Consider the following 57671-nt stretch of genomic DNA (forward strand, 5'->3'; position numbering starts at 1 on the left):
GGTAGTGCCGGGTCAGCTCCGTCGCCGAGACTTGTTTCGAGTGCAGGAGCGCGGACAGCTCCTTGATGGTTTTTTGATGCATCATGATGGTCGACGTTCGCTGCGGGTTATTCGGTGGCGATGACTTTCGGCACCAGGTACAGGCCGTCCTGGGTCTTCGGAGCCGGGGCCTGGTAATCGTCGCGGTGGTTGTCTTCCGTCACCACGTCCTCGCGCAGGCGCAGGGGCAGGGCGAGCACGCTGGCCAGCGGTTGCGACAACGGCGCAACACCCGTGGTGTCGACAGCCTGCAACTGGTCGGCCAGGGCGAAGATCCCGTTCAGCTCGTTCAAGGCGATTTCGGCATGGGCCTCGTCCATATCGAGCTGGGCCAGGTTGGCGATCCGTTTTACGTCTGAAAGTGTCAGGGACATGGCAAAAGGCGCGGCTCGGCACCGCGTTAAAAGATGAGTGTGTAGATAATGAAATTTGGACAACGGCGCGCTATAGCTGATAAAAGCTTTCTAATACCGTCGATCTCACAGGCTGATATGGGCACGAAACCACCCGTTTTTCAGCGTTTAATCGGTAAATTATAAGGTAGAATGGCGGGCTAATGCGTTCTCCGGGCGAAACCAGCCCCGCTTCCACGCATGAAAAGCCCGCGAGGCGGATTCGGCAGTCGCGGCGAGGATTCCCCGATTAATGTTAGGCGCACCCTATTGCGCATATCAGGACACACATGTTTGGTTTTTTACGTAGCTATTTCTCGAACGACCTGGCCATCGACCTGGGTACCGCCAACACGCTGATCTACGTGCGCGGCCTGGGCATCGTGCTGGATGAGCCTTCGGTCGTCGCGATCCGCCAGGAAGGCGGTCCGAACGGCAAAAAGACGATCCAGGCGGTCGGCAAGGAAGCCAAGCAAATGCTCGGCAAGGTTCCCGGCAACATCGAAGCGATCCGTCCGATGAAGGATGGCGTGATCGCCGACTTCACCGTCACCGAGCAGATGCTCAAGCAGTTCATCCGCATGGTGCACGACTCGAAGTTCTTCCGTCCGTCGCCGCGCATCATCATCTGCGTGCCGTGCGGTTCGACCCAGGTCGAGCGCCGCGCGATCCGCGAATCGGCGCTGGGCGCCGGTGCGTCGCAGGTCTACCTGATCGAAGAGCCGATGGCGGCCGCGATCGGCGCGGGCCTGCCGGTGTCCGAGGCGACCGGCTCGATGGTCGTCGACATCGGCGGCGGCACGACGGAAGTCGGCATCATCTCGCTGGGCGGCATGGTCTATAAAGGCTCCGTGCGCGTGGGCGGCGACAAGTTCGACGAAGCCATCGTCAACTACATCCGCCGCAACTACGGCATGCTGATCGGCGAACAGACCGCCGAGTCGATCAAGAAGGCAATAGGGTCGGCCTTCCCGGGCTCCGAAGTCAAGGAGATGGAAGTCAAGGGCCGCAACCTGTCGGAAGGCATCCCGCGTTCCTTCACCATCTCGAGCAACGAGATCCTGGAAGCGCTGACCGACCCGCTGAACAACATCGTCTCGGCCGTCAAGAACGCCCTCGAGCAGACCCCGCCGGAACTGGGCGCGGACATCGCCGAGAAGGGCATGATGCTGACGGGCGGCGGCGCACTGCTGCGCGACCTGGACCGCCTGCTGATGGAAGAGACCGGCCTGCCGGTGCTGGTGGCCGAGGATCCGCTGACGTGCGTCGTGCGCGGTTCGGGCATGGCGCTCGAGCGCATGGACAAGCTGGGCTCGATCTTCTCGTACGAGTAACCCGGCCGTGGCTGCGCGGACAGGGCGTGTGACCGTTCCGGCGATCCCGGGATGGCACGCGCCGTCCGCGTTTGGTGTCGCCCGTTTGTCGCCATCCCGCTGCGGGCGTCTGGATTGACGCGGGCGCCACAGGCCCCGCATTATTGGAAGTCATGGAATACAGTCCTCCGCCGCTGTTCAAGCAAGGCGCCCCCGCAAGGGTCAAGGTGACCGTGTTCGCTCTCCTGTCGATCGCGCTGCTCGTGGTCGACGCCCGCCTGCACGCGCTCACCGCCGTGCGCCAAGTGGCGGCAACGGTCCTGTACCCGTTCCAGATGGCTGCACTGGCCCCGCGCGACGCGCTGGCCAACATGGGCACGTATTTTTCCTCGATCTCCGCGCTGCAGAAGGAAGTGCGCGACCTGAAGAGCCAGCAGGTCGCGATGGCCCAGGTCATGCAGCAGGCGCAGCTCCAGATGGCCGAGAACGCGCAACTGCGCCGCCTGATGGACGCGCGCGAGCACCTGCCCGTACGCTCCCAGATGAGCGAGATCCTGTACGACGCGCGCGACCCGTCCACGCGCCGCGTGGTGCTCGACCGCGGCACCCGCAGCGGCGTCAAGCTCGGCCTGCCCGTGATCGACAACGCCGGCGTCGTCGGCCAGGTCACGCGCGTGTTCCCGTTCACCTCCGAAGTCACGCTCCTCACCGACAAGGAACAGGCGATCCCCGTGCAGGTGCTGCGCAACGGCCTGCGCAGCGTCGCCTACGGCCGCGGCCAGTCGGGCCTTCTCGACCTGCGCTTCGTCGCGCCGAATGCCGACATCCAGGTCGGCGACGTGCTCGTGACGTCCGGCCTGGACGGCATCTACCCGGCCGGCCTCGCGGTCGCGAAAGTCATCCAGGTCGAGAACCTGGCGCAGGGCGCCTTCGGCCGCGTCGTGTGCCAGCCGCTGGCCGGCATCGACCGCCACCGCCAGTTGCTGATCGTGATGTCCGACCAGCCGCTGCCGCCGCGCCCGGCCGCGGAAGCGCCGAAGGCCAACGCCAACACCACGTCCCGCAAGAATCTGCCGCGCATGGAACCCGTGCCGCCGCTGCCGCTGCCGCCGCAACCGCTGGCGCCTGCCGTCGCGCCGCCCGCGGCCGCCGGTGCGCGTCCGGCCACGGCGCCTGCGAACCAGAACCCGGCCGCGCCCGCGCGTGCGAACCCCGCTGCCGCGGCATCCGCGACGCGCGGCCCGGCTGCGACCGCACCGGCCGCCACGCGGGCGCCGGCCACCGCCGCGCCGGCCGCAGCCGCACCGGCCACCACGCGGGCGCCGGCCACCACGCGGGCGCCGGCCACCGCCGCACCGGCCGCAGCCGCACCGGCCGCCACACGGGCGCCGGCCACCGCCGCGCCGACCCAGGCCGCGCCTGTGCCGGCCGCCGGAGCGCCGGCCGCAGCCAACACCGCAGCCCGGCCGAAGGAGGGCACCTGATGCCGACGACGAACCGTCCGCACTACATCCTGCTGCCGGTCAGCCCGCTGTTCATCGCGTTCAGCCTGGTCTGCGCGTTCATGCTCAACCTGCTGCCGTGGGGCCGCTGGGTCGGCGCGCCGGACTTCGTCGCGCTGGTGCTCGTATTCTGGGGCATCCACCAGCCACGCAAGGTCGGCATCGGCATCGCGTTCTGCATGGGCCTCCTGATGGACGTGCACGACGCCACGCTGCTGGGCGAGAACGCCCTCGCGTACACGCTGCTGTCGTACCTGGCGATCATGATCCACCGCCGCGTGCTGTGGTTCCCGCTCGTCACGCAGGCGATGCACGTGTTCCCGCTGCTGCTGCTCACGCAGGCGATCCAGGTGATGGTGCGCTTCTTCGTCACGGGCCGTTTCCCCGGCGCGCTCGTGTTCATCGAAAGCGTGATCGCCGTCGCCCTGTGGCCCGTCATCACGTGGCTGCTGCTGGCGCCGCAGCGCCGCGCGGTCGACAAGGACCATACGCGTCCGATCTGAAGCATTTATTCATCGCCTCCCCGAATGACCGAGATTAAAGACAGCGATCGCGAGATCCACCTGTTCCGGATGCGCCTGACGGCGATGGTGCTGTTCGTCTTCATCTGCTTCGGCCTGCTCGTCGCGCGCTTCGTCTGGCTGCAGGTCGTCAAGCACGACCAGTACATGGCGCAGGCCGAGGACAACCGTATCGCGCTGGTTCCCATCGTGCCGAACCGCGGCCTGATCGTCGACCGCAATGGCGTCGTCCTGGCCAGCAACTACTCCGCCTACACGCTCGAGATCACGCCGTCCAAGCTGGAAGCGAACCTCGATTCCGTCATCGACGAACTCGCGAAGCTCGTCACGATCGAACCGAAAGACCGCAAACGCTTCAAGCGATTGATGGAAGAGTCGAGGAATTTTTCCAGCGTCCCGATCCGCACCCGCCTGACCGACGACGAGGTGGCGCGCTTCACCGCGCAGCGCTTCCGCTTCCCCGGCGTCGAAGTGCAGGCGCGCCTGTTCCGCCAGTATCCGCTGGGCGAAGTCGCTTCGCACGTGCTGGGCTACATCGGCCGCATCAACCAGGCCGAGGCCAAGGTCATCGACGCCAGCGACGATGCCGCCAACTACAACGGCACGGACCATATCGGCAAGGAAGGCCTGGAAAAGAGCTACGAGCGCCAGCTGCACGGCCAGACGGGCTACGAGGAAGTGGAGCGTTCGGCCGGCGGCCGCGCGATCCGCACCCTGTCGCGCACGCCGCCGACGCCGGGCAACAACCTGATCCTGTCGATCGACATCGAGCTGCAGAAAGTCGTCGAGCAGGCGTTCGGCGATTACCGCGGCGCGCTGGTCGCCATCGAGCCGGCGACGGGCGACGTGCTCGCGTACGTGTCGCGGCCCGGCTTCGACCCGAACCTGTTCGTCGACGGCATCGACACCCAGAGCTGGACGGAGCTGAACACGTCGCTCGACAAGCCGCTGATGAACCGTCCGCTGTCGGGCACGTACCCGCCCGGCTCCACGTTCAAGCCGTACATGGCGCTGGCCGCGCTGGAGCTGGGCCTGCGCCGCCCCGAGTACGGCATCAACGACCCCGGCTTCTTCATGCTGGGCGGGCACCGCTTCAACGACGACAAGCGCGGCGGCCACGGCTACATCGACATGTACCGGTCGATCGTGATGTCGTGCGACACCTACTACTACCAGCTCGGCAACGAGATGGGCATCGACCGCCTGCACGACTTCATGCAGCCGTTCGGCTTCGGCGAAAAGACCGGCATCGACCTCGAACACGAGAAGACGGGCGTGCTGCCGTCGCAGCAATGGAAGCGCGAGCGCTTCAAGCGTAACCGCGCGGCGCAGAAGTGGGTCGGCGGCGACACGATCTCGATCTCGATCGGCAACGGCTTCAACAGCTATACGCCGCTGCAGATGGCGCACGCGGTGGCGACGCTCGCCAACGACGGCGTCATCATGCGGCCGCACCTCGTCAAGCTGCTCGAGGACGGCGGCAACCATGCACGCACGCCGACGGTGGCGAAGCAATCCGGCCGCATCCCGCTCAAGCAGGAGAACATCGACGTCGTCAAGCGCGCCATGGTCGGCGTGACGGCCGACCAGAGCGGCACCGCCTTCATCCCGTTCCGCAACGTGCAGTACACCGTGGCCGGCAAGACGGGTACCGCGCAGGTCGTGGGCCTGAAGGGCCAGAAGTACAATGCCGCCGCGACCCCGGAACGCCTGCGCGACAACGCGCTGTTCATCGCTTACGCGCCGGCCGACCATCCGCGCATCGCGCTCGCGCTGGTCGTGGAGAACGCCGGCTTCGGCGCGGCGGTGGCGGCACCGATCGCACGCAAGGCGCTCGATTACTACCTGCTCGGCAAGCGTCCGGGCGACGCGGACAAGCCGGCGCCGAAACCCGTCGACCCGGTCCCGGCCGACGAAGACCAGGTGGCGCCCACGGCCGGCGCCGATTTCAGGCCGGGCGGCGAGACCCCCGGCAACAAGGACTGAACCATGGCGCATTTTCCCGAACGCCGCTCGCTCAGCCGGCGCCTCAAACCGTATTTCACCGTCTTCGATCCGGCCCTGTCGCTGATCCTGTTCCTGCTGCTGTGCACGGGCCTCGTCACGCTGTCCTCGGCCGGCCACGACTTCCCCGGCCGCCTGGAAGGCCAGATCCGCAACATCATCGCGGCCTTCGTGTTCATGTGGGCCGCCGCGATCGTTCCCCCGCAGACCCTGCTGCGCCTCGCCGTGCCGGTCTATACGTTCGGCGTCGCGCTGCTGCTCGCGGTGGCGACCGTCGGCATCATCAAGAAGGGCGCGCGGCGCTGGCTGCACGTGGGCGTGGACATCCAGCCGTCCGAGATCATGAAGATCGCCACGCCGCTGATGCTGGCCTGGTATTTCCAGACCCGGGCGGGCATCCTCAACTGGAAGTCATTCGCGGTGGCGGCCTTGCTGCTCCTGATACCATTCGGCCTCATCGCCAAGCAGCCCGACCTCGGCACGGCGCTGCTCGTGGGCGGCTCCGGCTTCTTCGTGATCTTCCTGGCCGGCCTGTCGTGGAAGGCGCTCGGCGCGCTGTTCGCGGCCGGCTGCGCGGGCCTGCCGGTGGCGTGGTCGATGATGCACGACTACCAGCGCGAACGCGTGATGACGCTGATCGATCCCACGTCCGATCCGCTCGGCAAGGGTTTCCACATCATCCAGTCGACCATCGCGATCGGCTCGGGCGGCTTGACCGGCAAAGGCTATATGAAGGGGACGCAAGCGTATCTGGAATTCATTCCGGAACGTACCACCGACTTCATTTTTTCGGTATATTCCGAAGAGTTTGGTCTGGTCGGCAATCTCGTGTTGCTGTTCCTGTACCTGCTGCTGATCGGGCGCGCGATGATGATCGCGGCCAATGCACCGAACCTGTTCACGCGCCTGCTGGGCGGATCGGTCGCGATGATGTTTTTTGTGTATGCCTTTGTCAACATGGGCATGGTCAGCGGCATCCTGCCCGTGGTCGGAGTTCCGCTTCCTTTCATGAGCTATGGCGGAACCGCGCTGATTACTTTGGGCCTCTGCAGTGGTATATTGATGAGTATTCAACGACACCGCAAACTGGTGCAGACCTGATATGCAAGAGAACGCGAAGGCCGTTCCGAGGTCGCTCCCAGCGGTCATTGCGATGTTGGCAATGATGGCGGGGTGCAGTACCACGGACCAGAACGGCGAACACAAAAGCCTGATCCCCCTGCCGTGGAAGCACAAGGTCACCCGCGTGGATCCGAAGCTTCCGAACCTGCCGCCGGCCGGTTCCGGCCGCGGCGGCTACTACCAGGACGACGGCCCCGGCGCGAATCCGCCGCCGGGCCTGCTGGACACCCCCGACGCCGTCGTCAAGTACGAGCCCTACGCCAAGTTCGCCAACAAGCCGTACTCCGTGTTCGGCCAGACCTACACCCCGCTCATCAACGACGAACCGTTCACCCAGCGCGGCGTGGCCAGCTGGTATGGCGTCAAGTTCCACGGCCAGCGCACGTCGTCGGGCGAAGCCTACGACATGTACAAGATGACGGCCGCGCACCCGACCCTGCCGATCCCCTCGTACGCGCGCGTCACGAGCCTGGAGAGCGGCAAGTCCGTCGTCGTGCGCATCAACGATCGCGGACCGTTCCACTCCGACCGCGTGATCGACGTCTCGTACACGGCCGCCCTCAAGCTGGGGCTGCTGGGGAAGGGCAGCCACCAGGTCCAGGTCGAGCGTCTGTTCCCGGGCGACGTGATGCAGCTCGCGTCCGCGCGCCGCGCCGCCGCATCCGAGGCGCAGGCCGTGCCGGCACCGCCCGCCATCGCCGCCCTCATGCTGGAAGACCGTGTCGACATGGACAGCGCCGCCGTCGCGCGCGCACAGGCGCCTGCCGCCTCGACAGCGGCTTCGGCCTCGACAGCGGCTTCGGCCGCGGCCGACAAGGCTGCGTTGGCGCCAGGTTTCTATCTGCAACTGGGCGCTTACGGACGCGACGGCAAGGCCGAGGAAATGGGTGAAAAGCTCAAGCAGGCCGGCGTCGACCTGGCGGTCGAAGTCGTCCGTTCGGGCAGCGTCAACCGCCTGTACGGCGGCCCCTTCGAATCCCGCGCCCTCGCGCAGGAAGCGGCGCGTACGCTGCCGGCCGGACTCGGCCTGAAACCCATCATCGTACGGCGCTGAGCGGCAGGGTAGGCCGCGCGCGTCTACTGCCCAGCTTCCATAGACATCAGACGTCTGATCAATGTTCATGGCAGTTCTTCCCGTAAACCCGACAATTTCTCATGTCAAATGCTGTATTTTTGTGCGGGAATGGCCAAAAACGATGCTTTCTGCATGTTTTATCATCAGATGTCAGACATCTACAACGTTTTTTGTTTTGCTATACGCTACCATTTTTTGCGCAAGCAATTCGAGATCTTCCCAAACATAAAAAGGCACTTTATCGAAAACTGCCTGATAAATGCAAAGTTCCCGCCGATGTTTGCGCATAACATTTATGTTTGCGAGATTGACACCGTTAACATTGTGCTCCTACACTGATTTTGCCAGCCATAAAGACGGCCCGTCGGGACGTCCCAGGCATAGAAAAACACAGGAGACAGCAATGATCGAGAAGTCCGTACAACGGCGCCGCCAGCGCCGGCAAGTCGTGCTTGGCCTGAGCGTGCTCGCAGGCCTTATCCAGCAAGCATATGCGCAAGATACCGCGGCGCCGGCCCAGGCGGCGCCGGCCGTCCAGGCCGATACCGCCGTCGTCAAGGTGACCGGCTACCGCGCCAGTCTGCTTTCGTCGGCGAAGGATAAAAAGGAGTCCGTTGGTTTCCAGGACACCATCAGCGCCGAAGACATCGGTAAATTCCCCGACAAGAACATCGCTGAATCGCTGAGCCGCGTGCCGGGTGTGCAAATCGCCCGCGACGTGACGGGCGAGGGCATGAACATCCAGATCCGCGGCCTGGGGTCGAGCTTCACCAAGATCCTGCTGAACAATGCGCAGATCGCCGTGGCGTCGTCCGGCCCGATCGACGGCGCGAGCACCAACCGCGAAGTCGACCTCGACCTGCTGCCGACCGACCTGTTCACCAAGCTGACCGTCAGCAAGAGCCCGACGGCCGGCCTGATCGAAGGCGGCGCCGCCGGCGTCGTCAACATGCGCAGCGCGCGCCCGTTCGACAACCCGGGCACCCACGTTTCGTACAGCGGCACGGCGCAGAAGCAGCAGATCGCCGACGGCGTCGGCGGCCGCGGCTCCATCGTGGCCAGCAAGACCTGGGGCGACAAGTTCGGTATCCTGGCCGGCATCGCCGTCAATCGCCAGAAGTCGCGCACGACCGGTTACGAGACCGTCGGCCTGACGAACCCGAACCTGACGGCAGCCCAGAGCGCCTCGCCGACCCGCAACAGCACCGGCGGCGGCAACTGGACGATCCCGGCCACCGTTCCGGCCGGCGCCGGCGCCGGCCTCGTGGCGGGCACGCCGATCGACCAGGCGTTCCTGCTGGCGCACAACCCGGGCCTGACGATCGACCAGATCGACAACGCCCTCGTGCCGCGCCTGGGCCGCTTCATGGATTACTTCGGCACGCGCGACAAGGGCTCGGCCATCCTCAGCGCCGAGTGGCGTCCGCTGGAAAACCTGCATTTCTACGTCGACACGCTGTACAGCAAGAAGGACGACGACATGCAGCGCATCGCCTACACCTGGGCGGTCCGCAACAATGCAGCGATCCCGCTGAACATGCAGGTCGACAAGAGCGACTGCACGACGGGTTGCACGGTCACGTCGGGCACGTACGCCAACTCGACCTACTTCATCGAATTCGGCCCGCGCCGCGACCGTACCGACCTGAAGGGCATCAACCCGGGCATGGAGTGGAAGATCACCCCGACCCTGAAACTGGAAGCCCAGGCCAACGCCACCAAGTCGACGTTCTCGCACGAAGCACCGACCATCATGCCGATCACGGCAGCCGGCAGCGGCCTCGTCACCACGTTCCAGAACAACGGCGGCGTGCCGAGCATTTCGTTCAACAAGGACGTCAACGACCCGGCGAACTTCGTCTGGGCCGGCGGCCGCGTCAACATCCAGAACGAGCTGCGCGAAACGAGCACGAAGGGCTTCCACACCGACCTGACGTGGGGCGATTCGAAGCTGAGCGTCAAGGCCGGTCTCGCCTACGACGACATCGACCGCCGCATCCGTGGCCAGGACAACTCGGCCGCGTGGCAGGCCGCCGTCTGCGGCAACAACCCGAGCGTCTTCATCCAGGGACCGAACGGCGCACCGCCGTGCGACGGCGCCAGCACGCCGGGCGCCAGCGCCGCCGCGCTGTACCCGGGCTACGGCACCGGCTACACGGCCGGCCAGACGGCACCGCTCACCTACCAGGGTTCGTTGATCCCGCTGAACAAGCTGGCCTCCTACCTGGTGCAGGGCCCGCACGACCGCCTCGTCGTCGACTGGGACCGCTTCCGCAAGGATTCGAACTATGACGCATACAACTCGAGCGCGCCGGATTCCACGAGCTCGTCGACGGGCGCCAGCTCGGGTTATGTGCGCGAGCGCTCCACCGGCTTCTACACCGAGCTCAACGGCGAAACCAAGCTGTTCAGCTTCCCGGTCCGCTACAACGCCGGCGTACGCTATGTCCGCACCAAGCAGGAAGTGGGCTCCCTGAACTCGTTCAGCGACCCGCGCAACGCCAACCTGACGCTGAACGGTTCGAAGTACCCGAACCAGACCGAGTGGGTCTACCAGGACACGACCTACAACAACACGCTGCCGTCGGCCACCGCGGCCATCACGCTGCGCAGCGACATCGTGGCCCGCATCGCGGCGTCGAAGACGATGACCCGTGCGAATCCGAACTCGCTGCGTCCGGGCATCAACTTCAGCGGCACGTCGGCCGACGTCGGCACGATCGGCAGCCCGGAACTGAAGCCCTACCTGTCGAACAACATCGACCTGGGCATCGACTGGTACACCGGCCGCGAAGGCTATGTGAGCCTGACCGTGTTCCAGAAAAAGGTGAAGGGCTTCACCGTCATCGACAACCTGACGATGCCGTTCTCCGCCCTGGCCGCCTACGGCATCACGTACAACAACCTGATCCCGACGCAGCAGGTGGCGATCAACTCGCGCGGCGGTCCGGACGTGGCCACCGTCGTGATGAGCCAGGAACGCAACGCCGGCGGCATCCTGACCGTGCGCGGCCTCGAGATCGGCTGGGTCCAGCCGCTCGACAAGCTGCTGCCGATCAAGGGCTTCGGCTTCAGCGAGACCGCGACCCTGATCAACCAGAGCGCGAGCGGCGAGGGCACCAACGGCTTCGTGGCGCTGAACGTGCCGAAGAAGAGCAACAACTTCGGCTTCTACTACGAGAACCACGGCTACATGGCGCGCATCTCGCACCAGTACCAGCAGGGCAGCCAGAGCGCCAACGCGAACCAGAGCGGCGTGACGCTGGCGGCACTGTACGGCCGCTCGTACAAGCAGGCCGACTTCTCGTCCAGCGTGGACCTGGAAGAAGTGCTGAACCGCGACAACTGGCCGACGATCACGTTCGACATCGTCAACCTGAACAAGGCCAAGCGCGAAGGCTACTTCCAGTTCCCGAACGCACAGTTCACGTCGTTCGATCCGGGCCGCACCTTCCAGCTGGGCATCCGCGGCAAGTTCTGATCGCACGGCAGTACCTTCTACGTCCCCTGTCCCCGCTTTCGACCGGCATGCAACGCGCCGGTTGCAAGCGGGGCTTTTTCTTTTGCGGTAGCTCACACCGCTTCCGTTTCCCCCCCCGGGATCCGGAACTGCCGGCCTGGCGTCCCTGTCGAACCGCATATCGACGCAACGACGCGACAGGAGGCAGGGGATGGGGGCACGACTCGTGGAGCTGGTCACGCGCTTCGGCGGCCGGCTGGAAGGCGACCCGGACATCGAAGTGGCGCGCATCGCCCCGCTGGACCGCGCGGGCGCCACGGACATCAGCTTTCTCAGTAACAGCCGGCTGCGCGCCGTGGCCGCGCACAGCCGCGCGGCGGCGCTGATCCTGGCGCCGCTCGACGAGCCGGCGGTTGCGGCCACGTACGCCGGCGCGCGCATCGTCACGAACAACCCGTACGCGTATTTCGCGCGCACGGCGCAATACCTGTGCGCGCCCGGACATACGCCCGTCCCGGGCATCCACCCGACAGCCGCCGTGCACCCGGGCGCGCGCGTGGACCCGACCGCCTTCCTCGGTCCGCACGTCACGGTGGAGGAGGGCGCGGCCATCGGGCCCGGCGCCGTGATCGACGCGGGCTGCTACATCGGCCGCGACGCCAGCGTGGGCGAGGGCACGCATTTCTTCGCCAACGTGACCTTCCACGCGCGCTGCGTCATCGGCGCGCGCGGCATCGTCCATTCCGGCGCCGTGATCGGGGGCGACGGCTTCGGCTTCGCGGTGGACGGCGGCGTCTACATCAAGATTCCGCAGACGGGCCGCGTCGTCATCGGCGACGACGTCGACATCGGCTCGAACACGGCGGTCGACCGCGGCGCGCTGGACGACACGGTGATCGAAGACGGCGTAAAACTCGACAACCTGATCCAGATCGGCCACAACTGCCGCATCGGCGCGCACACGGCGATGGCCGGCTGCGTGGGCGTCGCGGGCAGCGCCAACATCGGCCGGCACTGCACGTTCGGCGGCGCCGCGATGATCAACGGCCACATCGACATCGTCGACAACGTCCACGTCACGGCCGGCACGCTGGTGCCGAACTCGATCACGGCACCGGGGCGCTACACGGGGTTTTATCCGATGGCGCCGAACGCGGAATGGGAACGCAACGCGGCGCTGCTGCGCAACCTGTCGGCAATGCGGGAAAAGATCAAGACGCTCGAGCGGGCGGTGAAGGTGCTGGGGGGCGAGCAGGCGGGACAGTCATCCCGCGATGCGTCCGCGCTTACCCGCAGCTCTTGACGTCCGCTCCGTCATAACGCTCGGCATAGCCTTCGATGCGCTTGCGGGTCGCGGCATCGAGGCTGCGTACGCGGTAGACGTAGTGAGTCGTCTGCGGCCCGCGCGGTGCGATGCGCGCCGAGTGCACGCCCTGCTTGCCCAGTTGCGCGAGCATCGCCTGGGCACCGCTCTCGGTCTTGAACACGCCCAGCGAGATCGCGTATTTCAAGGGCGAGTCGCCCTGCAAGACGTAGAAATTGGTCACGCCCAGGTTGCGTAGTTCGGCGGCCTTGCGGTCGGCCGATTCCTTGCTGCCTTGCGTCGGGATGTGCACGAGCCAGCTGCTGACGTCCTGGGCCTGGATGGTCTGGCGCGACTGGCGGTCGCCGAGGTCCAGCGCGGCCAGGCGCGTTTCGAAGCGGCGGGCGTCGGTGGAATTGAACGGACCGATTTCCGTGCACGCGAAGGCCGGGGCCGGCGGCGCGCCGGCAGGTGCGGGCGCGCTTGCCGCAGTGCTTGCCGATGGCGTGACGTCCGCCGCATCGCCACCCGCCGGCGGCGCAGCAGCCTTCGCGGCGGCCTCGGCCTGGTCGCGCGTCAGCAGGGTCATCTTGGCCGTGTTGAACTGGCGCTTCAGGCGCGTCGGTTCGTGCTCGTTGCTCCTGGCCGTGCCGAGCAGGCCTTGGGCATACGCGAACAGGGCGGCGTTCAGGAACAGCAGGGACCAGAAGGCGAGTCGTAGCACGAGCATGTCCTCAAGCGGGAGCGGAGTCGGTAGCAAGGAAGGGTGCGGCCGCATGCAGGCCCACCAGCACAATATTATCCAGCATCCAGTGCGGGACGGACAGGAGCGGGGCCACGCTGGCCGCCGCGCCGCCGGAGACGATGCACAGGTCAGCCGGCAGCGCCGCGCAGGCGCGCTCGATCGCGCCGGCCTGCGCGGCCAGGCAGCCGGACAGGATGGCGTCGCTCGTGTGGTCCGCGAAGGTCGGCGGAGAGGCACCCGGCGCGACCTGCGGCAGCTGGGCCGTGCCGCGTGCCAGCGCGCCCAGCATCAGGCCCAGGCCCGGCAGGATCATCCCGCCGAGGAAGTCGCCGGCGGCGCTGACGGCGTCCACCGTCGTCGCCGTGCCGCACGTGGCCACGACGAGGTTCTTGCCGGGGGCGACGCAGCGTGCGCCGAGGGCGGCGGCGAAGCGGTCGCTGCCCAGCTGCGTGGCATTGCGGTAGCGGTTGCGCATGCCTTTCAGTTCAGCCCGCGACGTGAACCATGTGGGCGGCGCGGGCAGCAGCGGGGCGAGCAGGGCCGTCAGCTGGGCGGCCATCGCGTGCCCCGCCACGTTCGAGACGATCGCGCGCGCAAGACCCTGGCCCGCCCACGCGGCCTGCAGGCGCTCCAGTTCCGCATGCGGCACGGCGCCATGCGCGGTCCAGTCGCCCGGCGCGGCGTCAGGGGCCGCGATGGCCCATTTGATCCTCGTGTTTCCAGCATCGACGAGCAGCAGCATTTGACCTCCCGGACATCAATCCTTCGTGCGCAGCGACACGTCGCCCGCCACGATCGTCACCCGGCCGGCCGCGGTGTCGAGCAGCAGCCGCCCCGTGTCGTCCACGCCGGCGGCAAGGCCCTCGTGCCGCACCTCGCCACGGTCGAGCAGGACGACCGGCCGGCCCTGCCACGCGTGCAGCGTATTCCAGCGCGCGACGAAGGCGGCGAACCCGGCGTGCGCGAACAGCGCCAGCGCCTCGGCCAGGCCGTCGAGCAGCGTGGCCATCAGCTCGTCGCGGTCCATGCGCGCGAGCCACGGCATCGCGGCGGCGCTGCGGCCGATCCTGTCTTCGAGTGCGTCCGGCATCACGAGGTTCACGCCGATGCCGACGATGGTCCACGCGGCGCCGTCCGCCGCCACCTGCGTCTCGACGAGGATCCCGGCCAGCTTGTCGCCGTCCTTGAGCACGTCGTTCGGCCATTTCAGCTGCACGCTCTGGCCGAGTTGGCCGAGCGTTTCCGCCAGCGCGACACCGATCGCGAGCGGCAGGCCGGCCAGGCCGCGCAGCCCCCCGGCGAAGCGCCACGCGAGCGAGAACGTCAGCGAGTGACCCGGTTCGGACAGCCAGCTGCGGCCCGCGCGGCCGCGTCCCGCCGTCTGGTGTTCGGCGACGAGCAGCACGGGTGCCGTCAGCCGCGGCGCGCGCGCCAGCAGGTCGGCATTCGTCGATCCCGTTTCCGCCACCACCTCGACGGCGACGCCGGCGCGCGACAGCGCCATGATGCGGTCGGCGTTCATGGCGCCGCCTTGCCGGACTTGGTCGGCGCGTGCGCGAACAGCGCGTCGAACAGGACGTTGGGCAGCAGGCGCAGGACCTTGGCGACGACGCCCATCGGCCACGGGATCACGCGGTAGCTCGTGCCGGCGTCGATGGCGCGGGCGGCCGCGGCCGCGAAGCGGTCCACGGGCATCAGGAAGGGCATGGGAAAACGGTTCTGGCGGGTCATCGGTGTGTCGATGTAGCCGGGCGCGATGGTCACGACCCGGATACCGTGGGGTTGCAATTCGAGGCGGAGCGATTCCGCATAGGTGTGCACGGCGGACTTCGACGCGCAGTACGCGCCGGCCCCTTTCATGCCGCGGATGCCGGCCACGCTGCCGATGGCGACGAGGCGGCGCGGGCCGCGGTCCTTGGCTTCCCTGCGTTTCATCGTCTCGACGAACGGCGCGAACGTGGCGACGGTGGCCGTCACGTTGATGGCGAAGATGCGGGCGAACTGGGCCAGGTCGTCGGGCCGTTCCGTCAGCGTCCCGGCCGAGACCCCGGCGCTGGCGATGACGATGTCGGCGCCGCCTTCACGCGCGATGAAATCAAAGGCGGCCGCAGCCAGTGCCGCATGGTCCGTCACGTCGACGGTGTAGATGTGGTGACCGGCGGAGAAGGGCAGCGCGTGCAGGGCATCCGCGCGGCGGCCCAGCAGGCCGAGGACGGCGCCGCGCGCCGCGTACTCGCGCGCCAGGGCGGCACCGATGCCGCTGGACGCGCCCGTGATGAATACGCGCAGCCGGCGGCTCCGCGCCGCGGTCATTTCCTGTCCGCTTTCGCTTTCGCGACGAGGAAGTCCATCACCTGCAGGGCCGCCTGCTGTTGCTGGGCTTCCGTCGTGCCCTCGGGCGCGCCCGCGCCCGCGTGCGACGGCGACGTGACGAAGCGGCCGTCGACGACGACGAGCGGCCAGCGGTCCACGCCATACGAATCCATCATCGCGCCAGCGCGGCGCAGCTTCGCCTGGATGCCAAACGAGCGGTACGTGTCGACGAACTTCGCGCGGTCGATGCCATTTTGCGCCACCCAGTCGAACACCTGCTCGTCGCTGGACAGGCGCAGGTGCTGCTGGTGCATGGCGTCGAACACCTTCTGGTGGTACTGGTTCAGCAGGCCCATCGCATCCAGCGTGTAGAACAGGCGCTGCTGCGGCAGCACGCTGGCGCCGCCCTGGATGTGGACGCGCTTGAACACGATGTTGTCGCCCTGCTTCCTGACCCACGCTTCGAGCGCGGGTTCGAACGCGTAGCAGTGCGGGCAGTAGTAGGCGAAGAACTCGATGACTTCGACTCTTGCGCCGGTATCGGTCGGCTGCACGGAAGGCAGCACGAGGTATTGCGACCCTGCCTGCGGCTCGGCGGCCGATGCCGACAGCGTGGCGGATCCGGCCGCGAGGCCGAGGAGGGCGGTGCAGAACAGACGGCGCGTCAGAGACATCGCGACCCCTTATCGTTGGTTACGCACGATGGCGACGTCGACGCCGCTGTCGAGCAGCTTGGCACGCGCCTTGTTCATGGCTTCGACCTGGTTGTACGGGCCGAGGCGCACGCGGTGCAGCACGCCGCTGTCGCTCGTGCGGTCGCTGATCGCCGCTTCGAAGCCGAGCAGCGCGAGCCTGGCGCGGGTCGCTTCCGCATCCGACAGGTCGCGGAACGCGCCCGCCTGCAGATAGTAGATGTACTCGCCGGCGGCGGCGGCGGCGGCGGCAGGGGCGGCGGCCGGTGCCGCGGGGGTCGCCGATGCGACGCGCGTCTCCGGCTTCGGCTCGACCCTGGCCGGTGCCGGCTCTTTCATCGCGGCGATCGCCTGGCCCAGCGGATCGACGTCGGCCGGTTTGGCGCTCGGTGCCGGTGCGGCATCGGTGCCGCCGGAACGCGCGGCCGCCTTTTCCGTGATCTCCTTGTTCGCCACGCGCGCGGCGTCGCGGTTGGCGTACATCGGCTTGTTCGGGTCCTGGGCCTGGCCCGGCGCCGGATCGGCCGGGCGGCCCGCCTTGACCGTCTTGTCGGTGAACGGCGAGGCGCCCTTGGTGATCGTCAGCGCGACCGCGACCGCGATGCCCAGACCGACGATCAGGCCGATGATGAGGCCAGTGAGCGTACTGCCCCGCTGGCGCGTGAAGGAGGATTGCGAGCGATTACGGAAAGCGGTCATGTAGTACGGTATGGTTAAAACGCTTACATTTTCTCCGGCGCCGAGACGCCGATCAGGGCCAGGCCGTTGCGCAGCACCTGGCGGATGGCGGCCGCCAGCGCGAGGCGCGCGAGCTTGGTCGGCTCGTCGTCGTCGAGCAGCCACTTGTGCGCGAAGTAATAGCTGTGCAGTTCGCCGGCCAGTTCGCGCAGGTAGAACGCGACCTGGTGCGGGCCCAGCTCGACGAGCGCGCGCTGCAGCATCTCCGGGTACGACGACAGCTTGGCCAGCAGGCCGGATTCGTGCGCATTCGTCAGCGGGGAGAGATCGACGTTGGCCAGTTGCGCCACGTCGCCGCCCCAGTTCGCGAGGGCCGAGCAGATGCGCGCGTGGGCGTACTGCACGTAGTAGACGGGGTTCTCGTCGTTGGTGGCGAGGGCGACGTCGACGTCGAACACGAATTCCGTGTCGGCCTTGCGCGAGATGAGGAAGAAGCGCACGGCGTCGCGGCCGCGGGTCACGTCGCCGTTGCCCGACCATTCGATCAGGTCGCGCACCGTCACGTACGAACCGGCGCGCTTGGAGATCTTGACCTCCTCGCCGTTCTTCATGACGGTGACCATCTTGTGCAGCACGTAGTCGGGATAGCCCTGCGGGATGCCGATGTTCACGGCCTGCAGGCCGGCGCGCACGCGGGCGATGGTGCCGTGGTGGTCGCTGCCCTGGATGTTGATGGCCTGGTCGAAGCCGCGCTTGAATTTCTGGATGTGGTACGCCACGTCCGGCACGAAGTACGTGTAGGTGCCGTCGGACTTGCGCATCACGCGGTCCTTGTCGTCGCCGTAGTCCGTCGTCTTGAGCCACAGCGCGCCGTCCTGCTCGTACGTCACGCCGGCGTCGACCAGGGCCTGCACGGCCGCCTCGACCTTGCCGTCCGTGTACAGCGAGGACTCGAGATAATAGTTGTCGAACCTGACCCCGAACGCTTGTAAATCCTGGTCCTGCTCGTTGCGCAGGTAGGTGACGGCGAAGCGGCGGATCGATTCGATGTCGTTCGTGTCGCCGCTGGCGGTGGCGGGCTGGCCGTCGCTGGCCGACACGGTCTTCTTCGCGAGGAAATCGTCGGCGATGTCCTGGATGTAATCGCCGTTGTAGGCCGATTCCGGCCATTCGATATCGCCCGGACGGAAACCGCGCGCACGGGCCTGGACCGAGTTGGCCAGGGTCAGGATCTGCACGCCGGCGTCGTTGTAATAGAACTCGCGCGTGACCTGGTGGCCCTGCGATTCGAACAGCGACGACAGCGCGTCGCCCAGTGCCGCCTGGCGGCCGTGGCCCACGTGCAGGGGGCCGGTCGGGTTGGCGGACACGAATTCGATGATCACGTGGTGGTCATGGCCCGAGTCGCCGCGGCCGAAGGCGTCGCCCTGCTGCAGGACGGTCTTCACGACCGACTGCTTGGCGCTGGCTGCCACGCGCAGGTTGATGAAGCCCGGGCCGGCCACGTCGGCCGATTCCACGAGACCCGCCGCCTTCGGATCGGCCAGCAGCGCGGCGACCAGGCGGGTGGCCAGGTCGCGCGGGTTCGTTTTCAGCGGCTTGGCCAGCTGCATGGCGATGTTGCAGGCGATGTCGCCGTGCGACGGATCGCGCGGGCGCTCCAGGACGACGTTAGGGCTGAGGTCGCTGCCGGCGACAATGGGGGCCAATGCGGCCTGGAACAGGGCAACGATCTCTTGTTTTTGTTGGGCGAGCATGAACTGTGGTCGAAAAAATAATGGTCAGTGCGGCGTGGTCGGTGCGGCGCGGTGGCGGTGCCACCGGCAGGCTAAGCGATCATTATACTGGTTTGCCGCAACGCGCAAACCATCCGGGGGCACGGGCACAAGCCTCGCTTAAGCCTGCGCAACGCGTAACCGTTACAATGAGCGTCTTTATGCATTGATCGATTTGCCATGACCGAAAAGCGCCCGACGCTCACTCTCAAACCCAAGGCCGGCGGCCGCAACGGCGGCAAAAAGGCCGGCCCGGCCCGGCCGGGTGGCGCACCTGGCAAGGGGCAGACCGCCCCGCGCGGCCCCGGCGGCACGCCGCCGCGCGGCCCGCAACAGGTCGAACCGGCCCCGCGCGACGCTGGCTACGCGTCGTCCCGTCCCAAGGACGAGGGCGCGCGCCTGCGTCACAGCCACGAGGTCAAGGCCCACGTCCAGCTCGATTACAGTCCCGACCTGCGCACCGATTCCCTCGCGTTCGCCCTGCTGGGCGCGGCGAGCAGCCTTGCGCGCGTGCGTGCCGGCACCGCGCTCCCCCACGCGCTGGCCGAGGTGTTCCAGGCGTATGACGCCCCGCCGCAGGCGCGCGGCGCCATCCAGGACATCGCCTACCGCGCCATGCGCCAGCTGGGGCGCAACGAGATCCTGCTGAGCCTGATGACGAGCAAGGCGCCCGAGCCCGCCATGTTGGCCGGCCTGCTGGAATGCGCGTTGGCGCTGCTCGACCCGCCCGAAGGCAGCGAGCCGCCTTATGAAGCCTTCACGGTCGTCGACCAGGCCGTCTTCGCCAGCTCCGCCCACCCGGATTTCGCGCACGCGAGGGCGATGGTGAACGCCGTGCTGCGCCGCTTCCTGCGCGAGCGCGAGCAACTGGTCGGCGCCGCGCTGCGCGACCAGGTCGCCCAGTGGAATTACCCGCAATGGTGGATCGACTCGGTGCGTACGGCGTACCCGGACGACTGGCAGGCGATCCTCCAGGCGGGCAACCGCCAGCCGCCGCTGACCCTGCGCGTCAACCGCCGCAGGACGGACGTCGACACCTATCTGAAAACGCTGGCTGCGGCCGGCATGCGCGCGGAGCAGGTGGGGCCAAGCGCCGTGCGCCTGGCGCAGGCCGTGAACGTGGCGCAGATCCCCGGCTTTGCCGACGGCCTCGTGTCCGTGCAGGATGCCGGTGCCCAGCTGGCCGCGCCGCTGCTCGACCTCCACGACGGCATGCGCGTGCTGGATGCGTGCGCGGCGCCGGGCGGCAAGAGCGGACACATCCTGGAGACGGCCGACGTCGACCTGACGGCGCTGGATGCCGACGCGCGCCGCCTCGTGCGCGTGGACCAGAACCTGCAGCGCCTGGGGCTGTCCGCGACCGTCAAGGCGGGGGCGGCGGAAGCGACGGATTGGTGGGATGGCCGTCAATACGATCGTATCCTCGCCGACGTGCCGTGCACGGCGTCCGGCATCGTCCGCCGTCACCCGGATATCCGCTGGTTACGACGCAAGAGTGACACCCACCAACTTGCAACACTTTCCGGCAAAATACTCGACAATCTTTGGCAGATGCTGCGGCCCGATGGTAAATTGCTGTTCGTGACATGTTCGCTCTGGCCGCAGGAATCGGAAGCGCAGGCCGCCGCCTTCGCGGCGCGCCACGGTGCGGTCCGTCTCGACGCGCCGGGCCAACTGCTTCCTCGAAGTGGCGCCGGGCAGGATCATGACGGTCTGTTCTACGCCTTGTTCCAGAAGGCCGGAGCGTGAGCAATCCCGACAACGCTTTTTAAGGCTCTGGCCCTAGTGACTGTACGATTTTTCCGCCTCATCGCCTGCCAGCTCTTGCTGGCATTCGCATGCGCAACGGCGCAGGCGGCCGACGGGATCGAAATCACCTTTGCCAGCATCGAAGCGTCCGACGACGGCTATCGCCTGAAGGCCGCTTATTCGTTCGACCTGACGCCCGGCCTCGAGCAGGCCATCCAGCACGGCGTGCCGCTGTCGTTCACCACCGAGATCGAACTGACCCGGCCGCGCTGGTGGTGGACCGACGACCACGCCGTCTCCTCGCGCCGCACGGTCAAGCTGAACTACGACCCGCTGTTCCGGGTCTATCACTTGTCCGCCCTCGGCAGCATCCAACAGAATTTCGACACGCTCGACGAGGCGCTGCTTGCGATCCGCCGGCCGACCCGCTGGCTGATCGCCAAGCCGGGGGCGCTGAAGCCGGGCGAGACCTATAACGTTACCGTGCGCATGTTCATGGACCGCGAATACCTGTTGAAACCGCTCCAGGTCGATGCCCTGAATAATTCCGACTGGCGCCTGGCCTCGCACAAGAAGACCTTCACCTACCGTGCGGAGTAAGCCGTGATCCGGGCCCTGCGCTATGCCCTCGTGATCGGCAGCGCGATCGCGTCGATCCTCGTTTTTCTTCTCGCCTCCGCATCCAGCAACACGGGCTTCTTCGCCCGCAATTTCGCCTGGCTGTTCGGCCTGATCGTCGTCGTCGCCGGCGCGCTGTTCGTGCTCGTGCTGGTCGCGTTCTGGCGCCTTTATTCGCGCTACAGGGCCGGCAAGTTCGGCTCGCGGCTGATGGTGCGATTGATGGTGCTGTTCGGGGGGATCGGCATCCTGCCCGGGGTCGTCGTGTTCATGGTGTCGGTGCAGTTCGTTTCGCACTCGATCGAATCGTGGTTCGACGTCAAGATCGAGGCCGCGCTCGACTCCGGCCTGAACCTGTCCCGCGCCGCCCTCGACGAGGCGCTGGCCGACCTGAACGCCAACGCGGGCACCGTTGCCGCCACGCTGGCGGGGCAGGGCGAACAGGAGGCCCAGACGATCCTCATGCGTGCGCTCGACGACAGCGACGGCATGCAGAGCGCGCTGCTGTTGAATGCGGCCGGCAAGCCGGTCGCCAGCGCCACCGAGGACCGCCGTGCCGTCGAGACCGCCGACCTGCCCACGCCGCAGATGCTCAAGCAGGCCGCGATGCCGGGCGGTTACGCGCGTCCGGAAGGCGGTATCGACGACGACTTCCGTGACGCGCACGACGAGTCGCCCAACGCCCTCGATGCGGCCACCGACCTGCGCTTGCGCGTCGTGGTGGCCGTGCCGGAGCCGCCCGGCATGGAACCGCGCTACCTGCAATTGACGCAGTCCGTGCCCGTCAACCTGGCGTCCAATTCCACCGTGCTGCGCACCGCCTACCGCGAATACCAGGAACGCTTCGCGGCGCGCCGCGGCCTGAACAAGATGTATGTCGGCGAGCTCACCCTGACCCTGCTGCTCGCGATCTTTTCCGCCATCGGCGCGTCGTTCCTCATCGCCGGCAACCTCGCGCAGCCGCTGCTCGTGCTGGCCGAGGGCACGCGCGCCGTCGCGGAAGGCGACCTGTCGCCGCGCCCGATCGTCGAGACGAACGACGAACTGGGCACGCTCACGCAATCGTTCAATGCGATGACGGGCCAGCTGTTCGAAGCGCGCTCCGCCGTCGAACGCAACCGCGCCGCGCTGGAAAGCGCCAAGGCCCACCTGGAATCCGTGCTGGCCAACATGTCGGCGGGCGTGATCGTGATGGATGCCGATGGCGTCGTCGTCAACTCGAACGATGCCGCGCACCGCATCCTGCCGGTCGACGTCGCGTCGCTGGCCGGCCGTCCGCTCGACGCCATCGAGGGGCTGGAAGTGTTCGCGGGCGCCGTCACGCGCGCCTTCTCGGCGCAGAGCGCGCAATCGGCCGCGGGCCGCGGGCGCGGACGGGCGCACTGGCAGCAGCAGATCGAGATCCCGCGCCGCCCCGGCACCGACGACGACCACGACCTCACCCTGCTCGCGCGCGGCTCGCGCCTGCCGGTGGGGGCGGGCAGCGGCTTCATCGTCGTGTTCGACGACATCTCCGACGTGATCTCGGCCCAGCGTTCGGTCGCCTGGGGCGAGGTCGCGCGCCGTCTCGCGCACGAGATCAAGAACCCGCTCACGCCGATCCAGCTGTCGGCCGAACGCCTGCAGATGAAGCTGGCCGACCGCGTCGACCCGGATGCGGCGGCACTCCTCAACAAGGCCACCGACACCATCGTGAGCCAGGTGGCCGCGATGAAGCGCATGGTCGACGACTTCCGCGACTACGCGCGCACGCCGCCGGCCGTGCTGCACCCGCTGGACCTGAACGACCTGATCGACGAGATCCTGAACCTGTACCTGTCCGAGGATGGCTCCGACGTGATCCACCCGTCGCTCGCCCCCGGCCTGCCGCGCGTGATGGGCGACGCGACCCAGCTGCGCCAGGTGATCCACAACCTGCTGCAGAACGCGCAGGACGCGCTGGCCGACCGTCCGGGGCGGGACGACCCGCCCCGTATCGACATCGTGACGGAAGCCATCCACTATGTCGGCGCCGACGGCGGCACGGGCACTGCGGTGCGCCTGGCGATCGTCGACAACGGGCCCGGTTTCGCGCCGAAGATCCTGTCGCGGGCCTTCGAACCGTACGTCACGTCGAAGGCGCGCGGCACCGGCCTGGGCCTGCCGATGGTCAAGAAGATCGTCGACGAACATGGGGGCCGGATCGACGTCGCCAACCGCGCCGACGGAAGTGGCGCTTCGGTATCGATTTTGCTGTTAAAGTTAGCGCCAGAGGCGAACTTGGCCGAAGCGTGAATCGCGCATAAAATCTTGGCTGGAACGGGCGCCTCGAAAAACCGTCGCGAGCGGCCGCAATGCGGTTCGAGAAGCGCAGCTGTACGAAAGTACAGCGAGCATCGCAGGACCGCAGTGCAACGCGTAGTAGGTTTTTCGACGTGCACGGAGAGAGTCAGATCATAAAAGGCATAACAAGATGGCGAACATACTCGTAGTTGACGATGAAATGGGCATCCGCGAGCTGCTCTCGGAAATCCTTGGCGACGAGGGACACGCGGTCCAGCTGGCGGAAAACGCGCAGCAGGCCCGCCAGGCGCGCCAGCAGGGCACCCCCGACCTGGTGCTGCTCGACATCTGGATGCCCGATACCGACGGCGTCACCCTCCTCAAGGAGTGGCAGCGCGACGGCCTGTTGACGATGCCGGTCATCATGATGTCCGGCCACGCCACCATCGACACCGCCGTGGAAGCGACCCGCATCGGCGCCCTCAATTTCCTGGAAAAACCGATCGCCCTGCAAAAACTGTTGAAAGCGGTGCAGCAGGGCCTGCAGCGCGGCCAGGAAGTGGCGCGCGCCCCGGCGATCGCGCCGCGTCCGATGGCGACCGTCGCCTCCGTCTCCGCGCCCGTGCCGGAGCCGAGCGCCGTCGCGCAGCCGATGTATGCACCGCAGCCGCAGGGCGGGGCGATGGGGGCGTCGATGGGCATGGCCCGTCCGGTCAGCAACGGCGAGGCGCATGCGCACGGCTACACGCTGTCGTTCGACCTGCCGCTGCGCGAGGCGCGCGACGCCTTCGAGCGTATGTACTTCGAACACCACCTGGGCCGCGAAGGCGGGTCCATGACGCGCGTGGCCGAAAAGACGGGCCTGGAACGGACCCACCTGTATCGCAAGCTCAAGCAGCTCGGCGTCGAACCGGGCAAGCTGGGCAAGAAGAGTGCACAGTAATCCCGGCGACCAGGACGATGCACGCACCGTCCTGACGCTCGTCACCGGTCCCGGCGCCGCCGCGCGCGAAGCGGCCATCGCCGCCCACCTTTCCGATCTGCATGAAGACCGGGTGCATCCCATCTCGCAGGCCATCGTCCTTGAAGGCCTCGCGTCCGGCAGTTCCCCCCTCGACGACCTTCCTCCCGGGCAGACGCTTGCGCGGATCGCGCCCGGTTGCCTGTGCTGCACCGGCAATCTCGTTTTGCGTGTAACATTGAATCGACTGCTGCGCCAACGACCCCGCCGTATCTTCATCGGTGTCGCGGACAGCGGGCATCTTGATCAGTTGCGATCGTGGTTGCAGTCCGAGCCATACGATCAGCTGTTACGGCTGACTTCCGACCTGAAGGCCTGAATCTTCCGCAGCGTGTTGATGGCATTCGTAACAAGTTGTAGAGGTTCTTGAATTCGGTTCGTCGTGGCCCCACCTCGTAGTTGAAGTGGAACGAAAGTGGAAAGGCCAGCAAAGAGCCGTCCGCCGCCGGGCGGCCCTTGCACCCATCTGATCGAGTGAAGGAGTCATCATGAACATGATCTATAACAGCGAACAGTACAGCGTTGTCGAATTTGGCGTCGATCACAACCTCGAGGCCCTGCGCTTCGGCGGCTACGAGATCGTCGACAAGTCCGGCCGGCGCGAGGCGTTCATCGGCGGCAAACTGGCGCAAGCGTTCCGGCGAGATGTCAACAACCTGATCGCGAGCGAGCCGACCATGGAGGAAATCGACGATTTCCTGGGTTCGTACGATACCCTCATGAGCCAGCCCGTCGTCCTGCACTGAGTCTCCCCCCGGGCCGGACAGGACGTCCGGCCACTGCTCTGCCGCACCTGCGTTACGCAGCCTTGTTCGGGCCGGCGACGCAGGGCACCATCCGCATTCCAATCACATTCTCCCCATACCGGCTTTGTGTTCGCGCATGGTAAGCTTGACCCATGTGTCAGCTACTCGCCATGAATTGCAATGTCCCGACGGACATCGTGTTTAGTTTCACCGGCTTCGCCCATCGGGGCGGACGCACGGACACGCACCACGACGGCTGGGGCATTGCGTTCTTCGAGGGATCCGGCGTGCGCCATTTCGTCGATCACCAGGCCGCCATCGCGTCGCCGATCGCGGAACTGATCAAGCATTACCCGATCAAGTCGCTGAACGTCATCGCCCACATCCGCAAGGCCACGCAGGGCCAAGTGGCGCTGGAAAACTGCCATCCGTTCGTGCGCGAGATGTGGGGCCGCTACTGGGTGTTCGCCCACAACGGCGACCTCAAGGGGTTCGAGCCCGTCCTCGACGGGCCGTACCGCCCGGTCGGCAATACCGACAGCGAGCGGGCCTTCTGCTTCCTGCTGCAGCAATTGCGCGACCGCTTCGGCGCCACGCCCCCCGCCATGCCCGTGCTGCGCGCCGCCATCGCCGACCTCGTCGCCATCATTGCCCGCCACGGCACGTTCAACATGATGCTGTCCGACGGTACCGCGCTGTTCGCGCACTGCTCGACGAAGCTGTGCTACGTCGTGCGCAAGTATCCGTTCACGGCCGCCTGCCTCGCCGACGAAGACCTGTCCGTCGATTTTTCCCAGGTGACGACGCCGAACGACCGCGTGGCCATCATCGTCACGACGCCGCTCACGACCAACGAAACGTGGACGGAATTCGCGCCGGGTGAACTGAAGGTTTTCGTGGACGGCCTGCCGCAATCGTGACAAAGTTTTTTACAGGAAATCATTTTCACATAGTCACCGGGCGGCGGAATGCGTTAAAGTAGCTACGTTCCCTTGCTACAAGAGTCCATGATGACCGATACCGCCGCGAGCCTGGACCACGCGAACTATCCCCTGCGCGTGCGTGACTTCTACCTGGGGCGCCAGCCCGTTCTCGACCGCAACCAGGCCCTGTACGGCTACGAGCTGCTGTTCCGAGGCGCGGGCACCAGCGCGCGCCAGGGCGAGGCCGACGAGACCGGCCTGTCCGCGACGGCCGCCGTGATCGCCCATGCGGCGCAACTGGGCCTCGCGCGCGCGATCGGCGACGCCACCTGCTTCCTGAACGTGGATGCCGAAGTCCTCGCGAGCGACATCTTCGCCTTCCTGCCGCGCGACCGGACGATCCTCGAGATCGTGTCCGGCGTCGTGCCGGACGACGACCTGCTGGCGCGCATGCGCGCGCTCGAGGGCCACGGCTTCCGCTTCGCGCTGGACGGCGTCGACGGCGACAGCCTGCGCCTGCAACGCCTGCTGCCGCTGGCCGCCTTCGTCAAGCTGGACCTGCGCAGCGTGCCGCCCGCGCAACTGCCGAACCTCGTGCGCCGCCTGCACGGCATGGAAAAGACGGTGGTCGCGGAAAAGGTCGAGACGCGCGACACCTACCAGGCCGCGATGAACCTCGGCTTCGACTACTTCCAGGGCTATTATTTCGCGCGTCCGTCCGTGCTGGGCGGCCGCAAGCTGTCGCCGTCGCAGCTGGCCGTCGTCGACCTGATGAACCTCGTGATGTCGGACGCGGACAATGCCGCCATCGAAAAGGCCGTCAAGCGCGACGTGACGCTCGCGCTGAACCTGCTGCGCCTCGTGAACACGCCGGCCGTGGGCGCGACGCAGCGCATCGATTCCGTCAGCCAGGCCCTGCTCGTGCTGGGCCGGCGCCAGCTGCAGCGCTGGCTGCAGATCATGCTGTACGCGGAGCCGGCCACGCGCGGCCACAACCAGACGCCGTTGCTGATGCTGGCCACGACGCGCGGCCGCCTGATGGAGCTGCTGGCCCAGCGCCTGCGTCCCGGCCAGCGGGCCGTCGCGGACATCGCGTTCACGGTCGGCATCATGTCGCTGATGGACGTCCTGTTCGGCATCCCGATGACCGACATCGTCGAACAAATCCCCGTCAGCGACGAAGTGCGGCAAGCCCTCGTGGGCCGCGCCGGTTTCTTCGGCGAGCTGCTCAAGCTCTCCGAGAGCATCGAGCAGGCCGACGAAAACACGGAACTCGTGCTGCCGACCTTGAAGGAGCTGCAGATCTCGGGCGACGACATGATCGAGCTGGAGATGTCGGCATTCCAGTGGAGTGATTCCGTGGTTCGTTACGCCATCTGAACCAGCTTGATGTAGCCGCACCGTCGCGGCCTCGTCGCGGCTGAATACGCGTGGGCTCGGGGAGCCCACTCTACGCATCGGACCACGGCAGGGTGGGGGGGGGGCCCCACCCGTGCCCACGCGCAGTTCGATCAGAGATTCGGCGCGAGATAGCGTTCCAACTCGTCCTTGGCCATGCCGCGGCGTTTGGCCATGTCCTCGAGCTGATCCTGCCCGATCTTGCCGACCACGAAATACTTCGATTCCGGATGCGAGAAGTAGAAGCCCGACACGGCGGCTCCCGGATACATCGCGAACGATTCCGTCAGCTGCATCCCGATCTCGTCGGCCTGCAGGGTCTTGAACAGGTCCGCCTTGACGGTGTGCTCCGGGCATGCCGGATAGCCCGGCGCCGGACGGATGCCCACGTATTCTTCCTTGATCAGGGCCTCGTTCGACAGCTTCTCGTCCGCGACATAACCCCACAGGTCCGTGCGGACGCGCTCGTGCATGTATTCGGCGAAGGCTTCGGCCAGGCGGTCGGCCAGGGCCTTGACCATGATCGACGAGTAGTCGTCGCCCTCGGCCTCGAAGCGCTTCTCGATCTTCTCGGCACCGATGCCCGCGGTCACGGCGAACATGCCGATGTAGTCGGCGATGCCGGACGATTTCGGCGCGATGAAGTCGGCCAGGCACTGGTTCGGACGCTGCACGCCGTCGACGACGGGCTTGACGCCCTGCTGGCGCAGGCCGTAGTACGTGAAGGCGACTTCGCTGCGGGTGTCGTCCGTGTAGATCTCGATGTCGTCGTCGCCCACGGTGTTCGCCGGGAGCAGCGCGATGGCGCCGTTCGCGGTGAGCCAGCGGCCGTCGATGATCTTCTTCAGCATCGCCTGGCCTTCCTCGAACACCTTCGCCGCCGCTTCGCCCACCACCTCGTCCGTCAGGATCGCGGGGTACGGGCCGGCCAGGTCCCAGGTCTGGAAGAACGGGCCCCAGTCGATGTAGCGTGCGAGGGTACCCAGGTCGACGTTCTTGAAGACGCGGCGGCCGACGAACTTCGGCTTCACGGGCGAAAACGCGAGCTGCGCCTTGTTGGCGCGCGCCTGCTCCAGGCTCACCATCGGCAGCGCCTTCTTGTTCGCGTGCTGTTCGCGGATGCGCTGGTAGTCCTCGGCGATCTCGGCGACGTAGCCGTCGCGCGTATCCGCCGTCACGAGCGACTGGCCGACGGAGACGGAGCGCGATGCGTCCGGCACGTACACGACCGGGCCTTCGTAGTGCGGCGCGATCTTGACGGCGGTGTGCGCGCGGCTCGTCGTCGCGCCGCCGATCAGCAGCGGAATGCGGCGGTCGCGGAACCACGGGTCGCGCTGCATCTCGCGCGCGACGTGGGCCATCTCTTCGAGCGACGGCGTGATCAGGCCGGACAGGCCGATGATGTCCGCGTTCTCCGCCTTCGCTTTCGCGAGGATCTCGGACGCGGGCACCATCACGCCCATGTTGACGATCTCGAAGTTATTACATTGCAGGACCACGGAGACGATGTTCTTGCCGATGTCGTGCACGTCGCCTTTCACCGTGGCGATCACCATCTTGCCCTTCGGTTTCGCGACGATGCCGGTGCGCGCTTCTTCCGCCGCCTTTTCTTCCTCGATGAACGGGATCAGGTGGGCCACGGCCTGCTTCATCACGCGCGCCGATTTCACGACCTGCGGCAGGAACATCTTGCCCTGGCCGAACAGGTCGCCGACGACGTTCATGCCGTCCATCAGCGGGCCTTCGATCACCTGGATCGGACGGCCGCCTTCCGCGGCGATCTGCTGGCGCGCTTCTTCGGTGTCCTCGACGATCCACTGCGTGATGCCGTGCACGAGCGCGTGCGACAGGCGCTTGCCGACGGGCGCGTTGCGCCACTCGAGGTTCTGTTCCTGCTTCGCGCCGCCGGCCTTCAGGGTGCCGGCGAATTCGATCATGCGCTCGGTGGCATCTGGACGGCGGTTCAGCACCACGTCTTCCACGCGCTCGCGGAGTATCGGATCGAGGTCGTCATACACGCCGACCATGCCCGCGTTGACGATACCCATCGTCATGCCGGCCTTGATGGCGTGGTACAGGAACACGGTGTGGATCGCTTCACGGGCCGGGTCGTTGCCGCGGAACGAGAACGACACGTTGGAGACCCCGCCCGACACCTTCGCGTACGGCAGGTGCTCGCGGATCCAGCGCGTGGCGTTGATGAAGTCGACGGCGTAGTTGTCGTGCTCCTCGATGCCGGTGGCGATCGCGAAGATGTTCGGGTCGAAGATGATGTCTTCCGGCGGGAAGCCCACTCGCTCTGTCAATACCTTGTACGCGCGCGCGCAGATCTCGATCTTGCGCTCGAACGTGTCGGCCTGGCCCTTCTCGTCGAAGGCCATCACGATGACGGCGGCGCCGTAGCGGCGGCACAGCGAGGCCTGGCGCAGGAATTCTTCTTCGCCTTCCTTCATCGAGATGGAGTTCACGATGGCCTTGCCCTGCACGCATTTCAGGCCGGCCTCGATCACGCTCCATTTGGAGGAGTCGATCATGATCGGCACGCGCGAGATGTCGGGTTCCGATGCGATCAGGTTCAGGAAGCGCGTCATCGCGGCCTGCGAATCGAGCATCGCCTCGTCCATGTTGATGTCGATGACCTGGGCGCCGTTCTCGACCTGCTGGCGCGCGACGGACAGCGCCTCGTCGAACTGCTCGTTCAGGATCATGCGCGCGAACGCCTTCGAGCCCGTGACGTTGGTGCGCTCGCCGACGTTGACGAACAGCGAGGTGTCGTCGACGACGAACGGCTCCAGGCCGGACAGGCGCAGCGCGACGGGGATCTCGGGCACGGTGCGCGGCGGGCAGTCCTTCAGCAGCTCGCCGATGGCCTGGATGTGTTCCGGCGTCGTGCCGCAGCAGCCGCCGGCGATGTTGACGAAGCCGGCGTCGGCGAATTCGCGCAGCAGGGCCGAGGTGTCGGACGGCAGTTCGTCGAAGCCCGTGTCGCTCATCGGGTTGGGCAGGCCGGCGTTCGGGTAGATGCAGACGAACGTATCGGCGATCTGGGAGAGTTCTTCGGCGTACGGGCGCATCAGGGCGGCGCCCAGCGCGCAGTTCAGGCCGATCGTCAGCGGCTTCGCGTGGCGCACGGAATTCCAGAACGCGGACACGGTCTGGCCGGACAGGATGCGGCCCGACGCGTCGGTGACGGTGCCGGAGATCATCAGCGGCACGCGCGGCGTTTCCGGATGCTCAGTGAAGTACTGGTCGATGGCGAACAGCGCGGCCTTGCAGTTCAGCGTGTCGAAGATGGTCTCGACGAGCAGCAGGTCGACGCCGCCCTCGACGAGCGCATCGACCTGTTCGTAATACGCCGTCACGAGCTGGTCGAACGTCACGTTGCGCGCGGCCGGGTCGTTCACGTCCGGCGAAATGGAGGCCGTCTTCGGCGTCGGGCCGAGGGCGCCGGCGGCGTAGCGGGGCTTGTCCGGCGTCGAGTATTTCACGCAGGCGGCACGGGCGAGCTTCGCGGCTGCCACGTTCATCTCGCGCACGAGGTGGGCCATGTGGTAGTCGTCCTGGGCGACGCTGGTGGCGCCGAACGTGTTCGTCTCGATGATGTCGGCGCCGGCGGCCAGGTAGCGTTCGTGGATTTCCTGGATGATCTGCGGCTGCGTCAGGTTCAGCAATTCGTTATTGCCCTTGACGAACAGCTCGCGTGCTCCACTGTCGGCCGGTGCGGCGAAATCGATGAAGCGGCCCGTCGGGCCACCGCGGTAGGCTTGTTCGTCGAGCTTGTATTGCTGGATGATCGTGCCCATCGCGCCGTCCAGGATCATGATGCGTTGGGCGAGGGCTTCGCGCAGCTGGGCTTCGACGGGGGACATGGCGTGGGCGGCGGTGTTCATCGTAGGGCTTTCCTGAGAGCGGCTGGATAAATATGAGGCGGGTCTGTGATTATACCGTTACTGGCCGAGTTTGTTCCTGGTGCGGCCCAAGGGCCACGGTTCGCTCGAAATCGGACGCGAATGTAAAGACGCTTGTAACGTATTGTTTCAACCGTCGTATTGTTACATTGGGATACAAATTGCCCCATATTAGCAATTTCCCGGATACATACAGAGGTGACAATAAATCCCATTGAGACCGCCGCTGGCGCGGTTTCATTGATCTGTATCAGTCCAATCAACGGAAAGTGCGGACCGTCGCTCCGCCGCCAAAATGGGAAGAATTGCAAATGAATAAAGAATATGAGCCTGAGTGGGACCAGTCGGCAGTCCGCAACGAAGACAACACCCCGGCCAAGACCCACGCTGTCGCCGGCGTGAAACAAATCGTCACCATCCGCCTGGATGTGGACATGCTGGAATGGTTCAAGTCGGCTGGCCCCGGCTACCAGACCCGCATCAACCAGGTCCTGCGTGAATACATGGAAGCGAATCGCGTGCGTGCTCAGGGCGAGCAGCACTGATTCCTCTCATGTCCTGATGGTCGGGGCACAGCGCTCCGCTCATTTGCAGACCTGATTTGCAGACCTGATGCCGGAACGGCATGCCATCCGACAGAAAGCAAAAAGGGCATCACCCGGCGCGAACCGGTTGATGCCCTTCTTCATTATTGCTGCAGGTTGTTACGCGAACGCGAGCCCGTCGAACGAAAAGCCTTTCAGGAACTCGCCCGCCGCCAGGCGCTTGCCGCCCGGCTTTTGCAACTCGGCCAGGCGCAACGCACCGGTACCGCACGCGACGACGATGCCCTGCGCATCCGCCTGCAGCACCTGGCCCGGCTGGCCGTGACCGTCCGCCGGTTGGGCGTTCCAGATCTTGATCGTGGTCGCGCCCGCCTGGCCATGCGCGCCCGGGAACGGGTTGAACGCACGCACCTTGCGCGCCAGCTCGACGGCGGGCAGCGTCCAGTCCAGCTTCGCTTCTTCCTTGCCGATCTTGGCCGCATAGGTCACGCCGTCGTCCGGCTGGGGGACGGCTTCCAGTTGCCCCTGCGCCATTTTCTGCAGAGCTTCGACGATCATGCGGCCACCGAGCGCGGCCAGCTTGTCGTGCAGGCTGCCGGTCGTGTCGGTAGCGCCGATGGCGATGCGCTCGATCAGCAGCATCGGGCCCGTGTCCAGGCCTTCTTCCATCTCCATGATCGTGACGCCCGTCTCGGCATCGCCCGCTTCGATCGCGCGGTGGATCGGGGCGGCGCCGCGCCAGCGGGGCAGGATGGAGCCGTGGATATTGATACACGGCTTGATGTCCAGCGTGGAGCGGGGCAGGATCAGGCCGTAGGCCGCGACGACCATCACGTCGTACTCCGTGGCCAGCAGGCGCTCGTGCGCGGCCTTCGCTTCGGCCGCGCGTTGCGGATCCTTCGCATCCATGCGCAGCGACAGCGGCTGCAACACGGAGATAGAGTGCGCGACGGCGACCTGCTTCACGGCGGACGCCTGCAATTGCATGCCGCGGCCGGCCGGGCGGTCCGGCTGGGTCAGCACGAGCGGGACATTGAATCCCGCGTCGAGCAGGGCGCGCAGGGCGACGGCGGCGAATTCCGGCGTGCCGGCGAAGACGACCCGCATTTTCTCCCTGCTCATGCGCGGCGGGCGGACGAGCGCTGCATGTCGCGTTCTTCCTTCTGCAGCTTCGTCTTGATGCGGTTGCGCTTCAGCGGCGACAGGTATTCCACGAAGACCTTGCCCATCAAGTGGTCCAGTTCGTGCTGGATGCACACGGCCAGCAGGCCGTCGGCCTCGAGCTCGAACGGCTTGTTGAACTGGTCGACGGCGCGCACTTTTACGCGCGACGGACGCTCGACGCCGTCATAGATGCCCGGCACGGACAGGCAGCCTTCGTCATAGACCTGCTTGTCCGGGCTGGACCAGACGATTTCCGGGTTGACGAAGACCAGCAGGTTGTCCTTGGTCTCGGTCACGTCGATGACGACGACGCGCTCGTGCACGTCGACCTGCGTGGCGGCCAGGCCCACGCCCGGGGCGTCGTACATGGTCTCGGCCATGTCCGCCACCAGCGTGTGGAGGCGGTCGCCGAATTCGGTGACCGGCTTGGCAACCTTGTGCAGGCGCGGGTCGGGGTAGCGGAGAATGTTCAGTAAGGCCATGGCTGTGTATTCGAAATCAATCAGTAATCGGTATATTGGGCCGCGCGGGCATAAACGCAACACGCCGCCCCCGCTGCCGGGTGCGGTTTGTCTTGCTAGTTCAGGGATTTCTCGGCAGAATTTGATTCAGTAAGGCAACTATTGCGACCCTTCATGATCCGCTGCGCGGTCGAAGAGTCGTCTGGTTCCTGCGTTGTTGCCGGCCGAGGTGGCGTAGCACCCGTGTCGATACGGCACTTTACGGACTCTCCAATGAAAAATTTTAGCACAGGCGTTGCCCGGTCGCTCGCGATCCGCGCCGCCGCCGCGGCCCTTTTCGTCTCCAGCGCCACCGTTTCCGCGCAGGCCGCCACGAACTGCACGTTCCGCCCGAATGCCCCTGACCAGCACGTCGTCGTCAAGGGCGATACCTTGTGGGACATTTCCGGCGCCTTCCTCGAGCACCCGTGGTGCTGGCCCCAGGTGTGGGGCATGAACCGCGACGAGATCCGCAATCCGCACTGGATCTATCCGGGCCAGGTCGTCTATTTCGACCGCGCCCGCGGCCGCCTGACCCTGAACAAGCCGGGCAGCGACACGGATGCCGGCCAGCCGCCCCTCGTGCGTCTCTCACCGCAATTGCGCACGGAAAACCTCAGCCAGGACAATGCCGTGCCCGCGATTCCCGCCGGCGCGATCGAACCGTTCCTGACCCAGCCGCTCGTCGTCGAGGCGCAGGCACTGGCGAATGCCGCGCGCATTGTCGCCGCGCAGGAAGACCGGCTGTACCTGGGCGAGGGCGACCGCGTCTATGTGCGCGGCGCGCTCGACGGCGCCACCAGTTTCCAGGTCTTCCGGCCGGGCAAGGAGCTGGTCGATCCGGAGTCCGGCAAGGTCGTTGCCCACGAAGCGGCGTATGTCGGCACGGCCCGCCTCGTGAAGGAAGCGGGGCCGGGCACGGACGTCCACACGTTCGCCGTCACCCGCTCCGTGAAGGAAATGGGCGTCGGCGATCGTCTGTTGCCGACGCCGCCCACGCCGGTGCGCAACTATGTCCCGCACGCGCCCGCGCGGCCGGTGGCGGCGCGCGTGATGGCGCTCGCGTCCGAATCGAATTACGCGTCGCAGAACCAGGTGGTGACTGTCAACCGGGGCACGCTTGACGGACTCGATGTCGGCGCCGTGCTGCAGCTTTATCATCTCGGGCAGACCGTGACGGACCCGGAAAGCAAAGGTTTCCTTGGGTTCGGCAAGGCGAAACTGAGGCTCCCGGACGAGCAATACGGCGACCTGTTCATCTTCCGGGTTTTCGACCACGTCTCTTACGGACTGGTCATGCAGGTGACGCAGCCGGTGCAGGTCGGCGACGTCGCACGATCACCGGAGTGAATCCACCGTGCAGGACACGGACCTTTCCGCAGCGCCTGCACGATCCTCTTCCCTGGCAGCCTGGCTCCGCCTGGAGCGCACCGCCGGCATCGGCCCGCGCACGGCCGCCGTGCTGCTGGACGCGTTCGGCAGCCCGGACGCGGTGTTCGCCGCCGACTATTCGGCACTGGCCGCCCACGTGAACGCGGCCCAGGCGCACGCGCTGCTGCAACCGCCGTCCGATGCCACCCGCAAACTGCTCGATGCCACGCTGGACTGGCTTGCGCTGCCCGGCCACCACGCCGTCGCGCTGGGCGAGCCCGGCTATCCCGACCTGCTGGCCCGGATCCCCGATCCGCCTTTGCTTCTTTATATTAGAGGGCTGCCCCAGGTGCTGGATGGACCGTGCCTGGCGATCGTCGGCAGCCGCAATGCCAGCGCGCAGGGCAGGGCGAATGCGCTGGCGTTCGCGGAAGCATTGTCCGGTGCCGGCCTGTGCATCGTGTCCGGCCTCGCGCTCGGCATCGACGCGGCCGCGCACGAGGGCGCGCTGCGCCGCTGCGGCGGGACGGTCGCCGTCGTCGGCACCGGGGCGGACATTGCCTATCCCGCCCGCAACCGCGACCTGTGCGAGCGCATCGCGCACGAAGGCTGCATCGTCAGCGAGTATCCGGTCGGCACGCCGCCCCTGCCGGGCAATTTCCCGAAACGGAACAGGATCATCAGCGGCCTCGCGGCCGGCGTGCTCGTCGTCGAGGCGGCGGTACAGTCCGGCTCGCTGATCACGGCGCGCCAGGCGGCCGAGCAGGGGCGCGACGTGTTCGCGATTCCCGGCTCGATCCACGCCGCGCTGGCCAAGGGCTGCCACATGCTGATCCGCGAAGGCGCGAAGCTCGTCGACACGGCGCGGGACGTGCTGGAGGCGCTCGCGCTGTCGCCGCTGGTGGCCCGGCAAGCGGCCCGGCTACCCCCGCCAGATATGTCGTTAACAGATACCAAGATCGATAACAGTGCCGCCGGGCATCCCAGCGCACCGGCGGACGCCGCGCTGCTGGACGCCCTCGGCCACGACCCCGTCGAACCCGACATATTGCTGGCGCGCCTCGGCTGTAGCCCGGGAGAACTGGCCGCGCGCCTGCTCGTGCTGGAGTTGTCGGGGCGACTCGAACGGCTGCCGGGAGGCCTCATCCAGACGATAATGCACGGAACACGGCTGGCAAAGCCGATAAGGCCGATAAACAACGATGATGATTCCGGGTGGAAGTGGAGTTCGTGACGCACTTGTGCCGCACGGAGCTTAGCTGCTACAGTAGCGTCACCATGTTCGACATCCTAGTCTATCTTTACGAGACGTATTATCGTCCCGATGCCTGCCCTGAGCCGGCTGCCCTGGCACGCAAGCTGTCTGCCGTCGGTTTCGACGATGTCGAAATTTCCGAGGCACTGGACTGGCTGAATGGCCTGACAGAAATGGCCGGGACCACCAACCCCGCCCTCGAATCGAGCGGTACCCGCTTTTATATTGCCCAGGAAGTCGATGCGCTCGGCAGTGCCGCCGTCGGCTTTATCCAGTTCCTGGAGCTGGCCGGCCTGTTGACCGCGTCGCAGCGCGAGATCGTCATCGAACGCGCGCTGGCGCTGGACGAATCGCCTGTCACGCTGGGCAAGCTGAAGATCATCGTCCTGATGCTCCTGTGGAGCCAGGGCAAGGAGCCGGACGCGCTGATGTTCGACGACCTGTTCGGGTCGGACGAGGAAGATGCGGCGCCGCGCCTGCTGCATTGACGGTGCTATCATCTACATAGTGAAACGGGGCTGCGGCCCCGTTTTTTCTTGCGGCAAAGCAAGATCAAGCGTATTTTTCAAGGCGGCATGACCGGGTTGCATCAAGGCGCACGCAGGCAGAGTCTACTTGCGGATTGCGCGGCAACCCGCTTATCATTGGCCGCTATCTGCCAGTTGTTACTAATAAGCTATCAAACGGCCGGCTTACATTGCCGCCCGACTTAGGAACCCTATGACCAAAGCCCTCATCATTGCCGAAAAGCCCTCCGTGGCGAACGACATCGCCAAGGCGCTCGGCGGCTTTACCAAGCACGATGAGTATTTCGAATCCGACGAATACGTCCTGTCGTCCGCCGTCGGCCACCTGCTGGAAATCGCGGTGCCCGAGGAATACGACGTCAAGCGCGGCAAATGGAGTTTTACGCACCTGCCGATGATTCCGCCGTACTTCGCGCTGAATCCCATCGCGAAGACCGAGTCGCGCCTCAAAGTGCTGAACAAGCTGATCAAGCGCAAGGATGTCGATACCCTGATCAACGCATGCGACGCGGGCCGCGAAGGTGAACTGATCTTCCGCCTGATCGCCCAGAACGCCAAGGCCAAGCAGACCGTCAAGCGCCTGTGGCTGCAGTCGATGACGCCGACCGCGATCCGCGACGGCTTCGCGCACCTGCGCAGCGACAAGGAAATGCTGCCGCTCGCCGATGCCGCACGTTGCCGCTCGGAAGCTGACTGGCTGATCGGCATCAACGGCACCCGCGCGATGACCGCGTTCAACTCGAAGGAAGGCGGCTTCTACCTGACGACCGTGGGCCGCGTGCAGACGCCGACCCTGTCGATCGTCGTCGAGCGCGAAGAGAAGGTCAAGAAATTCATCCCGCGCGATTACTGGGAAGTGCGCGCGGAATTCCGCGCCGGGGCCGGCATGTACGAAGGCCGCTGGCTCGACACGAAGTTCAAGAAGGACGACGCCGATCCGGAAAAACGCGCCGAGCGCCTGTGGTCGAAGGTCGACGCGGAAGCGATCGTCGCCGCTTGCATGGGCAAGCAGGGTAATGTCACCGAGGAATCGAAACCGACCACGTCGATGGCGCCGGCGCTGTTCGACCTGACGTCGCTGCAGCGCGAGGCCAACGGCCGCTTCGGCTTCTCGGCCAAGAACACGCTGGGCCTGGCCCAGGCGCTGTACGAAAAGCACAAGGTGCTGACCTATCCCCGTACCGATGCGCGCGCGCTGCCGGAAGACTACCTGGACACCGTCAAGTCGACCCTGGAAGTGTTGAAAGGCAATTCGAACTACCACCAGTTCGCCAAGCAGATCCTGGACAAGGGCTGGGTCAAGCCGAACAAGCGCATCTTCGACAACAGCAAGATCTCGGACCACTTCGCGATCATCCCGACCGGCGTCGTGCCGAAGAACCTGTCCGAGCCGGAACAGAAGCTGTACGACCTCGTCACCCGCCGCTTCATGGCCGTGTTCTTCCCGGCCGCGGAATTCCTCGTCACGACCCGCTACACGGAAGTGGAAGGCCACCAGTTCAAGACCGAGGGCAAGGTCATGACGAACCCCGGCTGGCTGGCCGTGTACGGCAAGGACACGACGGGCGACGACAAGGACGGCGCCAGCCTCGTGCCGGTGGCGAAGGGCGAGAAGGTGCTCACCGAAAAGGTCAACGCGAACGGCCTCGTCACCAAGCCGCCTGCACGCTACAACGAAGCGACGCTGCTGTCGGCGATGGAAGGTGCCGGCAAGCTGGTCGATTCCGACGAGCTGCGCGACGCGATGGCCGGCAAGGGCCTCGGCACGCCGGCCACGCGCGCGGCGATCATCGAAGGTCTGTTGACGGAAAAATACCTGCTGCGTGAAGGGCGCGAGCTGATCCCGACCGCCAAGGCGTTCCAGCTGATGACCCTGCTGCGCGGCCTCGGCGTCAACGAACTCACGGCGCCGGAACTGACGGGCGAGTGGGAATACAAGCTGTCGCAGATGGAAAAGGGCCAGATTTCGCGCGAAGAATTCATGCGCGAGATCGCCGAGATGACCGAGATCATCGTCAAGCGCGCCAAGGAGTACAACAACGACACGATCCCGGGCGAGTACGCGACGTTGCGCACGCCGTGCCCGAACTGCGGCGGCGTCGTCAAGGAAAACTACCGCCGCTTCGCGTGCACCAAGTGCGATTTCTCGATGAGCAAGGTGCCGGGCGGACGCCAGTTCGAGATCGAGGAAGTCGAGGAACTGCTGGCCAACCGCACGATCGGCCCGCTGCAGGGCTTCCGCTCGAAGATGGGCCGGCCGTTCGCCGCGATCCTGCGCATCGTGCGCGACGAGGACATCCACAACTACAAGCTGGAATTCGACTTCGGCCAGGACCAGGACGAGGGCGAGGACGGCGAGGGCGTCGACTTCACCGGCCAGACGCCGCTCGGCCCGTGCCCGAAATGCACCGGCAACGTCTACGAGATGGGCCTCGCGTACGTCTGCGAGCACACGGTGGCCAAGCCGAAGACCTGCGATTTCCGCAGCAGCCGCATCATCCTGCAGCAGGAAATCCTGCCGGAGCAGATGGCCAAGCTGCTGAACGACGGCAAGACCGATCTGCTGCCGGGCTTCGTGTCGCAGCGCACCCGCCGGTCGTTCAAGGCCTTCCTCGTGCGTGGCAAGGACGGCAAGATCAGCTTCGAGTTCGAGGAGCGCAAGGCCAAGCCGGGCGCCGCCAAGGGCAAGGACCAGGCGGACGAGGCCGATAGCGGCGCGGAGACGGCGGCCGCCAAACCGGCCGCGCGCAAGGCTGCGGCAAAGCCGGCGGCCAAGGCTGCTGCGACCAAAGCCCCGGCCAAGACGGCCGCGGCCCGCAAGGCACCGGCGAAGCGCGCGACGGCGTCCAAGAAGGCGGTCGCCGGCGAATAGACCTCACGTCGACCCCGCGAAAGCGGGGACCCATGCTGACGTGCAGAATTCGAAGCATCTGCTTTATTGCGAATGCATCGAGTTCCGGAACTCAGTATGGTTTCCCGCTTGCGCGGGAATGACGACGTAAAAAAACCGCGACCCATCCGGCATCGCGGTTTTTTTTGTCTTCAGCGCCGGCGTTACTCGCGCCAGTCGTCCTGCAGCGCGCGGATGGCCGCCTCGCCATTGCGGATCGCCTTCACGCGGCGCACGATCTCGTTGCGCCACGCTTCGTCGGCATCCTGGTCGCCGTCGTCGCTGTCCACCATTAGCAGACGCAACAGCTCGTGCCTGTCCTGCGCGGACAGTTGCTGGATCTGGGCGGCCAGTTCGGCGACGATAGGCATGAAGGTCTCCTAGCAGGATATTGTGACCAGATCATAACGTGAAGTTCAGTGCATGTCGACAGGCTGCATGTTGTCTGTCGGTTTCCTGTCAATCAGCTTGTTGTCGGGGTCGATACCGGCCCGGGCGGGCCGGCCGGCGACCACCAGGACGACCCGCTGGTCGGCCTGCGTCACGAGCCTGCGCTCGCGCGCGAGCGGGTTGCCCGCCTCGTCGTCGACGCCGAATTCGATGTAGTCGCGCAGCTGTTGCGGCTGTTCCTGGCCCTGGTCGCCGGCGCGCACCTTGCCGGCCGTGGCGCGGATCTCGACCTCGTATTTGCCGTCCGGGCGGCGGCGCGCCGTCGCGCCGTCGACGTGGTTTTCGTACAGGACGATGGACTCGAACAGGTCGTCGATCAGGTAGGCCTTGTCCGGCGGCGTGATGCCGCGCAGGCGCTCGACGAGCGTCGCCACGGTCGGATACGGCGGCCCCTTGTACGCATACTCCAGCAGCAGGCCGTGCAGCACGCCGTTGACGGCATCCTCGCCGACCAGGTCCTGCAGCAGATACATCGCGAGGCTGCCCTTGTGGTAGTGGATGTAGCTCTGGTTCTCGTTCTGCGCGAGCGGCAGCTCCTTCTTGTTCTCGCGCGCGCGGCCCATCAGGTATTCCTCGAGGTCGTAGCGCAGGAAGCGCCGCATCTTGCTGGAGCCCAGCGTGTTCTTCATCGACATCAGCGCCGTGTATTCGGCCAGGCTTTCCGACAGCACGGTCGCGCCGCGCATGTCGGCGCCGACGATCTGGTGCGCCCACCATTGGTGGCCCACCTCGTGCGCGCTCACGTAATACGGGTAATCGATGTCCTTGCGCGAGTCCGGATCGACCTTGGCGATGAAGCCGACGCTTTCCGAGAACGGGATCGTGCCCGGCGCCGCCTGCGCGTACGACGCGTAGCGGGGGAATTCCGCGATGCGCAGCTCGCGATTCTGGTAGGGGCTGAAGTGCTTCGTGCCGTATTCCAGCGCCGCCTTGGCGCCGCGGATCATGCGGTCGACATTGAATTCGTGGCCGGGGTGGTAGTAGACGTCGATCGTCACGTCCTGCCAGCGGTCGTGGCGCACTTCGTAGCGGGCCGACTGGAACGTATAAAAATTCAGGACGGGTTTGTCGGCCTTGTAATGGAACCAGCGCCGGCCGCCGCTCATCCATTCCTGTTCCAGCATGCCCGGCGCGACCACGGTCTGGTCCGGGCTCGTGCTGACGACGGCGTCGAAGCGGATCCAGTCCGCGTCGTTGGCGACGTAGCTGTTCGCGCGCGCCGCTTCGTTCTCGTGCGCGGCCATGCGCTCGCGCGGCGCGAGGCCGTGGCGCTTGCGGTCGCGGTCGTCTTCCAGCTCGACCGTGCGCTGGTAGCCCACGTGCGGCAGCACCTCATTGCTGAAGAAGGTGCCGTTGCCGACGACAGCCGTGTCGCGGCCCAGGCCCAGCACGCCGCCCGGCGCGTCCAGCAGGTCGAATTCCAGCGCCGTGCGCGCGCCCGGCAGCAGGGGAGACGCCAGCAGGTAGTGATAGAAGCCGTGCTGCGGATCGGCGCGCAGCAGCCGCGCCGCCTGCGCGAAGCGCGGACGGAAGTCGGGGCCAGGCTTCTGGTACAGGACGATGTCGCGGATCGGAGAAGCCGTCCGGTTTTCCAGTTGATAGAAGCCGTGCACCTTCAGCGTGCGCGTGTCGGGATGGATGTCGACCTGCAGGCCGACGTCGGTGATGCGCGGCTGCGGCAGTTTGGCGAATCGTTTGTAGCGCAGCTCGTAGTCGGCGCGCACCTGTTCCTTGTGCCATGCGGTCTGGTAGGTGCCGAGGTGGACGAGGCTGTACCACAGCAGGCCGCCGCTGGCCGCGAACACGAGGATGCCGGCCGCGAAGCCGGCGAGCACGCCCGGCGTCAGGCGCTGGCGGGCGAGCTGCAGGCGTTCGGCGAAGCTGTCGCTGACGCCGCGCGGCCACAGCACGAGCGCGATGGTGAACAGGACGATCGCCGCGCCGCCCCAGTAGATTTGCAGGGTGCGCTGCAGCGGCAGGGAGTGGCCGAAGCCGTTCATTGCGGAATACGTGATGTCCGGCAGCGCGCCGTACACGAGCATCGGGTGGTCGAGGCCGAAGCCGCCGAGGAACAGCGTGACGACGTAATAGGTGACCAGCGCGAAGTACGCGAGGTATTTATGGTTCAGGATGGCCTGGGCGGCAATCGCCAGCACGGCCAGCAGCACGTAGCGGGGCAGCAGGATGCCGAACAGCGTCGTCAGGTACAGGCCCGGTTCCAGCGTCAGGTAGCCGTGCGCCAGCTGGATGCCCATGCCGCACACCATCGCGGCCAGCAGCAGCAGGGCCTGCAGGCCGACGAGGGCGATGGTCTTGGCGGCCAGCGGCAGCCAGCTCGGGACGGGCAGCGCATCCATCATCTGCGCCATGCGCGCCTCGCGCTCGCGCCACACCATCTCTCCCGCATAGAACGTCGTCACGATGAGGACGAACAGCGCGAACACGTCGCGTATGAGTTCCAGCACCATGTAGGTGACGGGATAGGTCTTGGTGCCGTAGATCGCGCCCAGGTCCAGCGAGCTGACGACGAGGGTCAGCATGCCGGCCAGGACGATCACGGCGAAGTAGACGTTCTTGACCGCCTCGCGCAGATTCATCCAGCTCGACCTGGCCAGCAGCACGGCGAGGTTGCGCGCGGCGAAGTCGGGCGGCTCGTGCATGCCGGCCATGCCGGCCGGCGTTTGCGGCGCGCTTTCCGGTTCGGGCCGCGCCTGGCCGCGCCTGCCGGCCGGCGTGGACACGAAGCTGAAACGCCAGTAGCCGAGCAGCAGGACGACGAGCGAGAACAGCGACCAGATGGCGCGATTGATCAGATAGACGCCTGCGAACGGGACCTGCAGCGTGTTGCGCTCCGTGAGGTTCCAGTACTCGGTGAGGCGGATCAGCGCCGTCGTGCCGAACGGGTCGATCAGCGCGGCGAGCGTCTTGTAATCGAGGTCGCGCGCCAGCGACGGGGCGACGATGTACCCGATCAGCATGACGACGCTGGCGACGTAGACAGGCAGCATGCGCCGCGTGAGCGCCGCGAGCACGAAGAAGATGGCGCCGAAGATGAACAGGTTCGGCAGCAGGGTGAGGAAGTAGGGCAGCAGGTAGCCCGCGACGGAATACGGCCCGAGGCGATCGGGATCGATGCCGGGCAGCGCGGCCCCCAGCAGGGTGCCGAACAGGATGGCCGAGAACACGACGGCGAGCGTCGCCAGCGCGCCGAGGAAGCGTCCGAACACGTACGCGTACTTCGGGATCGGGGCGCTGAAGAAGAAGTGGTGCATCTCGTATTCGAAGTCCTGCTGCACCGAGCGGCCCATCATCGCGGCGACGACGATGACGCCGAGGGAGCCGAGGAACGCGGCGCTCAGCGCGATCTGGCGCGGCGCGTTGATCAGCACGCGGCCGCCGAACGAGACGAAGGCTTCCTTGAACACGCCGCCCGCGGCGGCCATCCACAGCAGGGCCAGCGCGAAGAAGGCAAGGAAATACACCCAGGTCGACAGCAGCTTCAGGCGCTGCCGGGCCTCGAAGCCGGCGATGGCGAGGAGCGCGCCCATGAATCAGCAGTTCCCGGCCATGTCGTTGTGGCGGCCGGCGATGGTGGCGAAATAGACGTCTTCCAGGGTCGGGTGGATCGGCTCGAAGTCGTCGCCGGGATAGCGGTCGGCGTACACGTGGATCAGCGTGCGGCCGGACAGCAGGCGCGTGGAGATGACGGTGTGGCGCTTCTGGAACACGGGCAGGTCCGCCTTGCTGACGACCCGCGCCCAGATCTTGCCCTCGATGCCTTCGATGAGGCGCACCGGCTCGCCGCACAGCAGCACGTGGCCCTTGTTGATGATCGCCATGTTGGCGCACAGGTCGGCCACGTCGGACACGATGTGCGTGGACAGGATCACGGTCTTGTCCTCGCCGATGTCGGACAGCAGGTTGTGGAAGCGGACGCGCTCCTGCGGGTCGAGGCCGGCCGTCGGCTCGTCGACGATGATCAGCTGCGGGTCGCCGAGCAGCGCCTGGGCGATGCCGAAGCGCTGGCGCATGCCGCCGGAGAATGTGCCCATCTTCTGGTTGCGCACCTCGAACAGGTTGGTCTGCTGCAGCAGCGCGTCGACGACTTCGCGCCGGCGGTGGCGCTGCGACAGGCCTTTCAGTTGCGCGAAATGGTCGAGCAGTTCGTACGCGCTCACTTTTGGGTACACGCCGAAGTCCTGCGGCAGATAGCCCAGCAGGCGGCGCACTTCATCCTTCTCGTCGAGCACGTCGATGTCGTCCAGGAACACGGAGCCGCTGTCGCATTCCTGCAGCGTGGCGAGGATCCGCATCAGGGTCGACTTGCCGGCGCCGTTGGGACCGAGCAGGCCGAACATCCCGGGCGGGATGCTCAGCGAGACCCTGTCCAGCGCGACCACGCCATTGGCATAGGTCTTGGACAAGTTGCGGATTTGTAATTCCATGGAGACTCCATTGCTCGTGACAATGCACGTATTTCATGACTGTTGCATTGTATTAAAAAGGAGCCGACCCGGCAGCAGCGGTGCGACACACGGCGTTTTCACAAGTCCAGAGTGCAGAAAAGCGGGAGCAGGATGCAGGCCAGCATACAACGTGGAATGACTCATGTCTATTCTGGCAACATTGCCGGTGATATCCCGGCCGGGCAAGAACATGCATAATGGCCCTATGGATACTCTCATCAACAAGGACAACATCCTGGCCGTGACGCGCCAGGGCCGCACCCGGGCCGAGTCGACGGCCTGGTTCCGTGTCGCCGTCGGCCTGTACTACCTGGCCAACCTGATGACGAAGGAAACCATCGATTTCAAGACCGTGGACCGCGAGTTCAACCGGTTCATCTACCACACGATCGGCGGCGGACACACGATCACGAGCGTCCTGCAATTCATGAGCGGCAAGGATGTGTTGCCAGTCGTGCAATCCGAGCGCTTCATGACCGCGTTCAGGACGACGTGCACCGACGTGCCGCCGGATTCGATCCCGTTCCTGCTGGAACTGAACCTGGGCGTCGCGAAGAACATCTCGAAGCTGGAGGTGGACGGGCCCGTGCACGACTGGCTGGAGGCGCGGAAGCGTACGGGCGAGGGCATATAATTCGGGTTATCGAACAACAAGCTGGAAGAAGGTCCCTCATGACAACCCGCACCATCAACCCTCTTGACCACCTGATCGTCGGCTTCGACAAGGCCTTGCGCGTCGTGGGCGGCGTGGCGAAGGCCGCGCGGCCGAATCCGGGCGTCTCTGCCCCGGACTGCGAATTGAATACCCAGGAACAGCGGCACAGCGCTGGCCTGATGCGCGTGAACCACGTGGGCGAAGTGTGCGCCCAGGCGCTGTACGATGCCCAGGGCCGCCGCGCGTCGACGCAGGCCATGCGCGCGCAGTTCGCCAAATCCGGACGCGAGGAAGAAGACCACCTGGCCTGGACGGCCGAACGCCTGGCCGAACTGGGTTCGCAGCCGAGCCTCCTCAATCCGCTGTGGTATGCCGGCGCCTATGCGCTGGGGACAGTTGCATCGCGCCTGGGCGACGCCGTCAGCCTCGGCTTCGTCGTGGAGACGGAGCGCCAGGTCGAGGCGCACCTGAACAGCCACCTCGACGAGCTGCCGCCGCAAGACGCCAAGTCGCGCGCGATCGTCACGCAGATGCGCGACGACGAGATCGAACACGGTGCGAAGGCGCAGGAAATGGGCGCGGCCGAGATGCCGTTGCCGGTCAAGGCCGCGATGCGCGCCATGGCCAAGGTGATGACCACGACGGCGTACTACATTTAATGTTTCGATATGCATGGTGGGCGGAGGCCGCCCACCCTACGGCAATTTCGTAGGGTGGGCACCCCGTGCCCACCATGCGTCGCCGCGAAATCAGCCCTCTACGATTTCGAAGGAATGCGTGATCTCGGCCGTCTTGGCCAGCATGATCGACGCCGAGCAGTATTTGTCGTGCGACAGGTTGACCGCGCGTTCAACGGTCGCCTCCTTGAGGTTGCGGCCCGTGACGGTGAAGTGGAAGTGGATCTTCGTGAACACCTTCGGATCCGTCTCGGCGCGCTCGGCCTTCAGCGTGACGTCGCAGCCGCGCACGTCTTCCCGGCTGCGCTTGAGGATCAGCACGACGTCGTAGGCGGTGCAGCCGCCGGTACCCAGCAGCACCATTTCCATCGGGCGCGGTGCCAGGTTGTGGCCGCCGCCCTCGGGGGCGCCATCCATGTTCACCAGGTGGCCGGAGCCGGTTTCGGCCCGGAAGCTCATCCCGGCGGGTCCGTTCCAGCTGACTTTGACTTCCATCGATTTCTCCGCTTCGTTGACAGGTAAAGACGATCATTCTAAGCCAGCGCGGCGGTCCGTGCTGACGCGGCTTCAGACGGCCAGCACGTAACGCTCGCTCTTCATGCGCCACGCGGCGAATGCGACGGCCGCCCACGCCGCGAGCGCGGAGCACAGGAACGTCAGCACGAACGGCAGCAGGCCGATGTCGCCGCCCTTCGCCGTCTCGCGGAGCAGGGTCTGGTTCGACAGCATCGGCACGAGGTACATCCAGGACGCCGTTTTGAGCTCCAGCATCGACACGGCGAGCCCCGGCAGCATCGGCACCAGCATCACGATCGACAGCACGCTCTGGGCCTCCTTGAACGAGCGCGCGTTCATCGCCACCGCGATCTGCATGGCCGCCGCGAACAGCGACAGCGGCACGGAGGCGAGGCAGACGAGCAGCAGCCGTCCCCAGCCCACGCGCCAGCTCATGCCGATTTCTTCCAGCGGCATCCACGACAGGATCGCATGCGCCAGCATCAGCTCCAGCGTGATGCCGATGACGGCCAGCGCGGCGGCGGCGAGCCACTTGCCGGCGACGAGCTCCCACGTGCGCACGGGTTGCGCCATCAGCACTTCGAGCGAGCGCCGTTCGCGTTCGCCCGCCGTGGAATCCACGGCGGCGGACAGGCCGCAGATGAACGCGGGGAAGAACAGGAAGCCGAGGATGCCGCCGATGACGCCGGCCGAACGCGCGGCCGTCGTGCCCGTGTCGTAGCGCTGCACCTGCACGGGCGACAGCGCGGCCGGCGACACGCCGTGCGCCAGCAGGCGCGCGCTGGCGATGTTGGCGCCGTAGGCGTTCAGCACGTCCTCGACGTCGCGCCGGCCATCCTGCTCGGTCGACGAGTCGAACCACAGCTCGATGCGCGCGGGCCGCATCGCCGCGTAGTCGCTCGCGTACTTGCCGGGCAGGCGCAGCACGGCGGCGGCCTTGTGGGCGCGCAGCAGGTCGCCGATCGCGGCTTCGTCCATGGGCGGCGTGTCGCGCACGGTGACGTTGTTCTGCTTCAGCTGGGCCATCAATGTGGGCGCCTGCGCGCCGCCGATCACGGCCAGCACGATGCCTTCGCGCTCGGGTTTCGTCGCGCGGTCGATCCACTGGTGCAGCAGGACGCCCAGCAGCACCGGGTACATCAGCGTGAACAGGGCGAGGAGGCCGAGCGAGCGCTTGTCGCGCAGCGATTCGCGGAATTCCTTCTTGAAGACGACCAGGAATTTGAGTTTTTGATGCGGGCGGTTCATGAGACGATCCCCTCGTCGGTGCCGACCAGGCGGACGAACGCGTCTTCCAGGTTGGCGATGCCGGTGCGGCGGCACAGGTCGTCCGGCGTGCCCTGGGCCACCGTATGGCCCCTGGCGATGACGATCACGTCGTCGCAGAGGTGACTCACCTCTTGCATCACGTGCGTGGCCATCACGACGCAGCATCCTTCCTTGCGCAGCGTGGACAGCGCATGGCGCACGGCGCGCGTGCTCATCACGTCCAGGCCGCGCGTGGGCTCGTCCAGCAGCAGGTGGCGCGGACGGTGCAGCAGCGCGCGCGCGAGGGCCACCTTGATGCGCTGGCCCTGCGAAAATCCTTTGCTGCGGCGTTCCAGGATGTCGTCCATCGCGAGCATTTCCGCGACCTCGTCGATGCGCGCGGCGAGCGCGCGTTCGTCCATGCCGTTCAATTCGCCGAAATAGGTGAGGTATTCGCGCGTGGACAGGCGCTCGTACAGTCCGAACTGGTCGGTCAGGAAGCCGATGTTGGCGCGCACGGCGAGCGGGTCGCGTTCGGGGTCGATGCCGTCGATGGCAATCGTTCCGTGGTCGCGCCTGAGCATCCCAACGAGGGTGCGCAGCAGGGTCGTCTTGCCGGCGCCGTTGGGACCCAGCAGCGCGGTGATCTGGCCGTCGCGCGCCGTGAAGCTGACGCCTCCCAGCGCCTGCACGGCGCCGAAGTGCTTGCGGACTTCTTGTGCTTCGATCATAAGGAGAGGCCTGTGTTCAGGGTTGTGGTCCGGCGCTGCCGAGCTGGAAGGTCGGGGCCGGGATCTCGTTCAGGCAGGCGCCGTCGACTTTCGCGTCGGGCCGGTCGAGGAAGGTGCGCAACAGGCGCGGGGCGCAGCCCAGTTGCGACACGCCGTGGCCGACGTTCGGCGCCGTCAGCAGCTGCGCATGGTCCATGAAACGGGCGGCGTCCTGGGCGCGGCGCGGCGGCGTGACCGGGTCCAGTGCGCCGGACAGCAGCAGCACGGGCGCGGCGATGCGCGTGGGGGGCGTCTCCGGCACCGCCGGCACGTTCATGGCGCGGCACAGGCCGCGCAGGCGGTCGGCCAGGGTGCGCGTCAGCGGACTCGCATCGCTCGCGGCCAGCGCGGGCGTAAAGCGCGGCATGTCTTCGGCGCAGACGACGGCCAGGTGCAGCAGCGTGGCCGGCGAGCCGTCGGGGGAAAAGTCGGCGGCCAGGTTGCGGCGCGCGACGAACGGCTGCCAGCGGCCCGCGCTGGCGCTGTGCACGAGGAACGGCAGGCGGCGCGCGTCGGCCGGCGCATAGAGCATGTTGCGCACGGTGTCGAGCAGGCGCGCGCTCGTCATCGTGACGTCGATCTGGCGCGCCGTGCGCGGGTCGGGCAGGTTGAGTGTCAACGGCGCGGCATTGAGCTTGCCGACGAGGGCATCGAATTCGCCGCGCAGGTTCGGATAGGCGCGGGCGCAGGCGGCATCCCTGGCGCACTGGGCGAACAGCTGGTCGAGCGCGGCCTGGCTGTCGCGGCCCCCGGCCGGGATCACCTGGTCGGGCGCGGCAACGGCGTCGAGCAGCAGGGCGCGCGTGCCCGCTGGGTAGGCGCGCGCATACGCCTGCGCGAGGCGGGTGCCGTACGAGCCGCCCCACAGGTTGATCCTGTCATAGCCCAGCGCGCGGCGCACGGATTCGATGTCGCGCGCGGCGGCGGCCGTCGTGTACGCGGCGAACGGCGCCTTGCTGGCCGCGATGCAGCGGCGCAGGGCGGCGTCGGCGTCGGCATCGCTCAGCTGCGCATCCGCGTCGGCGTCGGATGGGCATTCCAGCTTGCCGGACAACCCCGTGCCGCGCTGGTCGACGAACACGATGTCGCGCGTGGCGCGCACGCGCTTGAAGGCGGTGGACAACAGGGGGAGCACGTCGCTGCCCGCTTCGCCGGGACCGCCGGCCAGCACGAACAGCGGATCCGGCCGCGCACCCTGGCGCAGGGCGGGGGCGATCGTCACGTGCAGGTTCAGGGTGGCGGGTTTGCCGGGTTCGAGCGGGACGGGCAGGGTCAGGCAGCGCAGGGCTTCCTCGACGCCGGGCAGGTGGCAGCTGCGCGTTGGTGCCGGCGTGGCGGGCGTCGCCGCGGCCGGGATCGTGGCCGCCAGCCATGCGCCCAGGAGCAGGATCGATTTCAACAAGTAGTCTCCTCTTCGATGCGGGTCATACTAATTTGACATCGATTTCGTGGTCAAATATTTCTTGCAAATAAGAGTTGCAAAATTGCATGATTCAGCGCGGAGGTCTTTGCGTTGGCTCGAGCCTGGTGCGGCTTGACTGTCGGGTGAGGAATCGGCTATAGTCGTGGGCTTTCCATTTGCTCGGGAAAAGACAATAAGGCAGAGTCCGCGATGTAGCATCGCCCGCGGAACCACCATTCGAGCATTAATTCCCTATACATAGGAAGTCAACATGAAAACTTTTTCCGCTAAGGGCCATGAAGTCCAGCGCGATTGGTACGTGATTGACGCGACGGACAAAGTCCTCGGACGTGTTGCCAGCGAAGTGGCACTCCGACTGCGCGGCAAGCACAAGCCGGAATTTACTCCGCACGTCGATACCGGTGATTTCATCGTCGTCGTCAACGCAGGCAAACTGCGCGTGACCGGCACCAAAGCCAACGACAAGAAGTACTACCGTCACTCGGGCTACCCGGGCGGTATCTACGAAACCAACTTCCTGAAAATGCAACAGCGTTTCCCGGGCCGCGCCCTGGAAAAAGCCGTCAAAGGCATGCTGCCGAAGGGCCCGCTGGGCTACGCAATGATCAAGAAGCTGAAAGTGTATGCGGAAGCTACGCACCCGCACGCTGCCCAGCAACCCAAAGCACTCGAAATCTAAGTAAGGAACTGACATGATCGGTAACTACAACTACGGCACCGGCCGTCGCAAGAGTGCAGTGGCCCGTGTGTTCATCAAGGCTGGCACCGGCCAGATCATCGTGAACGGCAAACCGGCCGCCGAATACTTCTCGCGCGAAACCGGCCTGATGGTCATCCGTCAACCGCTGGAACTGACCGGCAACGTCGAGCGTTTCGACATCAAGGTCAACGTGCATGGCGGCGGCGAGTCCGGCCAGGCAGGTGCAGTGCGCCACGGCATCACCCGTGCACTGATCGACTACGACGCAGGCCTGAAGGGCGACCTGGCACGTGCCGGTTTCGTCACCCGTGACGCCCGTGAAGTCGAGCGTAAGAAAGTTGGTCTGCGCAAAGCACGTCGCGCAAAGCAATTCTCGAAGCGTTAATCGGATCTGCAGCGCTTTTGCGCTGCTGCCGAAACGAAAAGCCGCCCGCTGCAAAGCCGGCGGCTTTTTTGTTTCCCAAGTTCAGGGTCAGGTCCCATTTTTCTTTAAATTCGGGGCCAGAGCACATTTTTTCGCTGTGTTGGATCGAGGTCTCTGCGCCTCGGCGGATGTCGTCACCCGATCGTTTCTCCTCTGCGGGAGAAAAATTCATTATCCCTGATGCAATTGTCAGGAAATGTGCTCTGACCCCGAATCTTTAAAATAATGTGCTCTGACCCCGAATGTAGACTTTAGCCATGCGGCAATGCAGCACATGCGAGGACAGCCTGCTAAAATTGCGGGCTCGTACGGAACGTATCCATTTATCAAGGGGAAACAGACATGATCAAAGTTGGCATCGTTGGCGGCACCGGCTACACGGGCGTAGAATTGCTGCGCCTGCTTGCTGCCCACCCCGAGGCGCAGCTGACCGCCATCACTTCGCGCAAGGAAGACGGCCTGCCCGTCGCCGACATGTTTCCCTCGCTGCGCGGCCACGTCGACATCGCGTTCTCGAGCCCGGACAAGGCCGACCTGAAGCAGTGCGACGTCGTGTTCTTCGCGACCCCGCACGGCGTCGCCATGGCCCAGGCGCCCGAGTTGATCGCCGCCGGCGTGAAGGTGATCGACCTCGCCGCCGACTTCCGCCTGAAGGACCAGGCCACGTTCGAGAAGTGGTACAAGATCCCGCACAGCGCGCCAGACCTGCTGGAAGAGGCCGTGTATGGCCTGCCGGAACTGAATCGCGAAGATATCAGCAAGGCGCGCCTGATCGCCAATCCGGGCTGCTATCCGACCACGATGCAGCTGGGCTTTTATCCGCTGCTGAAGGCGGGCATCATCGACGCAGGCAACCTGATCGCCGACGCCAAGTCGGGCGTGTCCGGCGCCGGCCGCAAGGCCGAGATCGGCACGTTGTTCTCGGAAGCGAGCGACAACTTCAAGGCCTATGGCGTGCATGGCCACCGCCACACGCCGGAGACGTCGGCCCAGCTGCAGCGCTACACGGACCAGAAGGTCGGCCTGATCTTCACGCCGCACCTCGTGCCGATGATCCGCGGCATGCATTCGACGCTGTACGCGCGCCTCACGCAGGACATCACGAACGAAGCCCTGCAAGCCCTGTTCGAAGAGCAGTACAAGGATGCGGAATTCGTCGACGTCATGCCGTTCGGCTCGCACCCGGAAACCCGCTCGACGCGCGGTTCGAACATGCTGCGCATCGCGCTGCACCGTCCGGACAACGGCAACACGGTCGTCATCCTCGTCGTGCAGGACAACCTGGTGAAGGGCGCGTCCGGCCAGGCCGTGCAGTGCATGAACCTGATGTTCGGCCTGCCGGAAAGCACCGGCCTGAAGCAGATCGCGCTGCTGCCGTAAACACGTCCTCTCGCAAGGCTTGGTCACAAGACACAGATCAAGGCGACCTGTGTTGGCAACGGTACATTGACCGTTGGACAGTACCAACGCCAAGCACAGGGGACAATCATGTTCGGTCGTAACGCAAAAAGCGAAATCGATAGCCTGATCGGCATTTCCGCACGCATCGAAGGGGATCTCGTATTCACCGGCGGGCTGCGCATCGACGGCGAGGTGCACGGCAACGTGATGGCCGCGGACGGCAACGACAGCGTGCTGATCGTTTCCGAACACGCGCGCATCGAAGGCGAGGTGCGCTGTTCCAACCTCGTCGTCAACGGGTATATCGCGGGCACGGTGTATTCGTCCGAACTCCTTGAATTGCAGCCGAAAGGCCGCATACATGGGGATGTCCATTACCGCCTGCTGGAAATGCACGGCGGTGCCCTCGTCACCGGCAAGTTGACCCATCACGCCGAGCCGGTGGCGGCCGCCGAACCCGTCTTCCACCTCGGCGTGGCGGCCGAAGGGGCTTCAGCATGACTGGCGCCAACGGTCTATAATGGACGAAATCCGAATCCAATCAGGAGTTTATCCATGAATGCAGTCGCCGAAGTGCAAAACGCACAAGACACGATCCCCACGCCCATCAATTTCACCGACAGCGCTGCCCAGAAGGTTGCTCAACTGATCGAGGAAGAAGGCAATCCCGACCTGAAACTGCGCGTGTTCGTGCAGGGCGGCGGTTGCTCGGGCTTCCAGTACGGCTTCACCTTCGACGAAATCGTGAACGAAGACGACACGACGATGGAAAAGAACGGCGTTCAGCTGTTGATCGATTCGATGAGCTACCAGTACCTGGTCGGCGCCGAAATCGACTACAAGGACGACCTCGAAGGCGCCCAGTTCGTCATCAAGAACCCGAACGCCCAGTCGACCTGCGGTTGCGGTTCGTCGTTCTCGATGTAAGCGATACCAGCCTCGACATCGAAAGCCGCCTCGGCATTGCCGGGGCGGTTTTTTTTTGTCCGTACGAAGTGTTGGATGCCGCCGTAATGACAATCCATTAACATTGCTAACAGTCACGCGCGTAGTACACTGACCACGCTCCACGAACGTGGCGGCAAGGAGACACATAACCCCTGTAACGAGAGAAAAACAATGTCGAGGGCACCAACTTTACGCTGCGGTGTTACCGCTATCATCCTCGCCTGGGCCGGTGCCGCCCAAGCGCAAGCACCATCCACCGACAAAGCCGCCACCACCATGGCAGCGACCGACGACGGCACCGGCGCCTACCGCACGCAGCGCTACCGCAACCTGTTCGCCGAACGCCTGGGGCGCAGCCCGCAGGAGACGCACGCGAAGATCGAGCAAGCCTTCCAGCGGCTGTTCCACGGCGACGGCCAGGAGGAGCGCGTCTACTTCGAGACGGGCGCCAACGCCAACGGCACGCTCGCGTACATCACGGACTGGGCCAACAACGACGCCCGCACGGAGGGCATGAGCTACGGCATGATGATCGCCGTCCAGCTCGGCAAGAAGCGCGAATTCGACGCGCTGTGGAACTGGTCGAAGACATACATGCTCACGACCGATCCCGCCAACCCGTCGCGCGGCTATTTCGCGTGGTCGATGGGCACGGACGGCACGCCGCGCGCCACCGGGGCCGCGCCGGACGGCGAGGAATACTATGCGATGGCGCTGTACTTCGCGGCGCGGCGCTGGGGTAACGGGAAGGGCATCTACGACTACCAGAAAGAAGCGGATACCATCCTGCGCGGCATGCGCCACCACCCCGTCGTGACCGCCACGCCGCCGTTCCGCATCCACCCCGGCGATCAGCCGTTCGTCGAGCCGGCCACGCCCTGGCCCAGCCCCAACAACCGCCGCGAACAGGAACAGGCGCAGAAAGCGGGCAAGCCGTGGCCGCCGCAGCGTCCGCACCGCGCGCCGCGCGCCGTCACCGTCGGGACTATGGTCGACGAGGCCCACGCGATGGTCCGCTTCGTGCCGGAGACGTTCATCCCCGGCACCGACCCGTCCTACCACCTGCCCGCGTTCTACGAGCTGTGGGCACGCTGGGGCCCGCGCGAGGACCGCGCGTTCTGGGCGCGCGCGGCGAGCGTCAGCCGCGACTTCTTCGTGAAGACGGCCGACCCCGCGACGGGCCTCGGCCCCGACCGCGCCGACTTCGACGGCACGCCGCTGAAGAACTGGGACGGCAGCCCGGGGTCGTTCGGCTACGACAGCTGGCGCACGATCAGCAACTGGTCCGTCGACCGCAGCTGGTGGAACAAGGATCCGCGCCAGCAGGCGCTTTCCGACCGCGTCCAGACGTTCCTCGCGGGCCAGGGAATCGACCGTTTCGCCGACCGCTACACGCTGGACGGCAAGCCGCTGTCCGACCGCCACTCGACCGGCATGCTGGCGGCAGCGGCCGTCGGCAGCCTGGCGGCCACGCCGGGGCAGGCATCCGACGACTTCCTGCGCGCGTTGTGGGCCACGCCCGTGCCCAGCGGCGAGCAGCGCTACTTCGACGGCATGCTGTACCTGATGAGCATGATGCATCTCGGCGGCGAATTCCGCGTGATCGATGCGCCCCACAAATAACAAGGAGACAAGCATGATGAAACAGAGGAAACAAACTGCGGTCGCGGTCCTTCTCGCCTGCGCGGCGATGGGCGCGCAGGCGCAGGACCGCGCGTGGTTCGACAAATCGAAATCCGCCGACGAACGCGCCCGCGCCGCCGTCGCCGCGATGACGCTCGACGAGAAGCTGCTGCTGATCGTCAGCTACACGGACAAGAAAGACCTGGCGAAGCAGCCGGACGATATCGTGCCGCCGGCAATCAAGGCCGACGTCGCGGCACACCACATCGAGGGCTCGGCCGGCTACGTGCCGGGCATCCCGCGCCTGGGCATCCCGGCGCAGTGGCAGACCGACGCGTCGATCGGCGTGCGCGTGGGCGGCATGGAGCGCACGGCGCTGCCGTCTTCGCTGGCGACGGCGGCCAGCTTCGACCCGGCCGTCTCCGAAGCGGGCGGCCGCATGATCGCGGACGAGGCGCGCGCCTCCGGCTTCAACACGTTCCTGGCCGGCGGCGCGAACCTGGCGCGCGAGCCGCGCAATGGCCGCAACTTCGAATACGTGGGCGAGGACCCGTTGCTGGCCGGCCGCATGGCGGCAGGTCTCATCAACGGCATCCAGGCGCGCCACGTGGTGTCGACGATGAAGCACTTCGCCGTCAACGACCACGAAAGCCAGCGCACGACGGTCGACGTCACGATCTCGCCGGAAGCGATGCGCCAGTCGGACCTGCTCGCGTTCGAGATCGTCAATGACCTGTCGAAACCGGGCTCCGTCATGTGCTCGTACAACCTCGTGAACGGCCGCTGGGCATGCGAGAACGAATACCTGCTGAACAAGACGCTGAAGCAGGACTGGAAGTTCAAGGGCTATGTGATGGCCGACTGGGGCGCCGTCCACTCGACGGCGGACGCCGCCAACTATGGGCTCGACCAGTTCACGGGCTACCCGTGCTGCAACCACCACGGCCCGTTCTACTCGGCGAAGAATTTCAAGGAGGCGATGAACAAGGGCGACGTCTCGATGCGCCGCCTCGATGACATGGCGCAGCGCATCCTGTGGCCGCTGTTCCAGACCGGCGCGTTCGACGATCCGCCGAAAGTCGGCAAGATCGATTTCGCAGCAAACGCCGCCGTCGCGCAGCGCGCCGCCGAGGAATCGCTCGTGCTGCTGAAGAACGAGGGCAATTTGCTGCCGCTGGCGAACGTGAAGTCGGTGGCCGTCATCGGCGGCCATGCGGACAAGGGCGTGCTGGCGGGCGGCGGTTCGTCCGGCGTGACGCCCGTCGGCGGCAATGCCGTGCCGAACCTGGAGCCGACGAAGTGGCCCGGCCCCGTGATCTACATGCCGTCGGCGCCGCTGGCGGCGTTGAAAGCCGAACTGCCGAAGGCGAAGGTTGCGTACGCGAGCGGCAAGGACATCGACGCGGCCGTCGCGCTGGCGAAGCAGTCGGAGGTCGCCGTCGTGTTCGTGACGCAGTGGATGGGCGAGGGCTTCGACGGCAAGCTGGAACTGGACGGCAACCAGGATGCGCTGGTCGCCGCCGTCGCGCGCGCCAATCCGAAGACAATCGTCGTCGTGGAATCGGGCGGTGCGATCCTGATGCCGTGGCTGCCGCAGGTGCCGGCCGTGCTGGAGGCGTTCTATCCGGGCATCCGCGGCGGCCAGGCGATCGCGCGCATCCTGACCGGTAAAGTGAATCCGTCGGGGCACCTGCCGATCAGCTTCCCCGCATCGAATCTACAACTTGCCCATGCGCAGATTCCGGGCTTCGGCAAGCCGGACGGCATCCCCGTCCACATCACGTATCACGACGGCGCGGCGATCGGCTACAAGTGGTACGACGCGAAAGGGTATAAACCGTTATTCGCGTTCGGCCACGGCCTCAGTTACACGAGCTTCGCGGTCGCCGATCCGAAGGCCAGCGTCGCCAATGGCGCGCTGACGGTCGGTGCCGCGCTGCGCAACACGGGCAAGCTCGCGGGCAAGGGTGTCGTGCAGGTGTATGTGGCGCCGGCGGATGTGAATGCGTCGGGCTGGGAAGCACCGAAGCGTCTCGTCGCGTTCCACAAGCTCGATCTGAAGGCCGGTGGCGCGAACACGTTCACGCAGGCCGTCGATCCGCGCCTGCTGGCGACGTACGAGGTCGCGGACAACAGCTGGCGCGTCCGCGCGGGCACGTACCGCGTGCTGTTCGGGCAGGCGGCGGACGACCTGCCGGTCTCGGTGGACGTGACATTGCCGGAGATGACCTGGAGCGCCGTCCACAAAGACTGAGGCATTATTTCGAGTCGGGTGGGGCACCACGTGCCCATGCGGACGCCGGCATCATGCGTACGTCACGCGTGGGCGGAGGGCCGCCCACCCTACCGAGGCATTATTTCACCACGTGCCCATGCGGACGCCGGCATCATGCGTATGTCACGCGTGGGCGGAGGGCCGCCCACCCTACCGAGGCATTATTTCACCACGTGCTCACGCGGACGCCGGCATCATGCGTACGTCACGCGTGGGCGGAGGGCCGCCCACCCTACCGGGCATTATTTCGCGTAGGGTGGGCACCACGTGCCCACGCGGACATA

Annotated in this window: 49 protein-coding genes (1 of these 49 cut by a window edge); 30 read left to right on the forward strand and 19 right to left on the reverse strand. The window is 66.0% G+C overall.

What is annotated here, in order from left to right:
* Both gatA and gatC read right to left on the reverse strand, forming a co-directional pair.
* Window positions 1-82: the beginning of an Asp-tRNA(Asn)/Glu-tRNA(Gln) amidotransferase subunit GatA gene (gene gatA, locus ACEN98_RS19805; protein WP_413389061.1), read on the reverse strand. It extends 1394 nt beyond the left edge of the window; only the first 82 of its 1476 coding nucleotides appear in the window; its start codon is at window positions 80-82; its stop codon lies off the left edge, out of view.
* 25 nt (window positions 83-107) lie between these two features.
* The gene (gatC, locus tag ACEN98_RS19810; RefSeq protein WP_371765932.1) at window positions 108-413 is read right to left on the reverse strand and encodes an Asp-tRNA(Asn)/Glu-tRNA(Gln) amidotransferase subunit GatC; all 306 of its coding nucleotides are present in this window, start codon (window positions 411-413) and stop codon (window positions 108-110) included.
* Between the two features lie 308 nt (window positions 414-721).
* Here gatC and ACEN98_RS19815 point away from each other — a divergent pair, with 308 nt between their 5' ends.
* From ACEN98_RS19815 to lpxD, 8 genes are all read left to right on the forward strand, one after another.
* Window positions 722-1765 carry a rod shape-determining protein gene (locus ACEN98_RS19815; RefSeq protein WP_025511657.1) on the forward strand — a complete coding sequence of 348 codons (1044 nt, stop codon included), beginning with the start codon at window positions 722-724 and terminating at the stop codon, window positions 1763-1765.
* 152 nt (window positions 1766-1917) lie between these two features.
* Entirely contained in the window at window positions 1918-3228 is a 1311-nt protein-coding gene (gene mreC, locus ACEN98_RS19820; RefSeq protein WP_413386613.1) for a rod shape-determining protein MreC, read from the forward strand.
* Window positions 3228-3749 carry a rod shape-determining protein MreD gene (gene mreD / locus ACEN98_RS19825; protein WP_025511654.1) on the forward strand — a complete coding sequence of 174 codons (522 nt, stop codon included), beginning with the start codon at window positions 3228-3230 and terminating at the stop codon, window positions 3747-3749. The genes mreC and mreD overlap by 1 nt, the downstream gene beginning before the upstream one ends.
* Window positions 3750-3773: 24 nt before the next feature.
* Window positions 3774-5753, forward strand: coding sequence for a penicillin-binding protein 2 (gene mrdA / locus ACEN98_RS19830; protein ID WP_413386616.1), 1980 nt, complete (start codon window positions 3774-3776; stop codon window positions 5751-5753).
* Window positions 5754-5756: 3 nt separating this feature from the next.
* On the forward strand, window positions 5757-6872 hold the full coding sequence (gene rodA, locus ACEN98_RS19835; RefSeq protein WP_413386618.1) for a rod shape-determining protein RodA: 1116 nt from the start codon (window positions 5757-5759) through the stop codon (window positions 6870-6872).
* Between the two features lie 52 nt (window positions 6873-6924).
* On the forward strand, window positions 6925-7947 hold the full coding sequence (locus tag ACEN98_RS19840) for a septal ring lytic transglycosylase RlpA family protein (RefSeq protein ID WP_413386620.1): 1023 nt from the start codon (window positions 6925-6927) through the stop codon (window positions 7945-7947).
* A gap of 424 nt (window positions 7948-8371) precedes the next feature.
* The gene (locus ACEN98_RS19845) at window positions 8372-11449 is read left to right on the forward strand and encodes a TonB-dependent receptor (RefSeq protein ID WP_413386622.1); all 3078 of its coding nucleotides are present in this window, start codon (window positions 8372-8374) and stop codon (window positions 11447-11449) included.
* A gap of 190 nt (window positions 11450-11639) precedes the next feature.
* Window positions 11640-12731 (forward strand): UDP-3-O-(3-hydroxymyristoyl)glucosamine N-acyltransferase, encoded by a 1092-nt coding sequence (lpxD, locus tag ACEN98_RS19850; RefSeq protein ID WP_413386624.1) that lies wholly within the window; start codon window positions 11640-11642, stop codon window positions 12729-12731.
* On the opposite strand, the gene ACEN98_RS19855 is transcribed toward lpxD, so the two are convergent.
* Genes ACEN98_RS19855 through argS form a run of 7 tightly spaced genes read right to left on the reverse strand, consistent with a single transcriptional unit; the run spans window position 12715 to window position 18916 of the window.
* Window positions 12715-13455, reverse strand: a complete 741-nt coding sequence (locus ACEN98_RS19855) for an SPOR domain-containing protein (RefSeq protein WP_413386626.1) — start codon at window positions 13453-13455, stop codon at window positions 12715-12717. The genes lpxD and ACEN98_RS19855 overlap by 17 nt on opposite strands.
* 10 nt (window positions 13456-13465) lie before the next feature.
* Entirely contained in the window at window positions 13466-14218 is a 753-nt protein-coding gene (locus tag ACEN98_RS19860) for a type III pantothenate kinase (protein WP_413386628.1), read from the reverse strand.
* 15 nt (window positions 14219-14233) lie between these two features.
* Window positions 14234-14998 (reverse strand): biotin--[acetyl-CoA-carboxylase] ligase, encoded by a 765-nt coding sequence (locus tag ACEN98_RS19865; RefSeq protein ID WP_413386630.1) that lies wholly within the window; start codon window positions 14996-14998, stop codon window positions 14234-14236.
* Window positions 14995-15789 carry an SDR family oxidoreductase gene (locus ACEN98_RS19870; RefSeq protein ID WP_413386632.1) on the reverse strand — a complete coding sequence of 265 codons (795 nt, stop codon included), beginning with the start codon at window positions 15787-15789 and terminating at the stop codon, window positions 14995-14997. The genes ACEN98_RS19865 and ACEN98_RS19870 overlap by 4 nt, the downstream gene beginning before the upstream one ends.
* The gene (locus tag ACEN98_RS19875) at window positions 15786-16463 is read right to left on the reverse strand and encodes a thiol:disulfide interchange protein DsbA/DsbL (protein WP_413386634.1); all 678 of its coding nucleotides are present in this window, start codon (window positions 16461-16463) and stop codon (window positions 15786-15788) included. Before ACEN98_RS19875 ends, ACEN98_RS19870 begins: the two co-directional genes overlap by 4 nt.
* A 9-nt stretch (window positions 16464-16472) precedes the next feature.
* Entirely contained in the window at window positions 16473-17180 is a 708-nt protein-coding gene (locus ACEN98_RS19880; RefSeq protein ID WP_413386636.1) for an SPOR domain-containing protein, read from the reverse strand.
* 23 nt (window positions 17181-17203) lie between these two features.
* Entirely contained in the window at window positions 17204-18916 is a 1713-nt protein-coding gene (gene argS, locus ACEN98_RS19885) for an arginine--tRNA ligase (protein ID WP_413386638.1), read from the reverse strand.
* Between the two features lie 198 nt (window positions 18917-19114).
* On the opposite strand from argS, the gene rsmB reads away from it, so the two are divergent.
* The 8 genes from rsmB to ACEN98_RS19925 all read left to right on the forward strand — a co-directional run bounded on the left by rsmB (window position 19115) and on the right by ACEN98_RS19925 (window position 27633).
* The gene (gene rsmB / locus ACEN98_RS19890; RefSeq protein WP_413386640.1) at window positions 19115-20683 is read left to right on the forward strand and encodes a 16S rRNA (cytosine(967)-C(5))-methyltransferase RsmB; all 1569 of its coding nucleotides are present in this window, start codon (window positions 19115-19117) and stop codon (window positions 20681-20683) included.
* Window positions 20684-20719: 36 nt separating this feature from the next.
* Entirely contained in the window at window positions 20720-21283 is a 564-nt protein-coding gene (locus ACEN98_RS19895; protein ID WP_413344664.1) for a DUF4390 domain-containing protein, read from the forward strand.
* Between the two features lie 3 nt (window positions 21284-21286).
* Window positions 21287-23575, forward strand: a complete 2289-nt coding sequence (locus ACEN98_RS19900) for an ATP-binding protein (RefSeq protein ID WP_413386642.1) — start codon at window positions 21287-21289, stop codon at window positions 23573-23575.
* Window positions 23576-23753: 178 nt separating this feature from the next.
* Window positions 23754-24506 carry a response regulator gene (locus tag ACEN98_RS19905; protein WP_413337627.1) on the forward strand — a complete coding sequence of 251 codons (753 nt, stop codon included), beginning with the start codon at window positions 23754-23756 and terminating at the stop codon, window positions 24504-24506.
* Window positions 24496-24903: a GTPase gene (locus ACEN98_RS19910; protein ID WP_413337626.1), complete on the forward strand. Its 408-nt coding sequence runs from the start codon at window positions 24496-24498 to the stop codon at window positions 24901-24903. The genes ACEN98_RS19905 and ACEN98_RS19910 overlap by 11 nt, the downstream gene beginning before the upstream one ends.
* Before the next feature lie 169 nt (window positions 24904-25072).
* Window positions 25073-25330 (forward strand): DUF3567 domain-containing protein, encoded by a 258-nt coding sequence (locus tag ACEN98_RS19915; protein ID WP_036235350.1) that lies wholly within the window; start codon window positions 25073-25075, stop codon window positions 25328-25330.
* A gap of 152 nt (window positions 25331-25482) precedes the next feature.
* Complete coding sequence (locus ACEN98_RS19920; RefSeq protein WP_413386644.1) at window positions 25483-26250, forward strand: class II glutamine amidotransferase; 768 nt, start codon at window positions 25483-25485, stop codon at window positions 26248-26250.
* A 90-nt stretch (window positions 26251-26340) separates the two neighbouring features.
* On the forward strand, window positions 26341-27633 hold the full coding sequence (locus ACEN98_RS19925) for an EAL and HDOD domain-containing protein (protein ID WP_413389062.1): 1293 nt from the start codon (window positions 26341-26343) through the stop codon (window positions 27631-27633).
* A gap of 131 nt (window positions 27634-27764) precedes the next feature.
* Here the strand turns inward: ACEN98_RS19925 and metH are convergent, their stop codons facing one another.
* Window positions 27765-31520: a methionine synthase gene (gene metH / locus ACEN98_RS19930; protein ID WP_413389063.1), complete on the reverse strand. Its 3756-nt coding sequence runs from the start codon at window positions 31518-31520 to the stop codon at window positions 27765-27767.
* Window positions 31521-31870: 350 nt separating this feature from the next.
* Here metH and ACEN98_RS19935 point away from each other — a divergent pair, with 350 nt between their 5' ends.
* Window positions 31871-32104 (forward strand): BrnA antitoxin family protein, encoded by a 234-nt coding sequence (locus ACEN98_RS19935; RefSeq protein ID WP_413337623.1) that lies wholly within the window; start codon window positions 31871-31873, stop codon window positions 32102-32104.
* A 159-nt stretch (window positions 32105-32263) separates the two neighbouring features.
* Here ACEN98_RS19935 and fmt read toward each other — a convergent pair whose 3' ends face one another.
* Together fmt and def are read right to left on the reverse strand one after the other, a co-directional pair.
* Window positions 32264-33211, reverse strand: coding sequence for a methionyl-tRNA formyltransferase (fmt, locus tag ACEN98_RS19940; RefSeq protein WP_413386646.1), 948 nt, complete (start codon window positions 33209-33211; stop codon window positions 32264-32266).
* An 11-nt stretch (window positions 33212-33222) separates the two neighbouring features.
* Entirely contained in the window at window positions 33223-33750 is a 528-nt protein-coding gene (def, locus tag ACEN98_RS19945; protein WP_413337622.1) for a peptide deformylase, read from the reverse strand.
* Window positions 33751-34002: 252 nt separating this feature from the next.
* On the opposite strand from def, the gene ACEN98_RS19950 reads away from it, so the two are divergent.
* The 4 genes from ACEN98_RS19950 to ACEN98_RS19965 all read left to right on the forward strand — a co-directional run bounded on the left by ACEN98_RS19950 (window position 34003) and on the right by ACEN98_RS19965 (window position 39793).
* On the forward strand, window positions 34003-35118 hold the full coding sequence (locus ACEN98_RS19950) for a LysM peptidoglycan-binding domain-containing protein (RefSeq protein ID WP_413386648.1): 1116 nt from the start codon (window positions 34003-34005) through the stop codon (window positions 35116-35118).
* A gap of 7 nt (window positions 35119-35125) precedes the next feature.
* The gene (dprA, locus tag ACEN98_RS19955; RefSeq protein WP_413386650.1) at window positions 35126-36373 is read left to right on the forward strand and encodes a DNA-processing protein DprA; all 1248 of its coding nucleotides are present in this window, start codon (window positions 35126-35128) and stop codon (window positions 36371-36373) included.
* A gap of 44 nt (window positions 36374-36417) precedes the next feature.
* Window positions 36418-36882 (forward strand): DUF494 family protein, encoded by a 465-nt coding sequence (locus ACEN98_RS19960; protein ID WP_413337619.1) that lies wholly within the window; start codon window positions 36418-36420, stop codon window positions 36880-36882.
* A 232-nt stretch (window positions 36883-37114) separates the two neighbouring features.
* A complete protein-coding gene (locus ACEN98_RS19965; protein ID WP_413386652.1) occupies window positions 37115-39793 on the forward strand; it encodes a DNA topoisomerase III in 2679 nt (892 codons plus the stop codon).
* Window positions 39794-39975: 182 nt separating this feature from the next.
* Here the strand turns inward: ACEN98_RS19965 and ACEN98_RS19970 are convergent, their stop codons facing one another.
* Genes ACEN98_RS19970 through ACEN98_RS19980 form a run of 3 tightly spaced genes read right to left on the reverse strand, consistent with a single transcriptional unit; the run spans window position 39976 to window position 44706 of the window.
* Complete coding sequence (locus tag ACEN98_RS19970) at window positions 39976-40182, reverse strand: addiction module protein (protein WP_056122293.1); 207 nt, start codon at window positions 40180-40182, stop codon at window positions 39976-39978.
* Between the two features lie 45 nt (window positions 40183-40227).
* The gene (locus tag ACEN98_RS19975; protein ID WP_413386654.1) at window positions 40228-43809 is read right to left on the reverse strand and encodes a M1 family aminopeptidase; all 3582 of its coding nucleotides are present in this window, start codon (window positions 43807-43809) and stop codon (window positions 40228-40230) included.
* 3 nt (window positions 43810-43812) lie between these two features.
* On the reverse strand, window positions 43813-44706 hold the full coding sequence (locus ACEN98_RS19980; protein WP_413386656.1) for an ABC transporter ATP-binding protein: 894 nt from the start codon (window positions 44704-44706) through the stop codon (window positions 43813-43815).
* A gap of 226 nt (window positions 44707-44932) precedes the next feature.
* Here ACEN98_RS19980 and ACEN98_RS19985 point away from each other — a divergent pair, with 226 nt between their 5' ends.
* Together ACEN98_RS19985 and coq7 are read left to right on the forward strand one after the other, a co-directional pair.
* Window positions 44933-45361 carry a hypothetical protein gene (locus ACEN98_RS19985; protein WP_413386658.1) on the forward strand — a complete coding sequence of 143 codons (429 nt, stop codon included), beginning with the start codon at window positions 44933-44935 and terminating at the stop codon, window positions 45359-45361.
* Between the two features lie 38 nt (window positions 45362-45399).
* Window positions 45400-46041, forward strand: a complete 642-nt coding sequence (gene coq7, locus ACEN98_RS19990; RefSeq protein ID WP_413386660.1) for a 2-polyprenyl-3-methyl-6-methoxy-1,4-benzoquinone monooxygenase — start codon at window positions 45400-45402, stop codon at window positions 46039-46041.
* 90 nt (window positions 46042-46131) lie between these two features.
* Here coq7 and ACEN98_RS19995 read toward each other — a convergent pair whose 3' ends face one another.
* The 4 genes from ACEN98_RS19995 to ACEN98_RS20010 all read right to left on the reverse strand — a co-directional run bounded on the left by ACEN98_RS19995 (window position 46132) and on the right by ACEN98_RS20010 (window position 49995).
* Window positions 46132-46554, reverse strand: coding sequence for an OsmC family protein (locus ACEN98_RS19995; protein ID WP_413386662.1), 423 nt, complete (start codon window positions 46552-46554; stop codon window positions 46132-46134).
* 72 nt (window positions 46555-46626) lie between these two features.
* Entirely contained in the window at window positions 46627-47823 is a 1197-nt protein-coding gene (locus ACEN98_RS20000) for an ABC transporter permease (RefSeq protein WP_413386664.1), read from the reverse strand.
* Window positions 47820-48554 carry an ATP-binding cassette domain-containing protein gene (locus ACEN98_RS20005; protein ID WP_413386666.1) on the reverse strand — a complete coding sequence of 245 codons (735 nt, stop codon included), beginning with the start codon at window positions 48552-48554 and terminating at the stop codon, window positions 47820-47822. The genes ACEN98_RS20000 and ACEN98_RS20005 overlap by 4 nt, the downstream gene beginning before the upstream one ends.
* Before the next feature lie 16 nt (window positions 48555-48570).
* Entirely contained in the window at window positions 48571-49995 is a 1425-nt protein-coding gene (locus ACEN98_RS20010) for an alpha/beta hydrolase (protein WP_413386667.1), read from the reverse strand.
* A gap of 271 nt (window positions 49996-50266) precedes the next feature.
* Here ACEN98_RS20010 and rplM point away from each other — a divergent pair, with 271 nt between their 5' ends.
* The 7 genes from rplM (at window position 50267) to ACEN98_RS20045 (ending at window position 57366) form a co-directional block, all read left to right on the forward strand.
* Window positions 50267-50695 (forward strand): 50S ribosomal protein L13, encoded by a 429-nt coding sequence (rplM, locus tag ACEN98_RS20015; protein ID WP_036235400.1) that lies wholly within the window; start codon window positions 50267-50269, stop codon window positions 50693-50695.
* A gap of 13 nt (window positions 50696-50708) precedes the next feature.
* The gene (gene rpsI, locus ACEN98_RS20020; protein ID WP_028102305.1) at window positions 50709-51101 is read left to right on the forward strand and encodes a 30S ribosomal protein S9; all 393 of its coding nucleotides are present in this window, start codon (window positions 50709-50711) and stop codon (window positions 51099-51101) included.
* A gap of 381 nt (window positions 51102-51482) precedes the next feature.
* Window positions 51483-52520, forward strand: coding sequence for an N-acetyl-gamma-glutamyl-phosphate reductase (gene argC, locus ACEN98_RS20025; protein ID WP_413386669.1), 1038 nt, complete (start codon window positions 51483-51485; stop codon window positions 52518-52520).
* A 108-nt stretch (window positions 52521-52628) separates the two neighbouring features.
* Window positions 52629-53042, forward strand: a complete 414-nt coding sequence (locus ACEN98_RS20030; RefSeq protein ID WP_413340718.1) for a bactofilin family protein — start codon at window positions 52629-52631, stop codon at window positions 53040-53042.
* A gap of 54 nt (window positions 53043-53096) precedes the next feature.
* On the forward strand, window positions 53097-53468 hold the full coding sequence (gene erpA, locus ACEN98_RS20035) for an iron-sulfur cluster insertion protein ErpA (RefSeq protein ID WP_056122323.1): 372 nt from the start codon (window positions 53097-53099) through the stop codon (window positions 53466-53468).
* Between the two features lie 297 nt (window positions 53469-53765).
* Window positions 53766-55112 (forward strand): glycosyl hydrolase family 8, encoded by a 1347-nt coding sequence (locus ACEN98_RS20040; protein WP_413386671.1) that lies wholly within the window; start codon window positions 53766-53768, stop codon window positions 55110-55112.
* Between the two features lie 13 nt (window positions 55113-55125).
* Window positions 55126-57366, forward strand: a complete 2241-nt coding sequence (locus ACEN98_RS20045) for a beta-glucosidase (RefSeq protein WP_413386673.1) — start codon at window positions 55126-55128, stop codon at window positions 57364-57366.
* Window positions 57367-57671: the final 305 nt, after the last annotated feature.

Origin of the sequence: Massilia sp. CT11-137 (assembly GCF_047302885.1) — a bacterium.
In the GTDB taxonomy this organism is placed as follows: Bacteria; Pseudomonadota; Gammaproteobacteria; order Burkholderiales; family Burkholderiaceae_D; genus Telluria; species Telluria orientalis.

Excerpts from the sequence above, each read along its gene's own strand:
- ACEN98_RS19965 (WP_413386652.1), top strand. The coding sequence starts at position 37,115 with ATGACCAAAGCCCTCATCATTGCCGAAAAGCCCTCCGTGGCGAACGAC.
- ACEN98_RS19845 (WP_413386622.1), top strand. The coding sequence starts at position 8,372 with ATGATCGAGAAGTCCGTACAACGGCGCCGCCAGCGCCGGCAAGTCGTG.
- metH (WP_413389063.1), bottom strand. The coding sequence starts at position 31,520 with ATGTCCCCCGTCGAAGCCCAGCTGCGCGAAGCCCTCGCCCAACGCATC.
- ACEN98_RS19870 (WP_413386632.1), bottom strand. The coding sequence starts at position 15,789 with ATGACCGCGGCGCGGAGCCGCCGGCTGCGCGTATTCATCACGGGCGCG.
- ACEN98_RS20005 (WP_413386666.1), bottom strand. The coding sequence starts at position 48,554 with ATGATCGAAGCACAAGAAGTCCGCAAGCACTTCGGCGCCGTGCAGGCG.
- ACEN98_RS19915 (WP_036235350.1), top strand. The coding sequence starts at position 25,073 with ATGAACATGATCTATAACAGCGAACAGTACAGCGTTGTCGAATTTGGC.
- ACEN98_RS19840 (WP_413386620.1), top strand. The coding sequence starts at position 6,925 with ATGTTGGCAATGATGGCGGGGTGCAGTACCACGGACCAGAACGGCGAA.
- mreC (WP_413386613.1), top strand. The coding sequence starts at position 1,918 with ATGGAATACAGTCCTCCGCCGCTGTTCAAGCAAGGCGCCCCCGCAAGG.
- ACEN98_RS19995 (WP_413386662.1), bottom strand. The coding sequence starts at position 46,554 with ATGGAAGTCAAAGTCAGCTGGAACGGACCCGCCGGGATGAGCTTCCGG.
- rpsI (WP_028102305.1), top strand. The coding sequence starts at position 50,709 with ATGATCGGTAACTACAACTACGGCACCGGCCGTCGCAAGAGTGCAGTG.
- ACEN98_RS19860 (WP_413386628.1), bottom strand. The coding sequence starts at position 14,218 with ATGCTGCTGCTCGTCGATGCTGGAAACACGAGGATCAAATGGGCCATC.
- mreD (WP_025511654.1), top strand. The coding sequence starts at position 3,228 with ATGCCGACGACGAACCGTCCGCACTACATCCTGCTGCCGGTCAGCCCG.
- gatC (WP_371765932.1), bottom strand. The coding sequence starts at position 413 with ATGTCCCTGACACTTTCAGACGTAAAACGGATCGCCAACCTGGCCCAG.
- mrdA (WP_413386616.1), top strand. The coding sequence starts at position 3,774 with ATGACCGAGATTAAAGACAGCGATCGCGAGATCCACCTGTTCCGGATG.
- rsmB (WP_413386640.1), top strand. The coding sequence starts at position 19,115 with ATGACCGAAAAGCGCCCGACGCTCACTCTCAAACCCAAGGCCGGCGGC.
- ACEN98_RS19920 (WP_413386644.1), top strand. The coding sequence starts at position 25,483 with ATGTGTCAGCTACTCGCCATGAATTGCAATGTCCCGACGGACATCGTG.
- ACEN98_RS19905 (WP_413337627.1), top strand. The coding sequence starts at position 23,754 with ATGGCGAACATACTCGTAGTTGACGATGAAATGGGCATCCGCGAGCTG.
- ACEN98_RS19975 (WP_413386654.1), bottom strand. The coding sequence starts at position 43,809 with ATGGGCGCGCTCCTCGCCATCGCCGGCTTCGAGGCCCGGCAGCGCCTG.
- ACEN98_RS19815 (WP_025511657.1), top strand. The coding sequence starts at position 722 with ATGTTTGGTTTTTTACGTAGCTATTTCTCGAACGACCTGGCCATCGAC.
- ACEN98_RS20000 (WP_413386664.1), bottom strand. The coding sequence starts at position 47,823 with ATGAACCGCCCGCATCAAAAACTCAAATTCCTGGTCGTCTTCAAGAAG.
- ACEN98_RS20040 (WP_413386671.1), top strand. The coding sequence starts at position 53,766 with ATGGCAGCGACCGACGACGGCACCGGCGCCTACCGCACGCAGCGCTAC.
- ACEN98_RS19960 (WP_413337619.1), top strand. The coding sequence starts at position 36,418 with ATGTTCGACATCCTAGTCTATCTTTACGAGACGTATTATCGTCCCGAT.
- ACEN98_RS19875 (WP_413386634.1), bottom strand. The coding sequence starts at position 16,463 with ATGTCTCTGACGCGCCGTCTGTTCTGCACCGCCCTCCTCGGCCTCGCG.
- ACEN98_RS19950 (WP_413386648.1), top strand. The coding sequence starts at position 34,003 with ATGAAAAATTTTAGCACAGGCGTTGCCCGGTCGCTCGCGATCCGCGCC.
- def (WP_413337622.1), bottom strand. The coding sequence starts at position 33,750 with ATGGCCTTACTGAACATTCTCCGCTACCCCGACCCGCGCCTGCACAAG.
- erpA (WP_056122323.1), top strand. The coding sequence starts at position 53,097 with ATGAATGCAGTCGCCGAAGTGCAAAACGCACAAGACACGATCCCCACG.
- lpxD (WP_413386624.1), top strand. The coding sequence starts at position 11,640 with ATGGGGGCACGACTCGTGGAGCTGGTCACGCGCTTCGGCGGCCGGCTG.
- ACEN98_RS19985 (WP_413386658.1), top strand. The coding sequence starts at position 44,933 with ATGGATACTCTCATCAACAAGGACAACATCCTGGCCGTGACGCGCCAG.
- ACEN98_RS19970 (WP_056122293.1), bottom strand. The coding sequence starts at position 40,182 with ATGCCTATCGTCGCCGAACTGGCCGCCCAGATCCAGCAACTGTCCGCG.
- rplM (WP_036235400.1), top strand. The coding sequence starts at position 50,267 with ATGAAAACTTTTTCCGCTAAGGGCCATGAAGTCCAGCGCGATTGGTAC.
- argS (WP_413386638.1), bottom strand. The coding sequence starts at position 18,916 with ATGCTCGCCCAACAAAAACAAGAGATCGTTGCCCTGTTCCAGGCCGCA.
- ACEN98_RS19980 (WP_413386656.1), bottom strand. The coding sequence starts at position 44,706 with ATGGAATTACAAATCCGCAACTTGTCCAAGACCTATGCCAATGGCGTG.
- ACEN98_RS19880 (WP_413386636.1), bottom strand. The coding sequence starts at position 17,180 with ATGACCGCTTTCCGTAATCGCTCGCAATCCTCCTTCACGCGCCAGCGG.
- ACEN98_RS19865 (WP_413386630.1), bottom strand. The coding sequence starts at position 14,998 with ATGAACGCCGACCGCATCATGGCGCTGTCGCGCGCCGGCGTCGCCGTC.
- ACEN98_RS19925 (WP_413389062.1), top strand. The coding sequence starts at position 26,341 with ATGACCGATACCGCCGCGAGCCTGGACCACGCGAACTATCCCCTGCGC.
- fmt (WP_413386646.1), bottom strand. The coding sequence starts at position 33,211 with ATGCGGGTCGTCTTCGCCGGCACGCCGGAATTCGCCGCCGTCGCCCTG.
- ACEN98_RS20045 (WP_413386673.1), top strand. The coding sequence starts at position 55,126 with ATGATGAAACAGAGGAAACAAACTGCGGTCGCGGTCCTTCTCGCCTGC.
- coq7 (WP_413386660.1), top strand. The coding sequence starts at position 45,400 with ATGACAACCCGCACCATCAACCCTCTTGACCACCTGATCGTCGGCTTC.
- rodA (WP_413386618.1), top strand. The coding sequence starts at position 5,757 with ATGGCGCATTTTCCCGAACGCCGCTCGCTCAGCCGGCGCCTCAAACCG.
- ACEN98_RS19935 (WP_413337623.1), top strand. The coding sequence starts at position 31,871 with ATGAATAAAGAATATGAGCCTGAGTGGGACCAGTCGGCAGTCCGCAAC.
- argC (WP_413386669.1), top strand. The coding sequence starts at position 51,483 with ATGATCAAAGTTGGCATCGTTGGCGGCACCGGCTACACGGGCGTAGAA.
- ACEN98_RS20030 (WP_413340718.1), top strand. The coding sequence starts at position 52,629 with ATGTTCGGTCGTAACGCAAAAAGCGAAATCGATAGCCTGATCGGCATT.